Raw genomic sequence first — 57,671 nt, forward strand, 5'->3', positions numbered from 1 at the left:
GTTCTGTTATCTTTAATCATAAAAAAAGCGGTAACACAATTACCGGGTGCAATTTATAAGGTAATTTAATATAGAAGTAACTGTGGTAAGCATAGACTTCCTGGTGCAGCCGGGTCCTAGGACTGGTTCAGGAGGTGATCTGCTTACGAACTTTTGGGAGGAAAACCTATGGCAGATGCGTTGGTTATTGTAGAATCACCATCAAAAGCGAAAACGATTGGTAAATATCTGGGCAGCAAATATATTGTTAAGGCATCAATGGGGCATATCATAGATTTGCCAAAAAGCCAGATCGGTGTGGATGTGGAGAATCAGTTCAATCCCAAATATATAACGATCCGCGGCAAGGGCTCTATCTTGAAGGAACTTAAGGATGCCAGCAAAAAAGTGAAAAAAGTCTATCTCGCAGCTGACCCGGACCGCGAAGGGGAAGCTATTGCCTGGCATTTGGCAAATGCGCTGAATTTGGATAACACACAGGAATGCCGCGTGGTCTTCAATGAAATTACCAAGCAGGCGGTAAAGGATGCCTTCAAGACACCGCGCAAAATTAATATGGATCTGGTGAACGCCCAGCAGGCGCGGCGGATTCTGGACCGGCTTGTCGGTTACAAGATTAGCCCACTATTATGGAAGAAAGTCAAAAAAGGCCTCTCCGCCGGACGGGTACAATCGGTAGCGGTCAAGATTGTTATGGACCGGGAGAATGAAATTTCTGAATTCATTCCTACAGAATACTGGAGCATTACTGCCCGGCTAGCGATTCGGGATTCTGAATTCGAAGCCAAGTTCCACCGGCTGAACGGCGAGAAGAAGGAATTGGGTCAAGAGAGTGATGTGCAGGAAGTGCTGGAAGCGATTAAGAACGCGGCCTTCCAGGTCAAAGAAGTGAAAGAGAAGGAGAGACAGCGGCATCCATCCGCTCCGTTCACGACAAGCTCCCTGCAGCAGGAGGCTGCCCGTAAGCTGGGCTTCCGCGCCTCCAAGACGATGTCTGTTGCACAGCAGCTCTATGAGGGAGTGGAGCTGGGCAAGGAAGGCACTGTCGGGTTAATCACTTATATGCGTACAGATTCCACGCGTATCTCCACTACGGCCCAGGATGAAGCCAAGGAGCTGATCCAGGCCAAATACGGCGAGAAGTTCATTCCCGAGACGCCGCGCCAATATTCCAAGAAGGCTGCGGGCGCCCAGGATGCGCATGAAGCGATCCGTCCGACCTCTGCGCTGCGTGAGCCGGATATGGTCAAGGAATTCATGAGCCGTGATCAATTCCGGCTGTATAAGCTCGTATGGGAGCGTTTTGTGTCCAGTCAGATGTCTTCCGCGCTGCTGGATACGTTGTCGGTAGATATTACAGCCGGTACAGCGATATTCAGAGCGGTAGGGTCCAAGGTCTCGTTCCCGGGCTTCATGAAGGTGTATGTGGAAGGCAATGATGACGGCACAACAGACGAAGAGAAGTTCCTGCCGCCGCTTAAGGCAGGCGATGAGCTGGTGAAGCGAGAGATTGAGCCGAAGCAGCATTTCACCCAGCCGCCGCCAAGATATACAGAAGCCCGTCTCGTCAAGACGCTTGAGGAACTGGGTATAGGTCGTCCAAGTACGTATGCGCCGACCTTAGAGACGATCCAGAAGCGCGGGTATGTGGCGATTGAAGAGAAGAAGTTCATGCCGACAGAGCTTGGAGAGCTAATCATAGAGCAAATGGAAGAGTTCTTCCCGGAAATTCTCAATGTGGAATTCACCGCCCATATGGAAGGGGACCTTGACCATGTGGAGGAAGGCGCGGAGGATTGGGTGAAGGTACTGGCCGAGTTCTATGAATCCTTTGAGAAAAGACTCCTATATGCGGAAGAAGAAATGAAGGAAATCGAGATTGAAGATGAGGTCTCCGATGAGCTGTGTGAGAAATGCGGCAAGCCGATGGTCTATAAGCTGGGCCGGTTCGGCAAATTCCTGGCCTGCTCCGGATTTCCGGAATGCCGCAACACCAAGCCGATCATTAAGGATATCGGTGTAAGCTGTCCGAAATGCCATGAAGGCAAGGTAGTGGAGCGGCGCAGCAAGAAGGGGCGTGTCTTCTACGGCTGCGACCAATATCCGGGCTGTGACTTTGTCTCCTGGGATAAGCCGTCAGTGAAGCCGTGTCCGGCTTGCGGCTCATGGATGATCGAGAAGCGCAACAAGCAGGGAACCAAGCTGCAGTGCACCTCATGCGATCATACAGAGGCTGTAATCGAGAGCGATGAGTTAGCAGAATAATAGGGTCACAGGAGGAACGGAAATTGACAGAAAAAGCACAAGTAACCGTTATCGGAGCAGGTCTGGCCGGAAGTGAAGCCGCCTGGCAGATCGCTTCGCGCGGAGTTCCGGTCAGATTGTATGAGATGCGTCCGGTCGTAAAGACACCGGCGCATCATACAGATCAGTTCGCCGAACTGGTCTGCAGCAACTCACTGCGGGCGAATGGCCTCGGAAATGCAGTGGGTGTACTTAAGGAAGAAATGCGGCGTCTGGGTTCTCTGGTACTGGGTGCAGCCGACAGGCATGCCGTTCCGGCGGGAGGCGCTCTTGCTGTGGACCGGGACGGATTCTCCGGTGAAATCACCTCCATGCTGCATAACCACCCTCTGGTGGAAGTCATAAACGAAGAACTTACGCATATACCGGAGGAAGGGATTGTTGTTATTGCCACCGGGCCGCTGACTTCACCCTCCCTGTCCTCGGAGATCAAGGGACTGCTTGGCGAAGAGTATTTTTATTTCTATGATGCAGCGGCTCCGATTGTAGAGAAAGACAGCATCGATATGAGCAAGGTCTATCTGGCCTCCCGCTATGATAAAGGCGAAGCCGCCTATCTGAACTGTCCGATGACGGAAGAGGAATTCGATATTTTTTATGATGCGCTGATCTCGGCTGAGACGGCTGCACTCAAAGATTTTGAGAAAGAGATTTACTTTGAAGGCTGTATGCCGATTGAAATTATGATGAGACGCGGCAAGCAGACGGCATTGTTCGGCCCTATGAAGCCTGTAGGACTGCTCAATCCTCACACGGGCAAGCTCCCTTACGCGGTTGTGCAACTGCGCCAGGACAATGCTGCCGGTACGCTGTATAATCTGGTCGGCTTCCAGACCCATCTGAAGTGGGGCGAGCAAAAACGGGTATTCTCACTCATTCCTGGCCTGGAGCAGGCAGAATATGTGCGTTATGGGGTCATGCATCGCAATACCTTTATTAATTCCCCTAAGCTGCTGCAGCCCACTTACCAGATGAAGGGCCGGGAGAGACTGTATTTTGCCGGCCAGATGACCGGGGTGGAAGGGTATGTAGAATCTGCGGCTTCCGGTATGATCGCCGGTATGAATGCAGCGAGAGCAGCGCTTGGCGAAGAGAGCCTGATCTTCCCCGAGGACACGGTGCTGGGCAGCATGCCCGCCTATATTACTTCGGCAGATCCTGAACACTTCCAGCCGATGAATGCCAACTTTGGCCTGCTGCCGAAGCTTGAGACACGGTTCCGCAGCAAAAAAGAAAAGAACGAACGTCTGGCTTACCGGGCGCTTGACAGCCTTGCTGCTTATGCTGCAGCCCATGAATTGAAGTATGCTGAGCCGGAGCCGGTGGATGCTGATCCGGCAGAAGCGGATAGTCCTGCACAACCGGCACAATAGGTTCAGACCTGTATTACCTAATCTGAGGAGGGTGCCCATCATGTTACCCAGCTTTCATGCAACTACGATTTGTGCGGTAAGACATAACGGCCATGCGGCGATTGCCGGTGACGGCCAGGTTACATTCGGAGAGAGTGTCATTATGAAGACGACAGCCAAGAAGGTCCGCCGCCTGTACAGAGGTCAGGTCATTGCCGGGTTCGCAGGCTCCGTTGCTGATGCGATTACACTGTTTGAGAAGTTCGAGGGGAAGCTTGAGGAGCATCACGGCAATCTGCAGCGGGCAGCGGTGGAGCTGGCCAAGGATTGGCGCCAGGACCGCATTCTGCGCAAGCTGGAAGCGCTCATGATCGTAATGGATAAGGAAGGCATGCTGCTGATCTCCGGCAATGGTGAAATTATCGAGCCGGATGATGATGTACTGGCGATCGGCTCCGGCGGTAACTTTGCGCTGGCTTCCGGGCGGGCGCTCAAGCGTCATGCCTCCCATCTGGGTGCCGGTGACATTGCCAGAGAAGCGCTGCAAATTGCCTCCGAGATCTGTGTATATACCAATTCCAATATTATTGTCGAAGAGTTATAGGCAAGGTGCCATATATAAAGGGAGGAAGTCACAATGGTGAATCAATCGCTTACGCCACGCCAGATCGTAACAGAGCTTGACAAATATATCGTAGGTCAAAAGCAGGCCAAGAAATCAGTGGCCGTTGCCCTCCGCAACCGGTATCGGCGCAGTCTGTTGTCCGAGGAGCTGCGGGATGAGGTTGTGCCGAAGAATATCCTGATGATCGGCCCTACCGGTGTAGGTAAAACAGAGATCGCCCGGCGTCTGGCTAAGCTTGTTAACGCCCCGTTTATCAAAGTCGAAGCGACCAAATTTACGGAAGTCGGGTACGTGGGGCGTGATGTGGAGTCGATGGTCCGGGATCTGGTAGAGACCTCTATCCGTATGGTGAAGCTGGAGCGCACCGAAAAGGTGAAGGACCGCGCAGAAGAGCTGGCAAATGACCGGATTGTGGCAATTCTGGTCCCTTCCTCCTCGAAGGGGAAATCGCAGCGCAATCCGTTTGAGATGATTTTTGGCGGAAACACCGGCGGGGCGGAGGAATCCAAGGAAGAGCCGGAGGACGGAAGCCTGAGCGAACGCCGCAGAGGGATCAAGTTCAAGCTGCTTGCCGGCCAGTTAGAGGATGACGTCATTGAGATTGATGTCGAGGACACGACGCCTTCGATGATGGATATGTTCGCTGGGCAGGGCAATGACCAGATGGGCATGAACATGCAGGAGATGTTCGGGAACCTGCTGCCGAAGCGTACGAAGAAGCGCAAGCTGCCGATCCGTGAAGCCCGCAAGGTGCTGATTCAGGATGAAGCGGCCAAGCTGATTGACACAGACGACATGATTCAGGAGTCGGTAGCCCGCGCAGAGCAATCCGGGATTATTTTCATCGATGAGATCGACAAAGTGGCCAGCCAGGGCAAGGGCTCCGGTCCCGATGTATCCCGCGAAGGCGTGCAGCGTGATATTCTGCCTATCGTCGAGGGATCGACAGTCATGACCAAATACGGGCCTGTGAAGACAGACTACGTGCTGTTCATCGCCGCAGGCGCTTTTCATATTGCCAAGCCTTCAGATCTGATCCCTGAGCTTCAGGGGCGCTTCCCGATCCGTGTAGAGCTGAGCAGTCTAACACTTGAGGACTTTGTATCTATTCTTACGGAGCCTGAGAACGCACTTACGAAACAATATGTGCATTTGCTGCAGACGGAGAACATTGAAATCCAGTTCCAGAAGGAAGCTATTCAGGAAATTGCCAAGATCGCGGCCTCCGTGAATCAGAATATGGAGAACATCGGGGCACGGCGTCTTCATACGATCCTGGAAAAGCTGCTGGAGGATCTATCGTTCGAGGCACCTGAGTTGACGCTCGACAGGGTGGTCATCACTCCGGAGTATGTTCGCGAAAAACTGGCAGGAATCGCGCAGGACCGCGACTTAAGCCAATATATTCTGTGAGAAGGCAGAGCTATAAAATCATCAATATAGGTAATTCGAATTATGGTTATACAAATTTGATTCTAAATTCATGCATAAAAAGTTAAAAAATTCTATAATAAAACATAAAATGTAATATAAAAGGAAAATAATTGTAAAAACATGCTTTAAGCCCTCTCTTTTCTGAAAAGATAGGGCTTATTTCTTATTGTAATAATATACAAATTCTAAGAGAATCAATGTATGTGAGATTGACATAAGAATCATTCATCGACATGGTTCGACTTTAAGACGAATATGTTGTGAAAAAAATGACTTTATTTGTCGAAAATAAGCAGGGATTTGAACAAAGTTGTGGAATTCTTTTCATTATGATAGGTTTGGAAGGGGGATTACTATGGGTTTGCTGAACAGTGTCAGTTTTCAAAGATTACAAGGAGGCCTAGATGCCGCCACCAAACGACAAAGTGTTCTGGCTAATAATGTAGCAAATAATGATACACCAAATTTTAAACGTTCAGATGTTAGCTTTGAGAGCTTCCTTAGAGATCAGGAGAGCGGACTTAAAGCCACACTGGGTGCGAAAGTATCAGACTCCCGTCATTTTCGCTTCGGGACAGTGACCGGCATGCCGGCCGCTGTGGTCAGTACCGATGAGACTACATCTATGAATAACAACGGCAATAATGTGGATATGGATCGTGAACAGGCGCTGAGCGCCGAGAACCAGCTGAGATACAACTCTTATGTTGAACAGCTGAACAGTCAGATCACAATGATGCGTACAGTTGTACAGGGAGGGTAATCAATAATGAACTTTGGCAGCAGCTTTGGTATTAGCGCCTCAGCTTTAACCGCCCAGCGTCTGCGGATGGATGTGATCTCCTCCAATATCGCCAACGCCGAGACCACAAGAGCCTCCGTGGTGGACGGCAAAGCCGTACCTTACCGCCGTAAGCTCACAGTTCTGGAAACTACCCAGGCTGACAGCTTCGCAAATATACTAGGCTCCAAAATGAGCGGCGGCAATGATGGCGTCAAGGTGAAATCGATTATCGAGGATTCTTCTCCGCTCAAGCCGGTGTATAATCCGAGCCATCCTGATGCGGACGCTGACGGTTATGTATATATGCCGAATGTGGATGTGACCAAGGAAATGGTGGACATGCTGTCTGCCTCGCGTTCTTACGAAGCGAATGTAACGATGCTGAACGCATCCAAATCCATGGTGACCAAGGCGCTTGAAATCGGCCGGTAGAATGAATTGACTGTCTAGGAGGAGAAGAATTGATACAGAATTTATTGATCGGGAACCAGGCGGTTCAGCCGCTGGCTATGAAGTCCGTAGCTTCAGAATCCTCAGCCGTGCAAGAGCCGGGACAGAGCTTCGGTTCATACCTGGAGAATGCGCTTAACCAGGTAGCAGATCAGGAACAGCAGGCGAAGGACATGAGTAACAAATTTGTACTGGGAGAGGTCAACATTGATGAGGCTATGATTTCGTCCCAACAGGCATTGCTGAGTTTGCAGCTGACTACACAAGTCCGGAACAAAGTGATTGAAGCCTATCAGGAAATTATGAGAACTCAAATCTAAATAATCCTAGCTACGTTTCGGATGGGGTGACACTGTGAATGAAAGATTGGCCCAGTACCGGGAGAAGATAACCCAGTATTGGAACAGATTCAGCGGTAAACAGAAGATAATGTTTTTCTCCACTCTGTTTATTATCATTATAATAATCGTAGTTACGACCATGCAGTTATCGAAGGTGGAATACGAGGTTGCTTTTCAGGACCTGGACAGTACCGATTCAGCGGGAGTTATGAGTTATTTGGATACATCAGGGGTGTCTTACCGTTTAAGCCCGGATGGTAAAAGTATCTCCGTTCCCAGTACGGACGCTGCACGTATCAAGATAGCTGTTGGTTCTCAGGGAATCGTTCAGCAAGGCTCGATCGGGTACAAGGTATTCAATGAATCCTCGTCCATGATCGGTACTACAGACAGTGAATTCAATGTTAAATACAACAATGCGCTTAATGGTGAAGTTGAACAGCTGATGAGAAGGATGCAGGGGATTAAAGACGCCAAGGTTCTCATTACCCTGCCGAAGGAGACGGTATTCGCCTCACAGGAGGATCAGGAGAAAGCGCAGGCTTCCGTGGTGATGAGCTTCAATCCGGGATTCAGACCTTCCCAGGAGAATATTGACGGCTACTTCAATCTCGTGAAGACCGCTGTCCCGAATCTTCCCATTGATAACATTACAATCACCAACAACGAGGTGGAGCTGAAACCGACGGCCAAGGGCGGCCAGGCGGGAATCTCCAGCCAGGTTGAAGAGAACTTCGCACTCAAGAAGAAATTCGAAGACGATGTCAAGAAAGATGTCAAGCAATTCCTGAGTACTCTCACAGGTCCCGATAAGGTTGATGTCCTGGTGTTCTCCAAGCTTAATTTCGATAAGGAGAACAGAAAGGAAGATGTTGTAGTACCGGTGGATGCTGAGAATATGAAGGGGATTGAGATCAGCTCGCAGATTATCAGCAAAACATTCTCGGGCCAAGGGAACACTTCCGGAGGAGTCGCAGGTACAGGATCTGAAGATGTTGCAGGTTATCCTGCGGGGGCTGACACAGGTGCTTCTTCTTCTGAGGAATCATCGGAGACAAGGAACTATGAAGTTACTAGAATCACTAAAGATATCATCGCAAGTCCATATACTGTAAAAGATTTAACCATAAATGTCGCGGTTGAACCACCTGCAGGACAAACAACTTTGGACGAGGCTACTTCAGGAGCGATACAGAACATTCTGGTCAACATTGTCCGTGCGTCCCTGGCAGATTCAGGTATCACTTATACAGACGCAGACCTGACCAAAAAAGTTTCGGTATTCTCGCAACAATTTGGAGGTGCTACTGCCGAGAACGCATCCGGCGGACTGGCAACCTGGATGATCTGGGCCATCGGTGCGGCTGCTCTGCTGGTCGGTGCAGGCGGAGGTTATCTGATCTACCGCAGCCGCAAGAACAAGCAGGAGGAAGAGGTCGAAGAAGATATTCCGCTGCAGGTTCCCACCGAGTTCCCTTCAATTAATATGGATAGCGTGACGAATGAAAGTCAGGTCCGTAAGCAGCTGGAAAGTCTGGCGAAGAAGAAGCCGGATGAATTCGTAAATCTGCTCCGCACCTGGCTTGCTGAAGAACAGAGGTGAAGAGATGGCAAAAGCTAGCCAGCAGGGACTCAGCGGCCGTCAAAAGGCGGCGATCCTGCTTATCACACTAGGGCCTGAAGTATCGGCACAAATATTTAAGCATCTGCGGGATGAGGAAATCGAACAGCTGACGCTGGAAATTGCGAATGTACGCAAAGTGGACAGTGGGGAAAAAGAGTCGATCATGTCCGAATTCCATCAGATCTGTCTCGCACAGGAATATATCTCGCAGGGCGGTATCAATTACGCCAAGGAGATTCTTGAGAAAGCTCTCGGCTCGGCCAAGGCGCTCGAAGTCATCAACCGCCTGACTGCAACGCTGCAGGTAAGACCTTTCGATTTTGCCCGCAAGGCAGATCCGAACCAGATTCTCAACTTCATCCAGAACGAGAATGTACAGACTATTGCACTTGTACTCTCTTATCTGCAATTTGAACAGGCGGCCTCCATTCTGTCTTCCCTGCCTCAGGAGAAGCAGGCGGAGGTAGCCAGAAGAATAGCGATTATGGACAGCACCTCTCCAGAGGTGGTCACCCAAATCGAACGTGTCCTGGAACAGAAGCTGTCTGCTACAGTCACCCAGGATTATACGAATGCAGGCGGTATCGAATCGATTGTACAGATTCTGAACGGTGTGGACCGCGGTACAGAGCGGACCATTCTGGATTCCCTGGAAATTCAGGACCCGGAGTTGGCCGAAGAAATCAAGAAGCGGATGTTCGTCTTCGAGGATATCGTCAATGTCGACAACCGCTCGATTCAGCGGATTATCAAGGATATCGACAACGCGGACTTGCAGCTTGCGCTCAAGGTGGCCAGCGAGGAAGTGCGGGATGTGATCTTCCGCAATATGTCCAAGCGTATGGCCGAGACCTTCCGCGAGGAAATGGAGTACATGGGACCTGTGCGGCTGCGTGATGTGGAAGAAGCACAGACCCGCATCGTAGGCACGATCCGCAGACTCGAAGAGTCTGGTGAAATTATCATCGCCCGTGGCGGAGGAGATGACATTATTGTCTAAGCTGATCAAGCATTCTCAATATATTCCGGTAGATGTGCTGAAGCGTCTTGAACAGGCCAGACATCATGCAGGCCTGACTGAAGAGCCGGCTCCAGAAGAGCCTCCGGGTGAAGTCCACTACCAGGACCCCGCCAGGGAGGCAGCGGAGCAGTCCCGCAAGCAAATGCTGAAGGATGCTCAGGAGTTCGCGGAGAGTCAGGTCCGCAGCGCCTCCGAGGAAGCGGAGAATATTGTGGAATCAGCACGGACTGAAGCTGAAGAATGGTGGCGCGAGCGCAGGGAACAGGATGAGCTGTTGATCGAAGCCGTCAAATCCGAGGGCTATCAGCAGGGGTATCAGGAAGGTCTGGCTCAAGCAGAGCAGGAGATGTCCCTGCGTCTTGCCGAGATGATGGAAGAAGCGCGGACCGTGCTTCAGGAAGCATACCGGGCAAGAGATGTAATTATACAGGAGGCGGAACCGTTTCTTGTAGAGCTAAGCTGCGATATTGCTGAGAAAATCGTGGACAAGCAGCTGACCGTTGAACCGAAGTTTGCGATGGATCTGATCCGTAAAAACCTGGCCCGAAAACGCGAGCAGGGGCTGATCTCACTCTGTGTGTCTCCTGCACAGTTTGCTTTTGTGAATGCGGCCCGGGAAGAGCTCTCGCTTGCTGTGGACTCACAGGCTGAGCTGCAGATTCTGCCGGATTCAACGGTCAGAGATCTGGGGTGTGTGATCCGGTCTTCCTTCGGCAGCATCGATGCCCGTGTCGATACCCAGCTTGCCGAAATTAAAAAAGAACTGCTAAGAATCGCTCTGGACTCGGATGAACACAGAAATGGGGACGACGATGCTTGACAGCAGAAGATACAAAGATCAGCTGCGTAACTTCGATCCGGTAAGGATTAATGGCAAGGTTACGCAGGTTATCGGGCTGATGGTGGAGTCGGAAGGGCCTGACGCCAGCATCGGTGATGTGTGCTATATCTATCCTGCCAAAGGAAGTAAGCCGCTTCAGGCAGAGGTTGTCGGGTTTCGTGATAACAAGGTGCTGTTAATGCCGCTTGGCGAACTGCAGGCCATCGGGCCTGGCTGTGATGTGGTGGGCACCGGCAAGCCGCTGAGCGTTCAAGTCGGCTCGGAGCTGCTCGGGAAGGTTCTCGACGGTCTGGGACAGCCGCTGGATGGTTCACTGATACCGGCCAGAATGCCGCATAGCTCTACCTTCAACATTCCGTCCAATCCGCTTAACCGCCCGCGGGTCGCCGAGCCGATCAGCATTGGAGTCCGGGCTATCGATGGACTTTTGACGATCGGCAAGGGGCAGCGCGTAGGGATTTTTGCCGGCTCGGGTGTGGGGAAGAGTACCCTGATGGGGATGATTGCCCGCAACACCTCGGCAGATGTCAATGTTATTGCGCTGATCGGTGAACGGGGCAGAGAGGTGCTTGATTTCATTGAGCGCGATCTGGGACCGGAAGGCCTTCAGCGTTCGGTAGTCATTGTGGCCACTTCCGATCAGCCTGCGCTGATCCGGATTAAGGGGGCACTGATCGCTACTACGATTGCCGAGTACTTCCGCGACCGTGGTCTGAATGTCATGCTGATGATGGACTCGGTAACACGTTATGCGATGGCGCAGCGTGAGGTAGGGCTGGCAGTCGGTGAGCCTCCGGCGATGAGAGGGTATACACCTTCTGTATTCGCCAGTCTGCCTAAGCTGCTGGAACGGGCCGGAACGGGTCCTACAGGCTCAATCACCGCGTTCTACACGGTGCTGGTTGACGGTGACGATATGAACGAGCCGATAGCAGACGCTGTACGCGGTATTTTGGACGGGCATATTGTTCTGAACCGGAATATAGCCAACAAAGGACATTTTCCGGCGATCGATGTTCTCGCAAGCATCAGCCGGGTGATGAAGGATATCGCCCCGGAGGAGCAGATTGCAGCAGCCGAGAATGTGAAGCGCCTGATGGCGGTGTATAAGGATTCCGAGGATCTGATTAACATCGGAGCCTACCAGAGGGGCTCTAACGCGCAAATCGATGAGTCGATGCATTACATCGACAGCATCTGGGATTTCACCAAGCAAAAAGTGAACGAGAAGGTAACCCTTAGCGAAGTGCAGCAGACTTTAATTTCACAGTTCTCGAGGAGTTGATTGATCATGAGATTCCATTATACTTTTCAAAAAGTGGTGGACTTGAAGGGTAACGAAAAAACACAGGCAGAGTGGATGCTCTCAAGCGCGCTCGGAGAACTGCAGGCACAGGAAAAAAGCCTTGATGAATTAATCGGCCAGCGCAGCGCGCTGATGTTGTCCCTGCAAAGTGCAGCACAGCAGAAGACACCGATGGCTAAGCTTCGCGAAATGCAGGATTACGTAGATTATCTCGACAAATGTATTGCCCGCAAGCATTCCGATATCAGCCTTGCACATGTTGAGGTTCAGAATAAGCAGGATCACCTGAGTACTAAGGTTCTGGATGAGAAGGTATGGCTTAAGGCCAAAGACAAAGCACAAACCGCATTTCTGCAGAATATGAGTTTACGGGAACAAAACGAACTGGATGAGATGGCTACCGTCCGCTTCGCGATGAAATCCCTCTAACCCGGGAGGTTTCCGCTAGTGGCAAATAATCAGATGGAACTTGAAGATGAAGGGTCGGCAGGCAAATTAGAGCGTTTTTTGTTCTTGATGATTCCAATCATTTTCACGCTTGTATTGCTTGGGGTACTGCTCACCCTATTTAATATGGATATCCGTAACAACGTGCTGGCGATTGCCAACAAAATTCCTATTATAGAGAAATGGGTGCCTGATCCGCCGCCGGACCCGGCAGCGCCAGGTGAAGCCGCAGAGAATCCGCCGGCTGAGAGCAAGGAGCAAGCCGCCAGCTCCGCGAGCACGATCAAAGAACTCAAAGCACAGCTTACCGCCCAGGAGGAGAAGCTGAAGAAGGCTGAGGAAGACAAGGCGGCGGAGACCACCAAGGCCGAAGCGCTTCAAAAGCAGGTTGAAGAGTTAAAGACTGCCGCTGAAACGGCCGCAGCCACCGAGGAAGAGGAGGATCCTTATCTGAAGAAAGTGACGGATCTGGCCAAACTCTACGCCGGGATGAAGGCCTCCAAAGCGGCACCGATTATGGAGAATTTGACTACCGATGAGATGGTTCAAATCTTCAGTGTGATGAGCAATGCGGCAAAATCGGCCATCCTGGAAAAAATGGATGCCAAAAAAGCGGCAGATGTCTCCATAAAGCTAAAAGAAACCACAAATTCAACCGATATGGCTATTGCAGCCCTGCAATCCCGGCTGAAGCAGGAGGCGGGTACCACTACTCCCAAGCCTTCCGCTAATCTGGATCAGGAGAAACTAGGCCAGACTTTCACCAGCATGCCCGCTGCGGATGCGGCAGTGCTGCTTGGCTCCATGTACAGCCTTAGTCCGGATAAGGTCATTACGGTGCTGAATACGGTCAGTGACTCGGTCCGCTCCTCGATTCTGGGGGAGATGACCAAGAAAGACAGCAAACAGACAGCCAAAATTGTCAACCGTCTGATGGGCGGGAAATAACTTTTGAAGGGAGGTGAAAAAGATGAGTATTATTCTACAAACCTTAACCGCAGGCAATCTGGCTGCTTCCGGCGGAACAACGCAGGGAACAACCGGAACGGTTAATCCGGCGACGCCATTTGCCCAGACGCTTGTGCAGAGCATGGTGGGAGTTACCGCTGTCAAAGGCACTGAGACTCCTGCAGCCGGTAATTTGGCTTCATTATTGCAGGGACTCCTGAGTGCTGTTCAGGCTAAAGGAGAAGAGGCAGGCAGCGCAGATGTCAAGCAAACGAATCTGCTGGAAGGTCTTGTGCAGGATATAGAGAAGCTGGACACCAGCCTTGCGGCTGATCCGGCGCTGATTGCAGCGCTTCAAGGCTGGCTGCTTCAAGTATCTGCTCTTGTGTCCGGCAATCCCTCTACAGGTTCACAGGATGCCTCGGCTACTGCTGCTGATACATCCATCAGCTTGTCGCCGCTTGCCAAGAACCCTGAAACCCTGCGCTTTGCCGTTCAAGATGAACTGAACAGCCTGCTTCAACAGGTTCAGACGGCAGCTGTAAGCGGGGATCAGGAGACTGCTGCCAAAGGAGCGGCGCTTCTGAATCAATTCTCGGCTATTATGGCGGAGAGTGCGCCTGTTAATCACAAGTCCATGGCTAACAAGGCTCCAGCAGTTGTGGATGCTCCAGCGGTGTCGCTTAAGCAGGCAACGGAAAGCGAGCCCAAGGTGGAAATGTATAGCAAAGCAGATTTGGCAACGGATGTCCGTAGGTTATTGGGGGCTTCAGCTAGCACTCGTTCCATGTTGGATGCAGCAGCAGCCGGTACCGCCGAAGCTGTAATTGCAGATGAGGGCTCCACTCCTGTTCTTGCAGGAATGGCAGCTTCGATGAAGAAGACCGTATCAGCCGAGGAGGCTTTGCCCGCTGGCGAAGCAGCGACCGCGGAGCCGGAGGTTGTAACGGCCGGCCAATTATCCCTGCGGCACGGAATTACTGCACCTCTCAAGGCGGAAGCCGCGCCAGTGCCGGTTCAGCAATTCGCCCAGGAGATGAACACCTTCATCAGCGGCAAGCTTGAGATTGTCAAGAAGGGTGGAGTGGCTGAAGCTACGATTACCTTATTCCCGGAGAATCTGGGACAAGTGGATGTGAAGATTTCCATGCAAAACGGTAATCTGGTGGCACAGTTCATGACCCAGCATGCCGGAACCAAGGATATGCTTGAGCAGCAGATGAGTCAGCTTCGATTGGCCTTGCAGTCCCAGGGACTTCAAGTAGAGCGCCTCGAAGTGACGCAGAACAACAGCTCCCCTCAGTCACAGTGGACCGGAGGTCAGGGTCAGCAGACAGGCGCGGGCGGACAGCAGCAAGGCAGACGTTCACGGGAACGCCAGGAAGAATCGGCAGATGCCGTGCTTGCCGCAGAGCTTAATGGAGAATGGAAGGACTGGGTGTCAGCAGCTCAGCAGGACAGTAACCAGAGCGGCGGATTCTCAACCAAGATATGATCGACAGGATAAGCGAGGTGAAATGATATGGCAACGAATCCCGTGTCTAACAGTAACGAGTGGAATTATGTAGCGAATGATAAGACACCCAAGACCACAGGCAACTCTACACTGGGCAAGGATCAGTTCTTGAAAATACTGATTACCCAGCTGCAGAACCAGGACCCGATGCAGCCGATGGAGGATAAGGAATTCATCGCACAAATGGCTCAGTTCTCATCTGTAGAGCAGCTTATGAACATATCCACCCAGCTTACAGCACTGAATCAGTCCCTTGGCTCTGTGTCAGGATTGATCGGGAAGGATATCACCTGGACGGATGCCGAGACGAAATTGCCGAAATCAGGCAATGTCGAATCGATTGTTGTCAGCAGCGGTGTGCAATATGCAGTGGTAGGCAAGGAGCGGATTGCTCTGACGGATATTACGCAAATTCAGAATGCCGGCACTACACCTGCAGCGGGCAGCGAGACACCAGCGGGTAGCGAGACACCAGCGGCCAGTGAGACTCCGGCAGCCAGCGAGACTGAAACAAGCGGCGGGGAGAGCGGGGAGACATCATGAGTGACAGAATAACTATCGGACAATTATATCCGGCAGCTGTACATCCTTCCGCCTTGCAGCGTAAGCATTCTGTTAAGGACTCATCAAGTCCTGAAGCATCGTTCGAGAGTGTGCTGCAGAAGAATATGCTGAAGTTCAGCAATCATGCAGCGAAGCGTCTGGAGCAGCGGGGAATCGAGCTTGGCAGCCGCCAGCTGGATCAGATCTCCTCTGCGGTAGACAAAGCAGCCGCTAAGGGCAGCAAAGAATCTCTGATTCTTATGAAGGATATGGCACTGATTGTAAGTGTAAAGAACCGGACAGTGGTTACAGCGATGGACGGCAATTCAATGAAAGACAATGTATTTACGCAGATTGACAGTGCGGTAATTATATCTTGACTTCGGCTGGTCCTTACTGGAGAGCCGATCGTGGCTGCCGACCGACTGACGCGGCCACCGCTCCAGCTTCATCTTTCAATTCTTAAGAGTCAGAAGACTCTATAACCGGGAGGACGATTAATAATGTTAAGATCTATGTACTCAGGGGTTTCAGGTATGCGCGGATTCCAGACTAAGCTCGATGTCATTGGTAACAATATTGCGAATGTCAATACCATCGGCTTCAAGTCAGGACGCGTGATGTTCAAGGATATTATGAGCCAGACTGTCTCTGGGGTTACAGCACCCGGAGAAGAGGGACAAGGCGGTGTCAATGCCAAGCAAATCGGTCTTGGGGTATCCATTGGTTCCGTTGACACTTTGCACACAGCTGGTAGTGCGATGACAACGAATAACCCTACAGATCTGCGAATCGATGGAGACGGATTCTTTCTGGTGAAGCTTTCGGGTGATCAGGAGGTTCCATTCCTGACCCGTGCCGGAGATTTTCATGTGGATGCGGGCCGCAATCTGATTACATCGGATGGTCTGCATGTCGTTGACTCCGGAGGCGCACCCATTCAGATCGCTGACGATGTTACGGCATTCTCCATCTCCAGTGACGGAACGATTGTGCAGACGATGGCGGACGGCACTACTGAATCCGGTGTTCAGATTGGCATGGGTAAAGTCAGCAATCCGCAGGGGCTTGAGAAAATCGGCGGCAACCTGTACCGGATGTCCTTAAATGCAAATGCTGAAGGAGCACTGGAACCGACAACTGCCAATGATCCAGAAGTGGGAACAGGTACTATTGTTACCGGCCAGCTGGAAATGTCCAATGTGGATCTGACCGGTGAGTTCACAGAAATGATTGTTACCCAGCGTGGATTCCAGGCGAATTCGCGGATTATCACCACTTCCGATGAAGTATTGCAGGAAGTAGTTAATCTGAAGCGTTAAGCCTGAACCGTAAGATGTAACTTGCTGAATAATAACGTTTTGCCTGCAGCGGAAATGTTATTGCAGTCGTGGGGGAGGAGCTCCTCCCCCTATTTAGGTTAGGAGGCCTGTCATGATTTCGGTAACAAGATTGAACGGGGCGGGGATGTGGCTGAATGCCCTGCTGGTTGAAATGGTTGAAGAATCACCGGACACGTATATTACGCTGGTAACCGGCAAAAGGCTGATCGTGCTTGAGAAGGCCGATGAAGTCATTAGCAAGATCAAGGAATATAACAGGGACATAGGCACACACGCTGCCACCATTAAAGTCCAGTCAATGGAGGAGCTTTCATGAAAAAGATGCTGCCATGGCTCATCACGATATTGCTGGCCGTTACACTTATCGTAGTCGCTGCATTCTTGCTGATGGACAGATTTTTCCCGGGTGACGGGAATGAAGTGAACAAGGCTGTCCAGAACGTGGAGACGAAGAAGATGACTGCTGATGAAATTGTTAAGATGACGGCCGAAATCCAGGATATCAAAACTAATCTCGCCGATCCCGATTACATCCTTTCAGTTGACATCGCGCTTCAATTAGATTCAGCGGCGTCCAAGGAAGAATTCGAAAAGATAAAATCGATTAAAATAACACCGCTGATTATCAAAGCGATTGCCGATGCCAAACCCGAGGAGCTGAATGGGGCCAGCGGCAAAGATCAGTTCAGCAGCAAACTGGTGAACATCATCAACAAAAACCTGACAGAAGGTTCGATTACCCAGATTGAATTCACCAAATTCATAATGGCACCAATGTAGCTGCAGGCGGGTCAATTCTTTGATGGGGGGGTGATTGAATTGGTTGATGTACTATCACAAAACGAAATTGATGCTCTGCTTGCTGCACTTTCATCCGGTGAAATGGATGCCGACGAACTTAAAAAAGAGGAAACTACTAAAAAGATCCGCTCTTATGATTTCAAACGGGCCGTACGCTTCTCCAAAGATCATATCCGCAGCTTAACCCGGATTCATGATAACTTTGCCCGCTACCTTACAACGTACTTTTCGGCCCAATTGCGCACCTTCGTGCAGATCAATGTCGTTCAAGTAGAGCAACTCCCTTATGACGAGTTTATCCGCTCCATTCCCAAAATGACGATATTGAATATTTTTGAGGCCGAGCCGCTGGAGGGCCGGATGGTGATGGAGGTGCATCCGAATATTGCTTTTGCCATGCTGGACCGTCTGCTTGGCGGCTTCGGAACGGCACCCTCCAAAATCAATGCGTTGACTGAAATCGAAACGACCATTATGGAGAGGATTTTCAGCAGATGCTTTGAAAGTCTGCAGGAAGCCTGGAAGACGGTGCTTGATATCCATCCCCGGATGGAGGCGCTGGAAACGAATCCGCAGTTTATGCAAATTGTATCGCCTAATGAAACGATTGCCCTGATCTCCCTCAGTACCAAAATAGGAGACACAACGGGGATGATCAATCTCTGTATCCCGCACGTTGTGCTGGAGCCGATTATGTCAAGACTCTCGGTGCACCAGTGGTTTGTCTCTGAGAAAAAGGTGCGGGATGAGGTAGAGCTCGAAGCCATCCGGGCAAGAGTGCACCGGGCGCAGCTTCCCATCGTGGCTGAGCTGGGCGAATCGAATTTATCCATTGCTGAATTTCTCGGGCTCAGCATCGGCGACGTGATTTCTCTTAACAAGACGGTGGATTCCGGTCTGTCGATTAAGGTGGGGGACAAGCTGAAATTCATTGGAAGTCCGGGGATGATCAAAGAACGTGTGGCTGTGCAAATAGACGAGATTGTCAGCGAAGGGGTTGAAGAGTTTGACGAGTAAAGATTATTTGTCCCAGGAAGAGATAGATGCTCTTCTTAGACAGTCTGCGGAAGGCAATTTGGCTCCTTCACCGAAGACCGTGGATGATTACTTAACACCTTTTGAACAGGATGCATTGGGAGAGATCGGCAATATCACCTTCGGAAGTGCGGCAACTGCACTCTCCACCTTGCTGGGTAAAAAGGTAGACATTACTACCCCTAAGGTATCCATTATTACACGCGGAGAGTTCGAGGAAGCCTTTCCCAAACCTCATGTAGCTGTTCACGTACAGTATGTCGACGGTTTCCAGGGAATCAATTCTCTGGTGATCAAGATCAGGGATGCACAGGTCATTGCCGACTTGATGCTCGGCGGGGAAGGAGATCCCAAAGACGAGGAACTGAACGAGATTCATATCAGTGCCGTGCAGGAAGCGATGAACCAGATGATGGGCTCGTCCGCTACCTCAATGTCAACGATCTTCAACAGATTCGTCAACATTTCTCCGCCTGGCATTGATATTCTTAACATGTCCAGCGGAGAAGGTGTAGGCAGCCTGCCGGATGATGAGACTCTGATCCAGATTTCCTTCCGCCTCAAGATCGGTGATCTGATTGATTCCACGATCATGCAACTGCTGCCTGTACAATTCGCCAAGGATATGGTGACCATGCTGCTAGGCGATGTCAGCCAGGCTGACCAGGAAGCGGCAGTCTCCTCTGCGGAAGCTACACCGCCTCCGGCTGCGGCAGCCGCACCAGCGCCTGCACCAGAACCAGCGCAGGCGCCGCCTACAGCTCAGCAGCAGATGCCTGCGCCGGAGGCGGGAGGGTACCCGCCGCAATATCCGCCGCAGGGTCAGGGCATGCCGCCTTATCCGGGAATGCCGGAAGGCGGATATTATTATCCTCCGGCAGGGATGCCGGCGTATGGAATGCAGGGCATGCCGCCTTACGGAATGCCGCCGCAAGGCACGCCCTATCCGCAGGCTCAGCCGCAGAATCCGGTACAGGGCCGTAATGTAAATGTGCAGCCTGTGCAATTTGCGAATCTAAGTGCAGGGGCTTTTGGCAATATTGACGAAAATAATTTAAATTTATTAATGGACATACCACTGAAGGTAACCGTAGAATTAGGAAGGACCCAGAAGCAGATCAAAGATATTCTGGAAATGTCGCAAGGTTCAATTATTGAACTGGACAAGCTGGCAGGTGAGCCTGTTGACATTCTGGTTAACAACAAGCTCATTGCCAAGGGGGAAGTCGTAGTTATCGACGAGAACTTCGGTGTCCGCGTTACGGATATCGTCAGCCAGTGGGACCGTATACAAAAATTACAATAAGCATACTTAGGGAGGATTTTGTAAAAATGGCTAACCGAATTCTAATCGTGGACGATGCAGCATTTATGAGAATGATGATCCGGGACATTTTGTCGAAGAACGGATTTGAGGTAGTGGGTGAAGCCCAGGACGGTTCACAGGCTATAGAGAAATTTAAGGAACTGCGCCCGGATCTGATCACGATGGATATCACCATGCCTGAAATGGACGGGATCGCCGCCCTTAAGGAGATCAAAAAAGTAGATGCCAATGCCAAAGTCATTATGTGTTCAGCCATGGGTCAGCAGGCTATGGTTATTGATGCAATCCAGGCCGGTGCCAAGGACTTTATTGTGAAGCCGTTCCAGGCAGACCGTGTCATTGAAGCCATCAATAAAACGCTGGGTATATAGGAACGAGGTATGTTATTTGCTTCCGGAACGCTCGGAGACAGTAGTAATGCCCTGCTGAATTTATTGAAGGTTGTTTTTTTTCTGGCAGTCATTGTTATTCTTATCGTGCTGCTGATCCGTTTTCTGGGACGCCGCAATCAGACTCTGATGAGCGGCCGTTCCATCCGTACGCTGGGTGCGCTGGGGCTGGGTCCGAATAAGTCGATTCAGGTCATTGAGCTGGGCGGCAGCCTCTATCTGATCGGAGTGGGCGAGGACATCACTATGATGGATAAGATCACCGATCCGGCAGAGGTGGCGCTGATTATATCCGCTTTTGAAGACCAGGCCCCAGGAACGGACAACTTCATTGCACCGCTTATCGCCAAAATCAAGTCCAAGCTGCGCGGTGAAGTGCCGTCCCAGGAAATTGAGATTCATGAGACTTCGTCTTTCTATGAGACGCTGCAATCCAAGCTTGCCCTGGCGCCAGAGCGCAAAGAGAAGCTGGAGGAACTGCGCCGGGATGAGGATCTCAGGAAAGAGTCGGAGGATTTATGAAAAAAAAGCTGATTCTTTCTTTTATGCTGCTTGGTATTTTCAGTGTGCTGCTCCTGCATCCGGTTCATGCTGACCCGATTCCTAATATCAATATCTCGGTGGGGGACAACGATGCCTCAAGCGGAGGGACAAGCTCCATTTCCATCCTGCTGCTGGTAACGGTGCTTAGCATTGCTCCTTCATTCCTGGTGCTGATGACCAGCTTCACGCGGATCGTGATCGTACTTGGGTTCGTAAGAACCTCACTGGGTACACAGCAGATGCCTCCGAATCAGGTGCTTGTAGGACTGGCTCTATTCTTAACCCTGTTCATTATGTCGCCGACGCTGGCAACCGTGAACGAGACGGCCTTACAGCCCTATATGAAGGGGACTCTGACCCAGAGTGAAGCACTGAACAAAGCGCAGGAGCCGATTAAGGAGTTTATGTTCAAGCAGACGAACACGAAGGACCTGCTGCTGTTCATGAACTATACCGGCAATAACGCTACAGTAAAGCCAGCCAGCTATAATGATATTCCTTTAACAGTAATGGTACCTGCTTTTGCAATCGGCGAGATGAAGAAGGCTTTTACCATGGGCTTTATGATTTTTATTCCTTTTCTTATTATTGATATTGTGGTGTCCAGCACCCTGATGGCCATGGGGATGATGATGCTGCCGCCGGTAATGATATCTTTGCCTTTCAAAATTATGCTCTTTGTGCTGGTGGACGGCTGGTACCTAGTAGTCAAATCACTGCTGCTGAGTTTTAACACCTGACTTATAAGAGGAGGCACATGGGATGAATGCGGAGTTTATTATCGGTCTGGCCGGCCAAGCCGTATATTTAGTGCTGGAGACCAGCGCCCCCATGCTGATTCTTGGTCTGGTGGTAGGACTGATCGTCAGTATTTTTCAAGCCACAACCCAGATTCAGGAGCAGACCCTGGCGTTTGTTCCCAAAATCGTTGCCGTACTGCTTGCTTTACTGCTGTTCGGTCCGTGGATTATAACGAAGCTGGTGGATTTCACCAGCCAAATTCTGGGCAGTCTCTATATGTATATCGGTTGAGACTATGAATATAGAAACCCTGCTGCAAAGTTTTCCTGTCTTTCTGTTGATTTTTTGTCGAATTACCGCCTTTTTTGTTGTCGTTCCTGTCTTTTCGTCGCAAAGCGTGCCGACAACATTCAAAATCGGTTTGTCTTTTTTTGTGTCCATGGTCATCTTCAGCTCAGGCAGTATGAATATTACGGTTCCGCAGGATCTGGGGTTTATCCTCCTGATTATCAGGGAGGCATTAATCGGGCTGTTGCTTGGGTTTATCGCCTACCTGATGTTTATGACGATTCAGACTGCGGGCTCTTTTATCGATATTCAGATCGGGTTCGGGATTGCGAACGTCATTGACCCGATGACCGGGGCCTCGGCGCCGATTATCGGCAACTTTAAGTATATGATTGCACTGCTGCTGTTCCTGAGCATGAATGGCCACCACTACCTGCTGGATGCTATCGTATACAGCTATAAATGGGTGCCGATAGATAATGATCTGTTCCTCAAAATGATCGGCGGAAGCTTGTCTGAGTTTCTGATCCGCACCTTTGCACAATCCTTTATGCTGGCCTTCCAAATGTCGGCTCCGCTGGTCGCTGCACTGTTCCTGACGGATGTAGGCCTGGCCTTCCTGGCGAGAACGGCTCCGCAATATAATGTGTTTGTCATCGGTGTTCCGCTCAAAATCATTATCGGTCTGGCGCTGCTTCTTATACTGATGCCGGGGCTGGCTGCGCTGTTCCAGAATCTCTTCGAGATTATGTTCGAGTCCATGCACAATCTGCTTGGCCTCATTGGGAAGAGTCCTTAGGCTACGGTAAGGAGAGATTGTCTTGGCAAAACAGGCAAGATACAAACTGAACCTTCAGCTGTTCGGGGGAGATAAGACAGAGAAGGCCACTCCGAAGAAACGGCAGGATGCCCGCAAGAAGGGGCAGGTTGCCAAAAGTGCTGAAATGTCAGGTGCAGTGGTCCTCTTCTCGGCGCTGCTGTCACTGAGCGTCTTCGGCGGCTTCATGAAAGAACGGTTTATCAAGCTGTATACAGATGTGTTCCAGAACCGGATGATGCTTGAGGTAACACCAGAGAATATCTCGGCGCTGTTCAACCAGTACGGGCTGCAGATCCTCATTCTGCTCGCTCCGCTGCTGGGCATCACCTTCCTGCTGGCGCTTGTGGCCAACTTCGCACAGGTAGGCTTTATGGCTTCAGGCGAAGGAATTACGCCTAAGTTCAGCAAGATCAACCCCATCAAAGGCTTCAAAAATATTTTTTCCATGCGTTCCGTAGTAGAGTTTCTCAAATCTGTCTTCAAGCTCATCCTGATTGCCTATCTGGTCTACAGTACGCTTTGGGGACAGAAGGAGAGCTTTGCACGCCTCTCGCATGTCGATGCGGAAGGGACATACAGCTTCGTTGCGAAGCTGACCATGAGCCTGGGCATCAAGATTGCAGCGGCTCTTTTTATAATGGCTGTACTGGACTATATCTATCAGAAATACGAGCATGAGAAGAGTCTCAAGATGTCCAAGCAGGACATCAAGGATGAGTACAAAAAGATGGAGGGCGACCCCATCATCAAAGGCAAGATCAGGGAACGTCAGCGCAGAATGGCGATGCAGCGGATGATGCAGGAGGTCCCCAAGGCCGATGTTATCATCACGAACCCGACCCACTTTGCAGTCGCCCTGAAGTATGACGGTTCCACAATGGAGGCTCCTCAGATTATAGCCAAGGGTCAGGATTATGTGGCACTCCGCATCAGGGAACTGGCCAAGGAGCATGGTGTTGTAACGATGGAGAATAAGCCGCTGGCACGGGCATTGTTCCAGAGAGCGGAGATCGGTGATGTAGTGCCGGCCGATCTGTTCCAGGCAGTTGCCGAAGTGCTGGCCTATGTATACAAGCTTAAAGGCAAGAGGAGATAAGCCGGGGGAGGTTAAGGACATTGAAAGCTAAAGATCTAACAGTTCTACTGGGCATTATCGGTATCGTGCTGATGATGATTCTGCCCATCCCTGTCTGGCTTTTGGATGTACTGTTAATTGTCAATATCTCGATAGCCCTGACCATTATATTAGTCGCTATGAATACCAGAGATCCGCTGCAGTTCTCAATATTTCCTTCACTGCTCCTGATCACAACGCTGTTCCGCTTAGCGCTGAACCTGTCAACAACCAAGCTGATTCTGGCTGATGGCCATGCCGGGGAGGTCGTAGCGACCTTCGGAAGCTGGATTGCCAGGGGACAGATCGCGATCGGGTTCATTGTCTTCCTGATCCTGGTTGTGGTTCAGTTCATTGTTATCACCAAGGGTTCTGAGCGCGTGGCCGAGGTAGGCGCCCGCTTCACACTGGATGCGATGCCCGGTAAGCAGATGAGTATTGATGCGGATCTGAATGCGGGGATGATCAATGAGCAGCAGGCACGGGAACGCCGCCGTAATGTCGAACGCGAGGCGGATTTCTTCGGAGCCATGGATGGTGCGAGTAAGTTCGTCAAAGGTGACGCCATTGCCAGTATCATCATCCTCATTATCAACCTGATCGGCGGCTTCATTATCGGTATGACCGTTCACGGTATGTCGTTCCAGACAGCACTCTCAACTTACTCTGTACTGACCATCGGTGACGGTCTGGTCAGCCAGATTCCGGCCCTGCTGATCTCCACGGCTTCCGGTCTGATCGTTACCCGGGCGGCTTCGGAAGGCAATCTGGCCGAGGATCTGACCGGACAATTGCTGTCTTATCCGAAGCTTCTATACATAGTGGCTGCGACAATTGCGTTTCTGGGTTTCTTTACCCCGATTACGATTATGTCCACGCTTCCTTTGGCAGGGCTGATGGCTTACGCGGCTTACAGTATGGGGCAGAAGGCCAGCAGGCAGCAGATTGCCGATGAACAACTGGTCGAGGAGAAGCAGATCGAAGAGGTGCGAAGTCCCGAAAGTGTCATCAATCTGCTTACGGTGGACCCGATCGAATTCGAATTTGGTTATGGTCTGATTCCTTTGGCGGATACGGGGCAGGGCGGCGATCTGCTTGACCGCATCATCATGATTCGACGGCAATGTGCGCTGGAGATGGGTCTTGTCGTGCCGGTTATTCGCATACGCGACAATATTCAACTAAAACCGAATGAATATGTCATCAAAATTAAAGGAAATAACGTTGGCGGCGGTGAATTATTACTTAATCACTATCTCGCCATGAGCCCCGGTTATGATGATGAGTCGATTAGCGGGATTGAGACTATTGAACCATCCTTTGGGCTGCCTGCCCTATGGATTGATGAGTCGGTGAAGGAGCGGGCTGAATTATCCGGTTATACCGTGGTTGACCCGCCTTCCGTTGTAGCGACACATCTGACCGAGCTGATCAAACGGTATGGACACGAATTGCTGGGCCGCCAGGAGACGAAGCAACTGGTCGACAACCTCAGGGAGAATTACCCTGTGCTGGTGGACGAGCTGATCCCTTCCATTCTTGCTGTCGGGGATATTCAGAAGGTGCTGGGCAAGCTGCTGCGGGAGAAAATATCCATCCGCGATCTGGTCACCATCTTCGAGACGCTTGCCGATTACGGCACGTATACCAAGGACCCTGACATTCTGACTGAATATGTGCGGCAATCCCTCTCCAGACAGATTACCCAGCAGTTCTCTCAGACGGGGGAGACCCTGCGTGTCATTACTGTAGGCCCCGGACTTGAGAAGAAAATTTCCGAGAGCGTGCAGCAGACGGAGCAGGGCAGCTACTTGGCGCTTGATCCGGTATCTACCCAAACCGTCTATCAGCGGCTTACGGAGCAGATCAACCGTCTCCTGCAATCCGGCCAGCAGCCGATTGTACTAACCTCTCCAACGATTCGCATGTATCTGCGCCAGGTGATTGAGCGAACCATGCAGGATATCCCGGTGCTCTCCTACAGCGAGCTGGAGCCAAACATTGAAATTCAAAGCGTCGGGGTGGTGAACTTATGAGAGTGAAGCGTTATGTGGTCGATACGATGCCTGACGCCATGCATTCGATCCGCAGCGAGCTTGGAAGCGATGCCGTTATTTTAAGCACCAAAGAAATAAAGGTTGGCGGATTCATGGGCATGTTCACAAAAAAGAAGATTGAGGTTGTGGCTGCTGTGGAGAACGGTGCAAAGGCGGCCGCGCAGGAGAAGATTCCTGCACCGCCAATGAATGTACCGCGAAATGCAGTGCCAGAGGCCTATCAGAAGGCTGCCTCAGCCGCTGCTCCTCCGCTCCCGCCGCCTGTGACGGTAAGAGATGCGGCAGCAGCCAAGTCGTTTGCCGAGATTGCCGCAGCGCTGGCTGATCCGCTGGAGCAGGGCGGAGGCGTCGCTGTGATGCCGCCTTTAGCCAAGACGGAGCCGCCGGATATCCGCACTGAGGATATTGCAGCAGGCCAGTCGTCTGTACCGCAGCCGGAGGAGAACCGGAAGAAGCTTGCAGCGATCTATGAATCGCTTGCAACAGAGCAGTCTGAACCTGAGCATACTGCTCCCACTGAAAGCGATGTTCTGCGGGAGATCCGGGATATGAAGCAGTGGATGGAACGTATCGCACGTTATTCCTCAGGGGCAGCCGAGCTGCCTGATGCGCTGGAATCCTTACGCAGCCGCCTGATTGACCAGGAGACTGACGCTGTTCTCGTAGAGGAATGGATCGGACATGTTCTGGAGCGTTACCGTGAGGAAGGAAGCAGCTGGGGGCCGGAGCAATTCGAGGCTGTGCTCAGAGAGCAGATTGATGAATTTCTGTCAGGACGCATTGCCGGCGGTATTGCCCCGGATACCCGGATTGTATATATTGCCGGGCCTACTGGGGTCGGCAAGACGACAACGATTGCCAAGCTGGCAGCGGAGCAGCTGTTCAAGCAGGGCCGCAAGGTTGGGCTGATTACCTCGGATACTTACCGGATATCGGCGGTTGAACAGCTTAGAACCTACGCTTCCATTCTCAACATGCCGCTGGAGGTTGTCCAGTCGCCGGGAGATCTGCAGCGGGCGATGTTCCGGCTGGAGAGCTGTGATCTGGTGTTAATGGACACCGCCGGACGGAATTACCGCAATGAAATGCTGGTGGCTGAACTGCAGAGCCTGCTGGCCAAGGAGCTTAAGAGCGAGACCCTGCTGGTGCTGAGCCTGACCTCGAAGAGCCGCGATATGAAAAAGATCGCGGAGCACTTCGGCAGATACCAGCTGGATAAGGTTGTATTCACGAAGCTGGATGAAACGGGGAGCTACGGCCCGCTGTTCAATGTCCTGAATGATTATCCGCTGAAGCTCTCTTATATTACCAACGGACAGAATGTTCCTGATGATCTTCTTATGGCCACAGGGGAGCAGATTGGCGGCATGCTGCTGGGAACAGGGGGCGGGTGATGGACCAGGCGCAGGCATTAAGACGGCTGGTCTCCAGCCAGGATACAAGGCAGGCTCCCGGAAGCGGTGCCTCCGCCCGGATCATCACGGTATGCAGCGGGAAGGGGGGAGTCGGAAAGTCGAATTTTACCCTTAACTTCGCGCTTGCACTGAAGGCCATGGGACGGAGAGTGCTTCTGTTCGATGCCGATATCGGCATGGCCAATATTGATGTCCTTATGGGTGTCTCCTCCAGATACAATCTGTACCACCTGCTCAAGCGGGAAGCGGATATCGGACAGATCATTCAGCTCGGACCGCAGGCGTTGCCCTTCATTGCAGGGGGCTCCGGGATGGACGAGCTGTTCACACTCTCGGAGGCGGATCTGAATTACTTTACCACACAGATTGCAAGCATTGCCGATACCATGGATTTCATCCTGTTCGACACAGGGGCGGGGCTGTCCAAGGAAACGATGAAATTCATCACTTCTGCCGATGACTGCCTGGTGGTGACCACGCCTGAGCCTACCGCAATTACAGATGCATATGCGCTGATGAAGGTTGTTCATCATTCACATCCTGAGGTTTCGTTCAGGCTGATTGTCAATCAGGCAGGGGATGAACGGGAGGCACGGGCCACCAGTGACAAAATCCGGATGGCGGCCAGCCGGTTCCTGCAGCTTGAGCTTCCCTTTCTCGGTTACATCAGCAGTGATCCGCATGTAGTACAGGCCGTTAAGAAACAAATTCCATTCTCAGTGGCTTTTCCGAACAGTATTGCAGCCAGGGATGTGCAGAGGCTTGCGCAGAGCTATCTGGCTGTGGATTCAGTAGAAACCGCTAAAGTTCAAGGCATCAAGGGATTCATCAGCAAGTGGTTGAAACGAAACAGATAATTGTTCTGAATTTGAGGGACAGAGGTGGAAAAGCTATGAGGCCATATAAAGTTCTGGTTGTTGATGATTCTGCCTTCATGCGCAAGATCATTTCCGATTTAATAGAGAATGATGCCGACTTTCAAGTCACAGCGACAGCTGCCAACGGACGCGAGGCGATTGAGAAGGTTAACGAGCTTCGTCCGGATCTCGTAACCATGGATGTGGAGATGCCTGAGATGAATGGCCTGGAGGCGCTCAAAAGTATCATGGCCCAGCGTCCGCTCCCGGTGATTATGCTGTCCGGCATCAATGAAGAGGGGATGAAGGAGACGATTCTGGCCTTGGAGTGGGGGGCTTTCGATTTCATCCGAAAGCCGTCCATTTCAAACTCCCAGGATATCATCGCTGTTGGAGAGTCCCTCCGGGAGCAGATGAAGGAAGCGATGCTGGCGCGCGAGCGGCGTGAAGCCCGCGCTTCCGCCGTCAAATCGCCTGAGCCTCCTCCTCCCGCTGCTGAACCGCCTGCTCCGCGGGCTGTTGTGGAACCGGTAAGAAGGAAGCTGGAGCCGTCCAAGAAAGAAGCGGATAAAGCGCCGCTTCAGGGCACGGAGAAGCCAAGGGTCAGGGCGCCGCTTGAACCGCCCGCTGACAAACGGAAGCCGGAGACCGGCACTGAGCCGGCGGCTGCGAAGCGGGTAGCCAAGCCTGCGCCGGCAGTGCCTACACCGGCTCCCGACAGGTTGAAAGGGCGTTCCCAGGAGGCGCAGGGCGCCGGAAGGGCTGTACAACGGGCGGCTTCTGAAATTGCTGCAGGCTCGTTCGCGGAACCTCCTGCAGCAACAGGAGGCCAGGCAAGCGGAAGCCGGAGCGTGCGCAAGCTGGTTGCTGTAGGCTGCTCAACCGGAGGTCCGAGAGCGCTGAAGGCATTCCTGGAGAACATCCCCGGTGACTTCCCGGCACCGATTGTCATTGTCCAGCATATGCCGCCTAACTTCACCAAATCGCTGGCCCAGCGTCTGAATACCTTCAGCGCGCTGGAGGTCGCGGAAGCGGAGCACGGTATGATTCTCCGGCAGGGTGCGGCGTATATTGCCCCCGGGGGTTATCACCTGACAGTGGTTCCTGTGCCTGGCGGCCAATACATGATAGAGCTTACTAAGGAAGAGGTCCGTAATGGACATCGTCCTTCTGTAGATACACTGTTTGAATCGGTATTGCAGCTTACCTCGCTGGAACGTCATGCCGTCATTATGACGGGAATGGGCAGCGACGGGGCCCGTATGATGAAAGCACTCTATGATTCGGGGGTGACATCAACCTTTGCAGAGAGTGAAGAAACCTGTGTGGTATACGGAATGCCGAGGTCTGCAGTAGAGTTGAAGTGTGTAAGACACATCCTGCCTTTGCAAGAAATTGCTCCAAGGCTGGTACAAGCCGTTAAATAATGGAATAGCGAACTCGAAGGGGAGGTACCCGCTCATGGACATGAACCAATACTTATCCATGTTTATTGATGAGTCAAATGATCATCTGCAGTCTTTGAACGAGAGCATGATGGGGCTGGAAGCGAATCCGGAGGATCTGAGTATTGTTCAGGTGATTTTCCGCTCCGCCCATACCTTGAAAGGTATGGCGGCTACAATGGGGTTTGAAGATTTGGCTTCGCTTACGCACCAAATGGAGAATGTGCTCGATCTGGTGCGCAATAACAAACTGCGGATGCAGGACTTCATTTTTGATACCCTGTTCAAAAGTATTGACGCTCTGGAATCCATGGTGGAGGATATCACCGGCGGGGGAGCGGGCAAGGCCGATGTAACAGAGATTGTCTCTTCCCTGCAGGCCATCGTACGCGGAGAGGTTCCTTCTGCCGGCAATGCTTCTGCTGAAGTCACTGCTGCTGCGTCCGGCAATGCCAGCGCGGCCCAGGTGTTCCTGGATGAGTTCCAGTACTCCGTACTGGAGCAATCCCTTCAGGAAGGCCATCAGGTGCTGTATGTGGATGTGGCGATCCGCAAGGACTGTCAGCTCAAGGCTGTGCGTGCCTACATGGTCTTCGACCTTCTGGAGCGTTCAGGAGAAGTCGTGAAATCCTTCCCTTCGGTTCAGGACATAGAGCAGGAGAAATTCGATTACGGATTCTCCCTCTACTACATAACCCAAAAGGATGCAAGCGAGATTCAGAAGATGATTCTGAATCTGTCAGAGATCGAAGCGGTTACCGCTGTGGCGCTTGATCAGGAGTCACTTCGCCAAATGGGACAAGACACTGCGGCAGCTACAGCCGAAGCGCCCGCTCCGGCTCCGGTGCAGGAAGCTGCTCCCGTTGCTGCCGGTAATGCTTCCCCTGCGGCTTCTCTGCATCCCAAGGAAGAGAACGGCAAAGCAGCCCCGGCCCGGGCAGGAGGGTCGCCGTCGCCTTCCCGGACCATCCGTGTGGATATTGAGCGGCTGGATGTGCTGATGAATCTGTTCAGCGAGCTGCTTATTGACCGTGTCCGGCTGGAGCAGCTGGCCTCCGAGGTCCAGAACGGGGATCTTACCGAAACGGTCGAGCATATGGGCCGGGTGAGCGGAGATTTGCAAAATATCGTAATGAAGCTCCGCATGGTTCCGGTAGACACCGTATTTAACCGGTTCCCGCGGATGATCCGCGATCTGGCGAAATCGCTGGACAAGAAGGTGGATTTAATCATCACTGGAGCAGATACAGAGCTTGACCGTACCGTGATTGATGAGATTGGCGATCCGCTGGTCCATCTGCTGCGCAATGCGGTTGACCACGGGATTGAATCTATTGCAGACCGGATTGCGGCTGGGAAGCCGGAGACCGGAACCGTCCAGCTCCGGGCCTTCCATAGCGGCAATCATGTGTTCATCGAGATTGAAGAGGATGGCAAGGGCATCTATCCGAAGAATGTCTTAGCCTCTGCTGTCAAAAAGGGTGTGATTACCCAAGAGCAGGCGGGCACGATGACAGATGACGAAGCGTACCAACTGCTCTTCGCGCCTGGATTCAGTACAGCTGAGGTCATCTCTGACGTATCGGGCCGGGGCGTGGGTCTCGATGTGGTCAAATCCAAAATCTCTTCCCTGGGCGGTAACGTCACCATCTATTCTACACCAGGCAAGGGCACGAATTTCTCCGTTCAGCTTCCGCTGACCCTGTCGATCATTGCAGCGATGCTGGTTCGGCTTGGCTCAGAGAAATATGCCATTCCGCTCTCTTCCATCGTGGAGACTGGAATTGTGAAGCAATCCCAGATCCGCACCATTCACGGCAACCGGATGCTGGAGTTCCGGGGCAGCCATATTCCGCTGGTCTCCCTGAGCAAGATCTTCTCCATTCCGGACTATGATGAAAGCACGGAAGAGGAGACGGAGATCGTGGTTGTCCGCAAGGGAGAACGGCTGGTTGCCTTGGCCGTGCAGGACTTCATTGGCCAGAACGAAATTGTAATCAAGAACCTCGGCAAGTATCTCCCAGAGGTGCAGGGAATTTCCGGAGCCACGATTCTTGGAGACGGACAGGTAGCGCTTATTATCGATCCGAATGCTTTTATCAAATAATCAGGTTAGAACAGGGAGGGTCATTCCATGGCTGAAGATATCAAAGTAATTGTATTCAAGCTTGGCACTGAAGAATACGGCATTGAAGTAGAGAAGGTCCAGACGATTGAACGTATGATGCCGATTACCCGCGTACCGAAGACCTATTCCTTTATCAAAGGTGTGATCAATCTGCGCGGTGTCGTGATTCCGGTTATCGATCTGCGCGGACGGTTCGGCATCGAGGAAGCGGAGCACACCGACCAGACCCGGATCATCATCGTCAATGTGAATGAGATGGAAGTGGGCTTCATTGTTGATTCAGCCAACGATGTCATTGATCTGAACCGTGACATTATTGATGTACCGCCGGATGTCGTGGGCGGAATCAAGGCGAAGTATCTGGACGGGGTAGCCAAAATTGGTGATGACCGCCTGCTGATTATGCTTAACCTGTCTGAAGTGCTGAACAAGAGTGAAATCGTGCAGCTGGAAAGCCTGGAGGGCTAGCCTATGGAGCTATTCAAGAACTTCAAAGACTTCAAAATGGATGTGCTTAAGGAAGTCGGAAATATCGGGGCCGGCAATGCTGCCACCGCCTTATCTCAACTGCTTAATAAGCCGATTGATATGGCGGTTCCGAAGGTACAGCTGCTCAGCTTCGAGGAGATCACCGATAAGGTGGGCGGAGCGGAGGAACTGGTATATGCGGTATTCCTGCGTGTGGAAGGTGAAGCCCCGGGCAACCTGTTCTTCATTCTTACCCCGGAGGCGGCAAGCAACCTGCTCAGCCGGATTGCCGGCATTGAAGTCTCCGGCGGCGATGAGCTGAGTGAGATGGAGTTATCCGCACTAAGCGAGATCGGCAATATTCTGGCCGGCTCTTATCTCTCTTCCCTGGCGGACTTCACCTCCCTGACCATGTATCCGACAGTGCCGGCGCTTGCAATGGATATGGCCGGAGCCATTCTTGGCTACGGGCTGCTGCAGTTCGGTCAGATGGGCGATGATGCGCTGCTGATCGATACGACTTTTTTAGAAGGCCAAAATGAAATTGAAGGACAATTCTTCCTTATTCCCGATCCGGAATCGTTCCCCAAAATATTCAAGGCTTTAGGAGTACCGTTCGACAATGATTGAAGAGCAGAGCATCATTAAAGTAGGTATGGCGGATCTGAACGTAGGCAGCCAGGACAGCCTTATTCGTACGACCGGTCTTGGCTCCTGTGTAGGTCTGACTCTGTTTGATCCCGGTAAAAAGCTGGCGGGGATGGCTCATGTCATGCTGCCCTCTTCAGAGATTGCCAGGGAGGGACAGCTGAATATCGCCAAGTTCGCAGATACTGCTGTGCCTGAGCTATTGGCCCGCCTGCTGGGGCTGGGGGCGGTTAGAAGCCGGATTGTGGCCAAGATGGCCGGAGGCTCGCAGATGTTTGCTTTTGCCGGAGGGAGTGACACCATGAGGATCGGGCCTCGGAATGTGGAATCCTGCAAGCTTGCTCTTGAGAGCCTTCATATTCCGCTTATCGCGGAGGACACGGGCGGCAATTATGGGCGCACGATAGAAATCTCCTGCAATACCGGAGTGATTTTTATCCGCAGCGTTCAAAAAGGCCCGAAGGAAATTTAGCCATGAGCAGGAAACTATTGCTGAATATTGTGGCCGGACTGATCGGATTTGTACTAACCTTCCTTGCGAACAACGGACAGAACCTGCTGGGTACCAGCCTGATCCGGGGCATGTACGGATTTATTATCTGGTTTGTGCTTGCTTTCTTCCTGAGATGGGTATTGGGTTTTATTATCGGAAAAGAAGCCTCAGACCCGGAAGCCGGTTTGTTCGATAACGGAGAGTCTCTTGGCGGGAAGCTTGATATTAGTACACCTGAAGAGGATCAGGAGCTCAAAGACCTGTTAACCCCAAAACGGGAGGCGGTCAGTGAAGAGACCGGGGGGTTCACGCCTTTGCAGCCTCCGAAGCTAGTCTCTATGAAAGATCCTGAAGAATTGGCCAAGGCCGTTCGTCACCTGAAAGAAGAATAAGCGAGTACTGCGGCGAAAGTCCGTCATCTTGCGCCGCATGTTTGCCCGCTGACTAAACTTTGGGAAGGGTGAAAGCCGTTGAACGAGCGTAAAGCAGCTCAGTCGGAAACAGACCTGCTTTGGGAGCAGTGGAAAGAGCACGGCGATCCTGAAGCTAAAAAAAAGCTGATTGAGAGTTATCTCCATATTGTTGATTACGTGTCCAGCCGTCTGGCAGTAGGGCTGCCCAAAAACGTCTCCAAGGACGATTTGGCCAGCAACGGTGTCATGGGACTCATTGATGCGATCGAAAAATTCGACTACAAGCGGGGGCTTCAATTCCAGACCTATGCTTCGTGGCGGGTTCGGGGAGCAATCCTTGATTCTCTGCGGCAAAGTGACTGGGTTCCCAGATCCGTACGCGAAAAAGCGAAAAAAATCGAGGATGCCTACCAGCAGCTGGAGCAGAAGTATTTGAGATCGGTAAGTGACGATGAAATGAGCAAGTATCTGAATATTTCGGAAACGGAGTTTCAGACGATGCTGCAGGATGTCGCAGTAATGTCGCTCTGTTCATTGGAAGATCCTATACGTGAAGAAGAATCAGAGACACGAATGTCCATATTGGTAGATGACAAGGCCAAGAATCCGGACCGTAAAGTGAATGAGTTCTACCTGCGGGATACGCTAACCAAAGGCATCGAGAAACTAACAGTGAAAGAACGGACCGTCGTGTCCCTTTTATATTATGAGGATTTATCTTTAAGCGAGATTGCGGAAGTGATGTCACTGTCTCCTTCGCGAATCTCCCAGCTTCATTCCAAAGCTATTTTGCGGCTAAGAGGAACACTTGAGAAGAACCGGGACCTTCTGATGCAAAATGATTAACCGGGTGACGGTGACAAGGGGGAGCAGAAATTGATCGGTCAATATGTATTGAGCCAATACCTGAGCATTACTTTTTCGGAGGATAAGGGGATTGCTTACCTTCAGTTCACCAAGAAGGATGAGAATTTCACTTGTTCGGTCGAGGACCTTGAGAGCTTCCTGTCCAGTCACAATATTCGTTTCGGTATCCAGCATGATATTGTGCAGCGGATTAGCAGCAACCCGGAAGAATACTTCTGGAACCGGGTGCCGATCGCGATTGGACAGCCTGCTGTCAACGGTAAGGATGGCCGCATTGTGCTGACCGTTGATATGGAGGAGGACCGCAAGCCTCTAGAGAAAGAGGATGGCAAGGTGGATTACAAAGAGCTGGTCCGGCTGCATAACGTAAGGAAGGGCCAGCTTATTGCCAAGGTTATTCCGGCAGAGAACGGTGTGAGCGGCAAAACGGTAACCGGGGAGGAGCTTCCGTTCCGGGCAGGGAAGGAGGCTCATTTCAAGGTAGGCAAGAATGTGGTGGTGGATCAGGAAGAGACCTCCATGTATTCGGCGATTGACGGATTGGTCACGCTGACAGACAAGGGCAAGATCAATGTATTTCCGGTGTATGAAATCAATGGGGATGTGGATTACAGCACGGGCAATATTGATTTCGTGGGCACGGTGGTCATCCGCGGCAATGTGCTTACCGGCTTCACCGTCAAATCCGCAGGAGATATCCGGGTGGTCGGCGGGGTAGAGGGGGCCGAGCTGATATCGGGCGGGTCCATCGAGATTACGGGCGGCATCATCGGATATAATAAAGGGCTCGTTCATGCCGGTAAAAATGTTAAGGTCTCGTTCATCCAGGATGGCAATGTTGTGGCCGGGGAGGATGTTATAGTCTCACAAAGCATCATGCATTCCAGCATCCGGGCAGGCCGCGATGTGTTGTGCAACGGCGCCAAAGGTTTAATTGTTGGCGGTATTGTGCAGGCGGGTGAACACGTGATTGCCCGCACCGTCGGCAATACCATGTCTACAGCTACAGCGATTGAAGTGGGCGTTGTTCCCGAGCTGAGAAATGAGATCAACGAACTGCGCCAGGAGCTCCGTCAGCTTCTTGAGAATGAGGACAAGACCAATAAGGCGCTGTATCTGCTTAATCAGCTGGCGAACAATGGCCAGCTATCGCCCGATAAGGTGGCGCTTCGCGTCAAGCTTAATGCCACCAAGCAATCCCATATGCGTGATGAAAAGAGAATTAAAGAGCGTGTGCTGGAGATCGAGCGCATGCTGGAGGACACCGGCAGAGCTAAGGTTGATGTCGTCAAGACGATCTATGGAGGCTCTAAGATCGTAATCGGCAGATATACCAGGTTCGTCAAGGACCCGACGGAGCGGGTATCCTTCATTTACAGTGAAGGGGATATATCCATAATACCGTATGTATAATCAGGCAGGCAGCCGAGGCGGCCTGCTATTCCTTGATTCTGTAACCAATGAGTGGAGAAGAGGGATCTTATGAGTCTGAAACCGGTGGAACTGCAAATTGCTTTGCCCCGTACCCATGATGCGGGCAAAGTTCAGAACAACCTTCAGCAGCGTCCTGCACTCGACCAGCAGCAATTGGCAGGCCAGAATGTCAAGCAGACCCAGGAGATTGCGCAGCGCAGCAGCGAGGTGGACGAGTCCGCAGAATCCGCGCTGCGGGACGGCGGAAAGGGGAACGGCTCCGGGAGTCAGCCTCACACACGTAAGCAGGGCAATCAGGAGAACACCCATGATGCCGAACATCCCTATAAGGGGCACCGTATAGATTTCAGTCTCTGATTTCGACCAGAATAACCGCAAATGCAGTTAAGGCATCCTATGAATTAAACGCAGAAGGAGATTACACACTTGGAACCATGGGTATACATCGTGCTGGTAGGCGCAGTTGCTATTGTTTATGCCCTGCGGCTGCCGGCCAGAACGGGGAAGGAAGACTCGGAGAAGAAGAGCCTGAAGGAGACGGAGGCGGCTCTGGAGCTCTACATGGCCGATATCGAGCATGAGAACTCCGAGTTGCTGAAGCTGGTGGGCAGTATTAAGACACAGTCACAGAGCAATAAGGCGGCCCTGCAGGAAGAGATCGGTGGACTGCGGGAGCAGGTGGGCGAGCTGCAGAAGAGCCTGCTGCTGATGGATGCGCGGCTGACCGCAGAAGAGAAGGGACTGCTTCAGCTGGCAGCCACCTTCTCGCGGGAAGCTTCGTCCGACCACGCGGAGAAGCCCCAGGGCAGGGAGCAGGCTGCCGAGGCAGTACCTCCTGTTAAGCCAAGACCCGTCAGCTCCATTAAGCTGCGGTATCCCCGGCTGTTCGAGCTGCATGAGCAAGGGAAATCAATCGATTCTATCGCCAAGACCGCCGGTCTGCAGCGGGGTGAGGTGCAGCTGATCCTGCAGCTTGCCCAGCAGGAGGAATCCGTATGATGAAGAACCGGTTCTTTATGCTGGGACTAGGGGTCGGGCTGATAGCCGGCGCGCTGCTCTTGCAGCTGATGATAGCCGGACGGACGGCGCCTCTGACCAAAGAAGAGCTGATCCGGCAAGCGGCTAGCCTGAACCTGACTGTTGTAGATCCGGCAGAAGCTGCTGCAACAGCAACGCCGTCCCCGGAGGAAGCGGCCAAGGGCCAGGCTTCCGGGGCGCCAGCAGCAACACCGGCATCTACGCCTGCTGTCCCGCCCAAGCCGGCTGCAGTGCCAAGCGCCGCAACGACTCCGGGCAAGCCTTCAGCTCCTGCACAGCCGCAGAGCACCGCAGCACCTGTTACCAAGGCTCCTGCTACGCCTGAAGCGCCTGTGGCTGCGGTTGACGGGGTAATCTCTCTTAAGATTCCCACTGGAATTACTCTCGCCCAGACGGCAGATTTACTTGCGGAAGCCGGGGTTATTGAGGATAAGAATAAGTTCCTCCAGACGGCAAACAGCCGTAAGGTGAATACTATCATTCAATACGGCAGCTACAGCTTCACCAAGGGAGAGAGCATCAACTCCATTATTGACAAGCTGATTACCGTAAAAAAGTAATCGTTGCATAGGCTGTTTTATTATGATATATTAATTGACGGTGTTAAAACACACGCCGGTTGATTTCGACAAGGGGTGCTTTCTTCTGAAGAAAGTCTTGCTGAAAGATGACGCGCGGCGGAGGAGACACACAATAAACCAAACTTAGGAGGTGTGTGAAGATGGCAGTAATCTCCATGAAGCAGCTTCTCGAAGCTGGGGTACACTTCGGTCACCAGACTCGTCGTTGGAACCCAAAGATGGATCGTTATATCTTCACTGAAAGAAACGGAATTTACATTATTGACTTGCAAAAGACAGTCAAAAAGGTAGAGGAAGCTTACAACTTTGTAAAGAGCGTCGCTGGCGACAACGGCACAATCCTATTCGTAGGAACAAAGAAGCAGGCACAGGATTCCGTAAAAGAAGAAGCTGAGCGTTCGGGTATGTTCTTCATTAACCAGCGTTGGCTCGGTGGTACCCTGACTAACTTCCAGACTATTCAGAAGCGTATTGACCGCCTGAAGAAATTGGAAGCTTGGGAAGAAGACGGTACCTTTGCAGTATTGCCTAAGAAAGAAGTTATCCTTCTCCGCAAAGAGAAAGATCGTCTTGAGAAATTCCTGGGCGGTATCAAGAACATGAAAGGTCTTCCAAGCGCGCTGTTCATCATTGACCCGCGTAAAGAGCGCATTGCAGTAGCAGAAGCTCGCAAATTGGGTATTCCTATCGTAGCTATCGTTGATACTAACTGCGATCCGGATGAAATTGACTACGTAATCCCAGGCAATGACGACGCAATCCGCGCCGTGAAGCTCTTGACTGGTAAGATGGCTGATGCTGTTGTTGAAGCTCATCAGGGCGAAGACACAACTACAGCTTAAGTAGTAACCGGAACATAAAACATAAACTTAAATGAAAAGGGTGGTTGGCAGGTGGATAACCTCTCACTGCCCTTTTTTTAAAATGCAAGCAAGTATCGCTTTATGCCCGCGTATGACAACGACTATGACCCTGGAGGGAATAACAATGGCAGTAGATGCAAAAGCAGTGAAGGAACTTCGTGAAAGAACAGGGGCAGGAATGCTCGATTGTAAGAAAGCGCTGGAAGAAGCAAACAACGACATCACCAAAGCAGCAGAATTGCTTCGTGAAAAAGGTCTGTCCGCAGCAGCGAACAAGGCCGGACGTATTGCTACTGAAGGTACTGTAGAATCCTATATCCACGCTGGCGGCCGTATTGGCGTTCTGGTAGAAATTAACTGCGAAACTGACTTTGTAGGCAAAACCGATTCCTTCAGAGAATTCGCACGTGACATCGCTATGCAAATCGCAGCAGCGAACCCGCTGTATGTCCGCCGTGAAGAAGTACCTTCTGAAGACGTAGAGAAGGAAAAAGAAATTCTTAAGGCACAAGCGCTGAACGAAGGCAAGCCTGAGAAGATCGTTGAAAAAATGGTGGAAGGCCGCATCAGCAAGTTCTATGAAGAATACTGCCTGATGGAGCAATCCTTCGTTAAAGACCCGGACAAGACAATCTCCCAGCTGCTGAATGAAAAAATCAGCACGATTGGCGAGAACATCACCATCCGCCGCTTTGTTCGTTTCGAACTGGGTGAAGGTCTTGAGAAGAAAGTCGACAACTTCGTAGAAGAAGTTATGGCACAAGTAAAACAATAATAACTGCATGACATTGAATAAGAACTGAATACAGGCAAGCATCAAAAGAGCGGAACACATACAAGTAGTGTTCCGTCTTTTGTAGAAAGTGAGGGTATATAATTGGAACAACCGGTATTTAAGAGAGTAGTCCTTAAGGTAAGCGGTGAATCGCTCGCCGGACAGAATGGCTATGGCATCGATGCCGATACGATCATCTCTATTGCAGAGCAGGTCAAGGAAGTCGTGGAGCTTGGAGTTCAGGTTGCGATTGTATGCGGCGGTGGCAACATCTGGCGCGGAATCGCCGGAAGTGCAAGCGGTATTGACCGGGCAACAGCCGATTATATGGGAATGCTGGCAACAGTGATGAACTCGCTGGCATTGCAGGACGCTCTGGAGCAGATCGATGTCCCTACCCGGGTTCAGACCTCTATCGCCATGCAGCAGATTGCTGAGCCTTATATCCGCCGCCGGGCGATCCGGCATCTGGAGAAGGGCCGCGTAGTTATTTTTGCCGCAGGGACAGGGAATCCGTTCTTCTCGACAGATACTACGGCAGCACTTAGAGCAGCCGAGATTGAAGCCGAGGTTATCCTCATGGCCAAGAATAAGGTAGACGGCGTCTACTCAGCAGATCCGTTCAAGGACAGCACTGCCGTTAAGTTCGAGCAGCTTACTTACATGGATATTCTGAACAAAAACCTGGGGGTTATGGATTCTACCGCTTCCTCACTCTGCATGGATAATAATATACCGCTCATTGTGTTTGCTATTACAGAGCAAGGCAATATTAAACGCGTCGTTCTCGGCGAAAAGATCGGGACGATCGTTAAAGGGAGTGTAAATTAAATGCCACAATCGGTTAAGAAGAATGCCGAAGAGCGTATGGAAAAAGCGATTCTCTCGCTGAAACGCGACTTGGCAACACTGCGGGCAGGACGCGCTTCGACGTCACTGCTGGATCGCATCCAGGTTGAATATTACGGTGCTCCAACTCCTATTAATCAGCTGGCCAACATCAGCACACCGGATTCCCGGACCCTGCTGATCCAGCCGTGGGACAAATCTTCGATGTCAGACATCGAAAAGGCGATTATGAAATCCGACATTGGGATTACTCCAGCCAATGACGGTACGATTATCCGCCTGTCGATTCCTCCGCTTACCGAAGAACGCCGTACTGAGCTGGTGAAATTCACCAAGAAGTTCGGTGAAGAAGCTAAGGTAGCGATCCGCAACATCCGCCGCGATGCCAACGATGACATCAAGAAGATGGAGAAGAACGGCATTTCAGAAGATGAATCACATGGACATCAGGAAGATATCCAGAAATCAACGGATAAGTTCATAGCTGAAGTCGACAAAGTGCTCTTGTCCAAAGAAAAAGAGATTATGGAAGTATAACGAAATTCATGAGACTTCAGGCCCCTCCGTTAATGGTGGGGTTTGTCTCTTTCTGATAAGAGCTTGGAGGAAACGGAAATGATCAAACGGATTCAAGAATGGCTGAGCCGTAAAGACAGGCAGGAGCCAGTCGAGATTTCACCGGATAATATTCCCCGGCACGTAGCGATAATTATGGATGGCAACGGGCGCTGGGCGAAACGGCGCGGTATGCCCCGGGTTGTGGGCCATCAGAACGGGATGAAGGCAGTCAAACGTGCTACCATTGCAGCGAATGACCTCGGAGTAGAATTTTTGACTCTGTACGCTTTCTCTACGGAGAACTGGACCCGGCCGAAGGATGAAGTGGATTTCCTGATGCGCCTCCCCGTAGAATTCCTGGCTATTGAACTGGATGAACTCATTGAGAAGAATGTACAGGTGCGCGTAATGGGCAACACGGAGGCTTTGCCTTCCCATACCCGCAAGGCGATGGAAGAAGCGGTCGCCCGCACACTAAGCAATACCGGACTTATACTTAATTTTGCTCTGAACTACGGCGGGCGTAAGGAAATTGAGGACTGTATGCGCGCTCTGGGCAAGGATATCCAGGCAGGAACTCTGTCACCTGAAGAGATCACTTCAGAGCTGATTGACAACAGACTGTCATCCAGCGGACTACCCGATCCTGACCTGCTCATCCGTACGAGCGGGGAGATGCGGCTCAGTAACTTTATGCTGTGGCAAATCGCCTATAGTGAATTTTGGTTTACGGATGCGTACTGGCCGGAGTTCGACAAGACGCATCTGATGCAGGCTGTGGCTGAATATCAGCGCCGCACACGCCGTTATGGTGGATTGAAGTAGCCTGATGGGAGAGGGATTCTTTGAAGCAGCGATTGATTACCGGAATTGTTGCCGGGGCCTTGTTTTTAGGGTTATGCTATTGGGGTGGCTGGCCGTATCAGCTGATGCTGACTGCGATGGCCCTCATCGGCTATTATGAATTTGTGAAAATGACAAGTACAGCCACCTTCGGGCTGACTGCTGTATTTGGTTATGCCTCTGTAGTAGGCTTTATGATTCCTTGGGATCTCCTGGGAACGAATAAGCTATTCTCCTGGGAACAGGGGATTTGGCTGGTATTGCTGCTGTTCCTGCTGGTCACTGTCTTCAGTAAGAATAAGCTTGATATCAAAATCACCGCGATGATGTTCACTGGCATTGTTTACATAGGAATGGGGTTCTCGTATATGGGAATCGCCCGCGGTGCGGGAGATGGCCATGGCCTCTTCTGGACGATCCTGCTGCTGTGCTGTATATGGGGCAGTGATGCCGGAGCCTATTTTGTCGGCAGAAGCTTCGGGAAGAACAAGCTGTGGCCTGCGATCAGTCCTAACAAGACTATAGAGGGCGCGCTTGGCGGAGTATTGATTTCTGCTGTCATATCGATTGTGTTTGCTATACTGGTTCCTGATCTGCTGACTATCGGACGCGCGCTGCTGATTGGAATTGCCTGCGCTGTGCTGGGTCAGCTTGGAGATCTTGTACAATCTGCCTATAAACGGGTGTACGGTATTAAGGATTCAGGCTCACTCTTGCCGGGTCACGGTGGCATCCTGGACCGCTGCGACAGCTGGATCATCGTATTTCCTTTCGTACATATCGTAATGCTGATGCCTTACTATTAACGACAGGAAGAAGGAAAGCAACTGTGAAAAGAATTAGTATTCTCGGCTCCACGGGCTCCATCGGTACCCAGACGCTGGATGTGGTAGCTATGCATCCGGAAGCTTTTGAAGTCGATGGACTGGCGGCGGGAAGTAATACTTCACTGCTGCTGGAACAGGTCCGCCGTTTCAAGCCTCGCCGTGTATCGGTATCCACGAAGGAGCTTGCAGAGGAGATCAGATCCAGTCTGCCTGCCGGTGTAGAGCTGTACAGCGGAAGTGAAGGTCTGGTGGAGATTGCTGCCGGAGGCGATGCACAGACAGTCGTAACTGCGCTTGTAGGCAGTGTAGGACTTCAGTCTACGCTGGCGGCGATTGAAGCCGGCAGACATATTGGACTGGCTAATAAGGAGACACTGGTGACCGCCGGACATCTGGTTACAGAGCTGGCTGGACGCAAAGGCGTGAAGCTGCTGCCAGTGGACAGTGAGCATTCGGCGATTTTCCAATGCTTAAACGGGGAGAACCGTGAAGATGTGGCTTCAATTACCATTACTGCCTCGGGCGGTTCATTCCGTGATTATAAGCGTGAACAGCTTACGAATGTTACCGTAGCGGACGCACTGCGTCACCCCAATTGGAGCATGGGGGCCAAGATTACTATTGACTCGGCAACCATGGTTAACAAAGGCCTGGAGGTTATTGAAGCCCACCATTTGTTCGCCCTTCCGTATGAGCAGATTGATGTGGTGCTGCATCCGGAGAGTATCATTCACTCCTATGTGGAGTTCTGCGACAGCAGCATTATTGCTCAGCTTGGGACTCCTGATATGCGGGTTCCAATTCAATATGCGCTCACCTATCCCGACCGCTGGCCGTCTCCTGCGAAGCGTTTGTCTCTGGCTCAGGTAGCCAGCCTGACCTTCCGGGAGATGGATTATGAGCGCTATCCGGCGCTGAAGATGGCTATTGACTGCGGCATAGCGGGCGGCACATTCACAACAGCCTTCAATGCAGCCAATGAGGTCGCCGTGGCCCGCTTCCTGCGCGGTGAGATTCCCTTCCTGCGGATTGATGAGATTATTGATGAAGTGCTTCAGCGTCATCAGGGTGAAGCGAACCCCGGTCTGGAACAGATTCACAGTAGCGATATAGCTTCCCGGGAGCTTGCGGCTGTCCTGTAAAGGGATAAGAGGCCTTTGGAAACGGTGAATATGGCTGTACCCTGAAAAATAGGTGTGGACTGTTGATTCTCTTGTGCCCTGCCTTGGAATAATGATAAATTAAGAGGACATACTTCGGTCTTACACCTTAAGGGGGAATGTTGCGCTATGGAGATGGTAAGAGTTGTTTTTTTAACGGTGTTTATGTTCTTTGTTCTGGTGACTGTCCATGAATGGGGACATTATTATTTTGCCAAACGCGCCGGAATTCTTGTACGGGAATTTGCGATCGGTTTCGGTCCGAAACTGTTCTCTTATAAACGCGGTGAAACCCAGTTCACGCTCCGCCTGCTGCCCTTCGGGGGATACGCCCGTATGGCCGGCGAAGACCCGGAGATGGTTGAGATCGGCCCCGGGCAGACCATTGCTGTCCGGCTGGGCCAGGATAACAAGGTAAAGAATATCTACCTCGATTCCCTGGATACGCGCAGAAATGTTATCCGCGGCGAAGCGCAGTTCACGGATCTGGAGAATGAACTGAAGATCCGCCTTGATGTAGATGGTGAAGTGACCACCTATGATGTGAATCCGCAGGCGATGATGATCAAAGGCACCCAGCAGACGCAAATTGCGCCTAAGGACCGCCAGTTCGGCAGCAAAACCGTCGGCCAGCGCGCGATAGCGATCCTGGCCGGACCGGTGATGAACTTCATTCTGGCGTTTGTGCTATTTGCACTTCATCTGCAGATGGCCGGAATCCCGGTGGAGAATCCGACCTATGTGAAGATCGGTGACGTCAGCGTAGGAATGCCTGCACAGGAAGCAGGTCTTCAGAAGGGCGACATCGTCGTCACTGTGGACGGGCAGGCCATCGGCGGAGATTACCAGAAGATGATCAAGCTGACTTCAGCCTCCAAAGGCAAAGAAATGAACTGGACGCTGAAGCGCGGCGAAGAGACCTTGAATGTGACCATGATTCCCCGTGGAATGGAAGGGGAGCAAGGCGGCAAGGTTGGAATTACGCCAGAGCTTCCTACCCGCAAGGCCGGAGTGGGGGAGACAATTACCAAGTCCGGTACAGCGATGGTCGACACCACCAAGCTGATTTTTATCGGCTTCAAGCAGCTGATCAACAAATTTAATATGGATGATATCTCCGGGCCGGTAGGCACGTTCCAATTGACCGGGCAGATTGCCCAGCAGGGGATTCAGTATTTGACCTATTGGGCGGCTATTCTCAGCCTGTATCTGGGGATCTTCAATCTTCTGCCGATTCCTGCACTGGATGGCAGCCGGCTTGTATTCCTGGGTGTTGAGGCTCTGCGCGGCAAGCCGGTGGACCCGAGCAGGGAAGGCATGGTCCACTTTGTAGGCTTTGCCCTGCTGTTCCTGGTGATGATCGCTGTTACGTATAATGATATTTTACGCCTCATAAGCGGCTGACGGATGTCATATCTTTTTTATCCCGTGATGCATTTGATTGGGCTTCATAGCTAATGTGCAATCTGAGGGGCGAATAATAGGAGGATTTCTTCACATGGCCAAAGACAAGCAGTTCGTTACAGAGATCACGCCGCAGGGCGAGGATTTCTCACGCTGGTATATCGATGTTATCAAAAAAGCGGACCTGATGGATTATTCGCCGGTCCGCGGCTGTATCGTGTTCAAACCGGACGGCTATGAAATCTGGGAGCATATCCAGGAGGAAATGAACCGCCGCCTGAAGGCGACCGGTCACCGGAACGCCTACTTCCCGCTGTTCATTCCCGAGAGCTTTTTCCAGAAGGAGAAGGAGCATGTGGAGGGCTTCAACCCGGAGCTGCCTTGGGTCACTGAGGCCGGAGGCGATGTGCTGGAGGAACGTCTGGCGATCCGCCCTACGTCCGAGACGATGTTCGGCCATATGTATTCCAAGTGGATTCAGTCTTACCGCGACCTTCCGGTGCTGATCAACCAATGGGCCAACGTGGTCCGCTGGGAGAAACGTACCCTGCCGTTCATCCGTACGACAGAATTCCTCTGGCAGGAAGGCCATACCGCGCATGAGAATGAGACGGAAGCACGCGAAGAAACGATGAAGATGCTTGATAACTACCGCGACTTCGTGGAGACCTTTCTGGCTATTCCGGTAGTGACCGGACAGAAGACGCCATCCGAGCGGTTCGCCGGTGCTGTGGATACGTATTCCATTGAAGCGATGATGAAGGATGGACGGGCTGTACAGGCCGCTACCTCCCATTATCTGGGCACCAAGTTCGCGGTTGCTTTTGATATCCAATATCTGAACCGGGAGAATGTACTGGAACATGCACACACCACCTCGTGGGGCTCTACCACGCGTCTGATTGGTTCGCTCATCATGGTGCATGGTGACGACCGCGGACTGGCTCTGCCGCCGAAGGTAGCACCTACGCAAGTCATTATGATTCCAATCGGACCGCCTAAGACCCGCGAAGCAGTCATCGGACGTACCGACGAACTGTTTGGTGAGCTTAAGAGCGCCGGAATCCGCGTGCGTGTGGATGACCGTGCGGATGTAACCCCGGGCTGGAAGTTCAATGAATATGAAATGCGCGGCGTGCCTGTCCGTCTGGAGCTTGGACCGCGTGATATGGAGAATGGCGTCTGCGTGCTCGTATCCCGGATCAGCGGCGAGAAGAAGGTCATTCAGCAGGAGAACCTGGTTGAAGAAGTGAATGCGATGCTTGCGCAGGTCCACCAGGAAATGTACGAGCGGGCACTGAAATTCCGTGAGGATCATTTCTATTCCGTAGACACTCTTGAGCAGATGAAGGATTCTATGGAAGAGAAACGCGGCTTTGCGCTTGCAGGCTGGTGCGGCTCTGAGGAATGTGAAGATAAGGTCAAGGAAGAGACCGGCGCAGGCAGCCGTAATATTCCGTTCCACCCGTCAGAAACGAAAGAGACCTGTATTTGCTGCGGCAAGCCTGCTCAGCATACGGTTGTATTTGCCAAAGCATATTAATCGGCAACCTTATATTTGTTATTTTTTATATCAGCTTCTGGCGAGAGGAGTCGGCGGGCCGCAAGTACCCAATGCTTTTTAAGCCGGAGGCTTTTTCTTACAATTATTGCCGAGTTAGGTGGGGAATGCATGGAGCAGAACGTGGAGAGAAGAAAGAGATTTGAGCTGTTGATGAAGCAGGGGGAGATTCCGCCTGCCATGATTGATCCTTATTTTGTAGACGGACAGATTGAACGGGTGGAGATTAGCCGCGGCAACCATGACTGGCATATCGTGATTGCGAAGACAACCCTGATTCCCGCCCAGACCTACCGGGCATTTATTCTTAGAATGCGTGAGAAGCTGCAGCATATTGCCAAGGTCAGCTTCTTGTTCCTATATGATGATACTGTAAGCAGAGCCGATATTGTACAGGAGTACTGGGGCATGTTCCTGGAGTGGGTCCAGCGTGAGATTCCGTCCGTCAACGGTTGGCTGACGCGCTCCAGCCAGGAGCTGCAGGACGGCACGCTCATCCTAAGCCTGAACGATTCCATGTCGCTCGAACTGGCCCGCAAAAAGGGTATCGAAGCCGCCATTATTAAATATTATGATAAATACTTCGCGCTCCCTCTCAAGGTCAAGCTGCAGATGTCCGAGGATGAGACCAAGAACAAAGCGGATGCCTATGAGGAATTCCAGCAGAAGCTCCAGCAGGAGCAGCGTGAGCTGGTAGAGCTGATGATGATGAACAGTGAGCCGGACGAGCCTGAAGAAGCGGGGGACCCGGGCGAGGTCATTAAGCTTCAGATCGGGAATGACATTAAGGAGCAGGCCGTCTCCATTCTGGAGATTCAGGATGAAGAGAAGAAGATTACAATCCAGGGGACGATCTTCGGGCTGGACAGCAAGGAGCTGCGTAACGGGAATACGCTGTTCACCTTCTGCATCACAGACTTTACGGATTCCCTGCAGATGAAGATGTTCGCCAAAACAAAGGAAGAGCTGAAGATCATGGGCCAGCTGGCTAACGGCAAATGGGTCCGGGCGCGCGGCAAAGTGGAGTATGACCGGTTCATGCAGATTCCCGAGCTGGTGATGATTCCTTCGGATCTGACCGAGGTGTCGGCGCCGCCTGCCCGTAAGGACAATGCCAAGGAGAAGCGCGTGGAGTTCCACCTGCATACGACTATGAGCACGATGGATGCGGTAGCACCGATTGATGCCTATGTCAAAACAGCTGCGAAATGGGGCCACCCGGCACTTGCAGTTACCGACCACGGCAATGTTCAGAGCTTCCCGGATGCGAATCATGCCGCCCATAAGCATAAGCTCAAGATGCTCTACGGTGTCGAGGCCAATGTCGTCAATGACGCGGTCAATATCGTGGAGAATGCGCAGCCGCTGGAGCTTAAGACGGCAACCTATGTCGTTTTTGACATCGAGACCACGGGGCTGTCCATCACACGCAATAACATCACGGAGCTTGCGGCGATCAAGATGTGCGAAGGCAAGGAGCTGGACCGCTACACCACCTTTGTCAATCCGCATGAGAAAATTCCCTACCACATCCAGCAGCTGACGAACATTACGGATGAAATGGTCAAGGATGCCCCGGATCTGGAACCGGTACTTAAGGAATTCGTGGAGTTTGTAGGAGACAGCATTCTCGTTGCGCACAATGCGCGGTTCGATATGGGCTTCATTCAAGCTTCTCTGAAGAAGCTGGGGCAGCCGGAGCTGCCGAATCCTTCACTGGATACGCTGGAGCTGGCGCGTCTGCTCTTCCCCAAAATGAAGAACCACCGGCTCAATACGCTTGCTGACAAGTACAAGGTACTGCTGGAGAGCCATCACCGTGCGGTGGATGATACGATAGCACTGGGCGGGATTCTGAACGGTCTCTTGGCCGATGCGGAGAAGATGAAGGGGATGACCCGGCTGGACCGGCTGAATGATTATGTAGGCAATGACCTGTCGAATGTGCGGCCGTTTCACTGCGGCATCTATGCACTGAATCCCATCGGCAAAAAGAACCTCTACAAGCTGATCTCCATGTCGCATACCGAGTACTACAAGCGGGTACCCTGCATTCCCAAATCGAAGCTTGAAGAGCATCGTGACGGACTGCTTGTCATATCCGGCTGTGAGCGGGGCGAGTTCTTCGAGGCTGTGCTGAACAAGACCGTAGAAGAGGCGATTGAGGTTGCCCAGTTCTATGATGTGCTGGAAATTCAGCCGCTGACCATGTACATGCATCTGGTGGATAAAGGGTTCGTAGCGAGTCCAGAGGACCTGCGGGGAGTTGTACGCAAAATCTGTGAGATTGGTGAGCAGATAAACAAGCCGGTGATAGCCACTGGGAATGTGCACTATCTGGAGCCGCGCGACAAGCTGTTCCGCGATATTACGATCCACGGGATTACCGGATTCAGTCCGCTGAAGGACCAGAACAAGCCGGATGCCCACTTCCGTACAACCGATGAGATGCTTGCCGAGTTCGAATACCTGGGTGCAGCCAAAGCGAAGGAAGTCGTGGTAACGAATACTGTTGAGCTGGCTGAGCGGTTCGAGGAATACGATCTGTTTCCAAGCGATCTCTTCACACCTATTATTGAAGGTGCGGATGATGAGATCCGCAATACCTGCTATGACACTGCCAAATCGATCTACGGCGAGGAGCTGCCTGAAGTGGTGGTTGCCCGTCTGGAGAAGGAGCTGGCCCCGATTATTAAATACGGGTTCTCCGCCAACTATCTGATCTCGGAACGGCTGGTCAAAAAGTCGAACCAGGACGGTTATCTCGTCGGTTCCCGTGGCTCGGTTGGCTCGTCGGTAGTGGCAACATTCCTTGGAATATCGGAGGTTAATCCGCTTCCGGCCCACTATATCTGCACCAATTCTGAATGCCGGCACAGCGAATGGTTCCTGGACGGAAGTGTGCCGAGCGGCTTTGACTTGCCGGATAAGGACTGTCCGGATTGCGGCGGCAAGCTTAAGGGAGAAGGGCAGGATATTCCGTTTGAGACCTTCCTGGGCTTCAAAGGGGACAAGGTTCCCGATATCGACCTTAACTTCTCCGGGGAGTATCAGCCGAACGCCCATAATTTTACCAAAACAATGTTCGGTCCGGACAATGTGTTCCGCGCGGGAACCATCGGTACGGTGGCGGAGAAGACCGCCTTCGGCTTCACTAAGAAATATGAGGAGCATCACCAGAAGCGCTGGCGCGGCGCGGAGGTCGGACGGCTTGCCGCCGGCTGTACCGGTGTGAAGCGCAGTACAGGGCAGCATCCCGGCGGTATCGTTGTTTTGCCGGACTACATGGAGATCGAAGATATCACTCCGGTGCAGTTCCCGGCGGATGATGTTACAGCCGAGTGGAAGACCACCCATTTCGACTATCACGCCTTCGATGCCAACCTGCTCAAGCTCGATATTCTCGGCCACGATGATCCGACGATGATGCGGATGCTGCAGGATCTGACTGGCGTCGACCCGACGACCATTCCAATGAATGATCCGAAGGTGATGAGTATGTTTAACTCTACGGATGCGCTCGGGGTAAGGCCGGATCAGATCCGCACCCCGGTAGCCACTTATGGAGTGCCGGAGATGGGGACGAAGTTCGTCCGCCAGATGCTTGTCGAAGCGAAGCCGTCCAGCTTTGCCGATCTGCTGCAGATTTCGGGGCTGTCCCATGGAACCGGCGTGTGGCTGGGAAATGCCCAGGAGCTGATCAAGAACAACACCTGCAACATTAAGACGGTAATCGGCTGCCGTGATGATATTATGCTCTATCTGATCTATAAGGCGGGCATGGATGCCAGTCTGGCCTTCAAAATTACGGAGAGCGTGCGTAAAGGGAAGGGCTTGCCGCCGGAGTGGATTGAGGAGATGAAGAATTGCAAGGTGCCGCAGTGGTACATTGATTCCTGTCTCAAAATCCAGTACATGTTCCCGAAGGCCCATGCCGCGGCTTATGTTATTTCAGCGGTGCGGACAGCCTTCTTCAAGCTGTATCATCCGATAGAATACTATGCGACTTACTTCTCGGTCCGTGCTGCGGATTTCGATATCGAGCTGTGCTGCAAGGGCTATGAAGCCATTGCGCGCCAGCTGGTAGAGATCGAAGCCAAGGGCTTCCAGGCGCTGCCTAAGGAAAAAGCCATGCTTCCGGTCCTGGAGATGGCCCTGGAGATGACCGCACGCGGCTTCACCTTCAAGAACATTGATCTGTACCGCTCGGACGCTACCAAATTTACGGTAGACGGTACGAGCCTGATTCCTCCATTCTCCTCGCTTGCGGGAATCGGGGATAATGCTGCGATTAATATCGCCGCTGCCAAGGACGCAGGAGAATTCCTCTCCATTGAGGATTTCCAGCAGAAATCCAAGGCCAGTAAAACGGTGATTGAGCTGCTCACGGGAATGGGCTGCTTCCGGGGATTGCCGGAGAGCAACCAGCTTTCACTGTTCTAACAACCGGCTTAAGTGATAGCATATAGAGTCCTTTAAAAAGGGGAGTCAAGGGCTGGTACTTGTCAGTGCTGCCTCACTATGGTATAATTTTTTTGGTAATAATGAGATAAGTCCGTTGTGTAAAGAGTGGGGAAACCCACTCTTTATCTTTGGTATATAGCAAAAGACAAGTTCGTGGAGGTAATCTTCTTTTGAGCACACCCAAATCCAAAATTAAACAAACGGTAGAGCAGCTGCTCGGGTCCTATCTCGAGGACAATGGTTTCGAACTGGTGGACGTTGAATACGTGAAGGAAGGCTCCAACTGGTTTCTGCGCGTATTCGTAGACAAAGAGGGCGGCATCGATATCGATGACTGCGGTACCATCAGCGAATATATCAGCCAGAAGCTGGATGAGAATGATCCCTTCTCCGAAGCGTATTTCCTTGAAGTCTCCTCGCCGGGAGCTGAGCGTCCGCTCAAGAAAGCTGCGGATGTCGCCAAGGCAGTAGGCAAGGACGTATATGTAACGGTCTATGAGCCGATTCAAGGACTCAAAGAATTCGAAGGCCGGTTGCTCTCGTTCGAGAACGAGGAACTGCTCATCTCCGCGGGCAAAAAAGAACATGTGGTACCTTACGCCAAGGTCGCCAGTGCGAGATTGGCCATTATTTTTTAACGTCTTGAAAGGGGGACCGGAATTTCATGAGTATGGAGTTTATTGAAGCTATGAATGAACTGGAAAGGGAGAAAGGCATCAGCAAGGATGTGCTGTTCGAAGCCATCGAAGCGGCGCTGATCTCCAGCTATAAACGCAATTTCAATGCGGCGCAGAATGTGCGTGTGGATATGAACCGCAACACAGGCGTAATCAAGGTGTTTGCCCGCAAGCTTATTGTGGAGGAGGTTCTCGATGCACGGACCGAGATCTCACTCCTGGCTGCCCGGGAGATCAACCCGCATTTCCAGCTGGAGGACATCGCCGAGCAGGAAGTCACGCCGCGTGATTTCGGCCGCATTGCCGCCCAGACTGCGAAGCAGGTGGTTACCCAGCGTATCCGTGAAGCGGAACGCGGCCTGATCTATAACGCTTTTATCGACAAGGAAGATGATATTGTTACCGGCCTTGTACAGCGTCAGGATATGCGCAATATCTATGTGGATCTTGGCAAAATCGAGGCGGTTCTTCCGCTGAGCGAGCTGATGCCTGGAGAGAAGTTCAAGCAGAGCGAGCGTATCAAGGCTTATATCACCAAGGTGGAGAACACGACCAAAGGACCGCAGATCATGCTGTCCCGCAGTCATCCGGGTCTCCTGAAGCGTCTGTTCGAGCTGGAGGTGCCGGAGATTTTTGACGGGGTGGTGGAGATTCGTTCCGTTGCCCGCGAAGCCGGCTTCCGCTCCAAGATCGCCGTGTTCTCACGCAATCCTGAAGTGGACCCGGTGGGCTCCTGCGTAGGGCCGAGAGGCACGCGTGTACAGACCATCGTGACTGAGCTTCGCGGTGAGAAGATTGATATCGTCAGATATTCCGAGCTGGTGCAGGAGTACGTAGCCAATGCGCTTAGCCCGTCCAAGGTGCTTGAGGTTCAAGTCTTTGAAGCTGAGAAAATGGCCCGCGTCATTGTTCCTGACTATCAGCTGTCGCTGGCTATCGGCATCAAGGGGCAGAATGCCCGTCTTGCCGCCAAGCTGACCGGCTGGAAGATCGATATCAAGAGCGAGACACAGGCGGAGCAGGAATACGGCAGACCCAGATCGTCCAATGATGAAATGCATCAGGATTCCGTCTCCATCGATTAATGAATGCTGACTGACGGGAGGTGCTTTGTTATGAAGCAAAGAAAGGTGCCGCTGCGTAAATGCGTTGCCAGCCAGGAGATGATGCCCAAGAAAGAGCTGATTCGCGTGGTGAGAACGCCTGAAGGCGAGGTGCTGATCGACCTGACAGGCAAGAAGTCGGGCCGTGGCGCTTATATCTGCGGTAAACTGGAATACTTTAAGCTAGCACAGAAGACCAAAGCACTTGACCGGGCATTGAAATGTCAGGTCAGTCCTGAAATCTATGCCCAGCTTGCCCGGGATTTTGCATCCGTGGAGGAGCAGTTTTTGGCAGCGAAGGATAGTGAGGACAATGAGTAAGACACTTTCTTATTTAGGGCTTGCGATGAGAGCAGGCAAGATTGTCACCGGCGATGAGGCTGTGCTTAAGGCAGTGCGGTCTTCAGAGGCGAAGCTGGTCGTCCTGGCAGGTGACGCTTCAGATAATACCCAGAAGAAGTTCCGCGATAAATGCGGAACCTACGATATTCCACTAGTAATCGCATTTCACCGGGATGAACTCGGTGCAAGTATTGGTAAGGACCAGCGCGTGGTGCTGGCCGTTACGGATAAAGGATTCGCGGAAATGATCTCCAGAACGCTTGGAGATACTGTCGGAGGTGGAGTTATTGACTAAAGAAGATAATAAGGATAAGCTGCGCGTATACGAATATGCCAAGTCTTTGAACATGAGCAGTAAAGAAATTATTACCATTCTGAAGCGTTTGGATGTCCCGGTGAATAATCATATGAGTGTCATGGAGAATGGCTCCGTGAACAAAGTTGAACAATTCTTCAAGGACATCAAGTCAAACGCTGCAGCCAAGCGGGACAACGGCACCAGCAGCCGTCCGGTAGTGACTACCGGTGCGGTAACCGCCGAAGTACGCAGTGCTCAGAATACCAACAAAATTCATTCGGAAAAGCAGGTAGGTATGAACAGTAACCAAAACAACAACCAATCGACGACGTCCCCAAGGCCCCAAAGCGGACAAGATTCCCGCAGAACACAAACATCAGGCTCCGCTCAGAATTCCCGCCCGCAGGGCAGTTCAAGCAGCAGCCGTCCGCAAAGCAGTTCGACTGGCAGCCGCCCGCAAGGCAGCTCCACCGGCAGCCGCCCACAGGGCAGCTCCACTGGCGGAAGCCGTCCACAAGGCAGCTCTACTGGCGGAAGCCGTCCACAGGGCAGCTCCACTGGCAGCAGCCGTCCGCAAGGCAGCTCTACTGGCGGAAGCCGTCCACAAGGCAGCTCAACTAGCGGAAGCCGCCCACAGAGCAGCTCTACTGGCAGCCGTCCGCAAGGACAAGGCGGCGCACCACGTACAGGTGACCGTCCGCAAGGTCAAGGCAATGCAGGTGGAGGTTTCTCACGGAGCGACGGCCCTAAGAAGAATACCACTGGCGGCAGACCTGGCGGCAATAACAGCGGCCAGAAACGTTACGACGACAACAAGGGCGGCAACTATCGCGGCCGTGGCGGCAAGAACAACCGCGGCAGAAACCAGCCGACCGTATATCGTGAGAAGATTGACAACACACCTAAGAAGATCATTGTCCGTGGCAGCATGACCGTGGGTGAAACCGCGAAGCTGCTTCACAAGGATGCTTCGGAAGTGATTAAGAAGCTGATCTCGATGGGGGTTATGGCTACCATCAACCAGGAGCTTGATATCGATACGATTCTGCTGCTGGCCGGCGAATTCGGCGTAGAAGTAGAAGTGAAGATTCCGGTTGACGAAGACAGCTTCGAGACCGTGGAAGAGAACGATTCCGAAGACGATCTGATGACACGGCCGCCGGTTGTAACGATCATGGGTCACGTTGACCATGGTAAAACAACCTTGCTCGATGCCATCCGTTCCACGAATGTCTCAAGCGGTGAAGCAGGCGGGATTACGCAGCATATCGGTGCCTACCAGGCTGAGATTAATCATAAGAAAATCACATTCCTCGATACTCCGGGCCATGAAGCGTTCACCGCCATGCGTGCCCGTGGTGCCCAGGTCACAGATATGACGATTATCGTCGTAGCGGCAGATGACGGCGTAATGCCTCAGACCGTAGAAGCGATTAACCACGCCAAGGCAGCCGGACTTCCGATCATTGTTGCAGTTAACAAGATTGATAAGCCGGGCGCAGACCCTGACCGGGTGAAGCAGGAGCTTACCAACTATGAGCTGGTGCCGGAAGAGTGGGGCGGCGATACAATCTTCGTCAACCTGTCCGCTAAGCAGCGCATTAACCTGGAAGAGCTGCTGGAAATGATTCTGCTCGTTGCCGAAGTGAATGAGTACAAGGCGAACCCGGACAAACGGGCACGCGGTACTGTTATAGAAGCTGAGCTTGACAAGAACCGTGGACCGGTTGCCCGTATTCTCGTGCAGAACGGTACACTGAAGGTCGGAGACGCATTCGTAGCAGGTAACTGCTTCGGCCGCGTACGCGCCATGGTGAATGACAAGGGACGCAAAATCAAGGAAGCGGGACCTTCCACTCCAGTGGAAATTACCGGTCTGACCGAAGTGCCGCAGGCGGGCGATCCGTTCATGGCCTTCGAAGATGAGCGCAAAGCACGGGCGATCGCTGACAGACGTTCTACTACGCAGCGCCAGTCCGAGCTGAACACGAACACCCGCGTTACGCTGGATGATCTGTTCAAGCACATCAAGGACGGCGAGATCAAGGATCTCAACGTAATCATCAAGGGTGACGTACAGGGTTCGGTAGAGGCGCTGAAGGGCTCCTTGGCCAAGATCGAAGTGGAAGGCGTACGCGTGAAGATTCTTCACAGCGGTGCCGGTGCGATCACGGAATCCGATATTACCCTGGCAGCAGCCTCCAATGCTATCGTGATCGGCTTCAACGTTCGTCCGGATGCCCAGACGAAAGCTGCGGCTGAGCAGGAGAAGGTGGATGTGCGTCTGCATAACATCATCTACAACGTCATTGAAGAGATTGAAAGTGCCATGAAGGGCATGCTTGATCCTATCTTTAAAGAGAACGTTATCGGTCATGCCGAAGTGCGCAATGTATTCAAAATCAGCAAAGTGGGCAGTGTCGCAGGTTGTATGGTTACCGACGGCAAAATTACCCGCAATGCTGAAATGCGCCTGATCCGCAGCGGTATCGTTGTCTTCACAGGCAAAATCGACACCTTGAAGCGTTTCAAAGATGATGCAAAAGAAGTGGCACAGGGTTATGAATGTGGCATAACTTTGGAACGCTATAATGATCTCGCCGAAGGCGACATCATCGAAGCATTCATCATGGAAACGGTAGAGCGCTAAGCGAAGAGGTGAAATAAGATGTCTAAAATCAGAGCGGGACGGGTTGGCGAGCAGATTAAGAAAGAGCTGAGCCAGCTCATCCAGAGCGGACTGAAGGACCCGCGTGTCGGGTTCGTAACCGTAACTGGCGTAGATGTGACGAACGATCTGTCACAGGCCAAGGTATACCTGAGCGTATTCGGGGACGAGGAGCAGAAGTCAGACTCGCTTAGAGCGATTGAGAAAGCTAATGGCTTTCTCCGCTCGGAGCTTGGCAAAGCGATCCGCCTGCGCCATACGCCTGAGCTGATCTTCAAGATTGACGAATCCGTTGCTTACGGAAGTCATATTGAGAAGCTGCTCGGCGAAATCGGCAAAAACGAATAGGCTACGGAACATAAAGGAGACGGCGAATGCAGAGCTATGAACAAAGTCTCCAGCAGACGCGTAAGTTTCTGCTGGAACACGACGATTATCTTGTAGTGTCGCATGTTCAGCCGGACGGAGATGCAGTCAGCTCCACCCTCGCGGTGGGCTGGCTTCTCTCATGTCTGGGCAAAAAATATCTGATGCTGAATGAAGGCCAGATTCCGCAGCGGATGGAATACTTATGGCATGCCGATCAGATTGTCAATCTGTCTGAAGGTTCTTTGCCCCGCCAGTACGGCCATGTGATATGTGTTGACTGTGCGGATTTCCAGCGTGTAGGACTGACCCAGCAGCATTTCACCAGTAATGCCCTGATCTTGAATATAGACCATCATCCAACGAACAACGGCTACGGCGCGGTGAATCTCATCAAGCCGGATGCGGCAGCGACAGCAGAGATTCTGTTCGATCTGCTGAAGACCTTTGAACTGGAATGGGATATTGATATTGCCACAGCCATTTATACCGGGCTGTTAACGGATACCGGCGGTTTCCGTTACAGCAATACTTCTCCTAAAGTGATGGCGGCGGTATCCGAGCTGCTGGCACTGGGCGTGAATGGACCGGACCTGGCAGAGACCCTGCTGGAAGAGATGACGCTTCCCCAGGTTAAGGTGCTCAACCGCGCACTTAGCACCTTACAGCTTAGTCCTGAAGGAGATATAGCCTGGGTGTATGTTACACCTCAGGATATGCTGGACTCCGGAGCGGCCAATGAGGATCTTGAAGGGATTGTCAACTATCCCCGTAATATCCGCGGGGTAGAGGTAGGCATTCTGTTCAAGGTCATTGATGACCATGCGGTGAAGGCCAGCCTGCGTTCAGCAGGTAAGGTGGATGTGGCTGCACTCGCGCAAGCCTTCGGCGGCGGCGGACACACCCGGGCAGCGGGCGCGCGTATTAATGGAAGTCTGGAAGAAGCTGTGGCACAGGTGCTTGAGGAGGTCAAACGTCATTTATGAGTGAGCTTACAGGAGTTCTGGCTGTATATAAGCCGGCAGGGTTCACTTCACATGATGTTGTGGCCAAGGCGCGGCGCATTCTGGGCATGAAGCGGATTGGACATACCGGGACACTTGATCCTCAGGTAACTGGTGTATTGCCGCTC

60 protein-coding genes (2 of these 60 only partly in view) are annotated in these 57,671 nt (G+C 52.0%); all 60 read left to right on the forward strand.

All coding sequences use genetic code 11. The features are described from left to right. On the forward strand, window positions 1-69 hold the final stretch of the coding sequence (locus tag MHH78_RS33945; protein ID WP_445668048.1) for a DNA-processing protein DprA. 390 nt of this gene lie to the left of the window's left edge; the window shows 69 of its 459 coding nt (coding positions 391-459); the start codon falls outside the window, past its left edge; the stop codon is at window positions 67-69. A gap of 99 nt (window positions 70-168) precedes the next feature. Further along, window positions 169-2,265 carry a type I DNA topoisomerase gene (gene topA / locus MHH78_RS15970; RefSeq protein WP_341167986.1) on the forward strand — a complete coding sequence of 699 codons (2,097 nt, stop codon included), beginning with the start codon at window positions 169-171 and terminating at the stop codon, window positions 2,263-2,265. Window positions 2,266-2,288: 23 nt separating this feature from the next. Further along, entirely contained in the window at window positions 2,289-3,677 is a 1,389-nt protein-coding gene (gene trmFO, locus MHH78_RS15975; RefSeq protein WP_036724649.1) for an FADH(2)-oxidizing methylenetetrahydrofolate--tRNA-(uracil(54)-C(5))-methyltransferase TrmFO, read from the forward strand. A 40-nt stretch (window positions 3,678-3,717) separates the two neighbouring features. Beyond that, window positions 3,718-4,260 (forward strand): ATP-dependent protease subunit HslV, encoded by a 543-nt coding sequence (gene hslV / locus MHH78_RS15980; RefSeq protein ID WP_036724650.1) that lies wholly within the window; start codon window positions 3,718-3,720, stop codon window positions 4,258-4,260. A gap of 33 nt (window positions 4,261-4,293) precedes the next feature. Then, complete coding sequence (hslU, locus tag MHH78_RS15985) at window positions 4,294-5,694, forward strand: ATP-dependent protease ATPase subunit HslU (RefSeq protein WP_341167987.1); 1,401 nt, start codon at window positions 4,294-4,296, stop codon at window positions 5,692-5,694. Between the two features lie 376 nt (window positions 5,695-6,070). Beyond that, entirely contained in the window at window positions 6,071-6,478 is a 408-nt protein-coding gene (gene flgB, locus MHH78_RS15990; protein ID WP_036724652.1) for a flagellar basal body rod protein FlgB, read from the forward strand. Window positions 6,479-6,484: 6 nt separating this feature from the next. After that, the gene (flgC, locus tag MHH78_RS15995) at window positions 6,485-6,931 is read left to right on the forward strand and encodes a flagellar basal body rod protein FlgC (protein WP_036692480.1); all 447 of its coding nucleotides are present in this window, start codon (window positions 6,485-6,487) and stop codon (window positions 6,929-6,931) included. Window positions 6,932-6,960: 29 nt separating this feature from the next. After that, window positions 6,961-7,269 carry a flagellar hook-basal body complex protein FliE gene (fliE, locus tag MHH78_RS16000; RefSeq protein WP_341167988.1) on the forward strand — a complete coding sequence of 103 codons (309 nt, stop codon included), beginning with the start codon at window positions 6,961-6,963 and terminating at the stop codon, window positions 7,267-7,269. Window positions 7,270-7,303: 34 nt separating this feature from the next. Beyond that, entirely contained in the window at window positions 7,304-8,893 is a 1,590-nt protein-coding gene (gene fliF, locus MHH78_RS16005) for a flagellar basal-body MS-ring/collar protein FliF (RefSeq protein ID WP_036724657.1), read from the forward strand. A gap of 4 nt (window positions 8,894-8,897) precedes the next feature. Continuing rightward, window positions 8,898-9,914, forward strand: a complete 1,017-nt coding sequence (fliG, locus tag MHH78_RS16010; protein ID WP_036692485.1) for a flagellar motor switch protein FliG — start codon at window positions 8,898-8,900, stop codon at window positions 9,912-9,914. Then, window positions 9,907-10,755 (forward strand): FliH/SctL family protein, encoded by an 849-nt coding sequence (locus MHH78_RS16015; protein WP_076078608.1) that lies wholly within the window; start codon window positions 9,907-9,909, stop codon window positions 10,753-10,755. The genes fliG and MHH78_RS16015 overlap by 8 nt, the downstream gene beginning before the upstream one ends. Beyond that, on the forward strand, window positions 10,748-12,061 hold the full coding sequence (gene fliI, locus MHH78_RS16020; protein ID WP_036692488.1) for a flagellar protein export ATPase FliI: 1,314 nt from the start codon (window positions 10,748-10,750) through the stop codon (window positions 12,059-12,061). Before MHH78_RS16015 ends, fliI begins: the two co-directional genes overlap by 8 nt. A gap of 6 nt (window positions 12,062-12,067) precedes the next feature. Further along, complete coding sequence (gene fliJ, locus MHH78_RS16025; protein WP_076078609.1) at window positions 12,068-12,511, forward strand: flagellar export protein FliJ; 444 nt, start codon at window positions 12,068-12,070, stop codon at window positions 12,509-12,511. 18 nt (window positions 12,512-12,529) lie between these two features. Continuing rightward, the gene (locus MHH78_RS16030) at window positions 12,530-13,477 is read left to right on the forward strand and encodes a MotE family protein (RefSeq protein ID WP_340827273.1); all 948 of its coding nucleotides are present in this window, start codon (window positions 12,530-12,532) and stop codon (window positions 13,475-13,477) included. Window positions 13,478-13,499: 22 nt separating this feature from the next. Beyond that, window positions 13,500-14,972 (forward strand): flagellar hook-length control protein FliK, encoded by a 1,473-nt coding sequence (locus tag MHH78_RS16035; RefSeq protein ID WP_341167989.1) that lies wholly within the window; start codon window positions 13,500-13,502, stop codon window positions 14,970-14,972. Between the two features lie 27 nt (window positions 14,973-14,999). Beyond that, window positions 15,000-15,536 (forward strand): flagellar hook assembly protein FlgD, encoded by a 537-nt coding sequence (flgD, locus tag MHH78_RS16040; RefSeq protein ID WP_340979560.1) that lies wholly within the window; start codon window positions 15,000-15,002, stop codon window positions 15,534-15,536. After that, a complete protein-coding gene (locus tag MHH78_RS16045) occupies window positions 15,533-15,916 on the forward strand; it encodes a TIGR02530 family flagellar biosynthesis protein (protein WP_341167990.1) in 384 nt (127 codons plus the stop codon). Before flgD ends, MHH78_RS16045 begins: the two co-directional genes overlap by 4 nt. A 123-nt stretch (window positions 15,917-16,039) precedes the next feature. After that, window positions 16,040-16,858 (forward strand): flagellar basal body rod protein FlgG, encoded by an 819-nt coding sequence (gene flgG / locus MHH78_RS16050; RefSeq protein ID WP_341167991.1) that lies wholly within the window; start codon window positions 16,040-16,042, stop codon window positions 16,856-16,858. Between the two features lie 112 nt (window positions 16,859-16,970). Further along, window positions 16,971-17,195 carry a flagellar FlbD family protein gene (locus tag MHH78_RS16055; protein WP_036724671.1) on the forward strand — a complete coding sequence of 75 codons (225 nt, stop codon included), beginning with the start codon at window positions 16,971-16,973 and terminating at the stop codon, window positions 17,193-17,195. Further along, window positions 17,192-17,659 carry a flagellar basal body-associated FliL family protein gene (locus tag MHH78_RS16060; RefSeq protein ID WP_076078616.1) on the forward strand — a complete coding sequence of 156 codons (468 nt, stop codon included), beginning with the start codon at window positions 17,192-17,194 and terminating at the stop codon, window positions 17,657-17,659. Before MHH78_RS16055 ends, MHH78_RS16060 begins: the two co-directional genes overlap by 4 nt. 39 nt (window positions 17,660-17,698) lie before the next feature. After that, a complete protein-coding gene (gene fliM, locus MHH78_RS16065; protein ID WP_036692509.1) occupies window positions 17,699-18,697 on the forward strand; it encodes a flagellar motor switch protein FliM in 999 nt (332 codons plus the stop codon). Then, entirely contained in the window at window positions 18,687-20,021 is a 1,335-nt protein-coding gene (fliY, locus tag MHH78_RS16070; protein ID WP_076078618.1) for a flagellar motor switch phosphatase FliY, read from the forward strand. Before fliM ends, fliY begins: the two co-directional genes overlap by 11 nt. A 26-nt stretch (window positions 20,022-20,047) precedes the next feature. Continuing rightward, the gene (locus MHH78_RS16075) at window positions 20,048-20,413 is read left to right on the forward strand and encodes a response regulator (protein ID WP_036692515.1); all 366 of its coding nucleotides are present in this window, start codon (window positions 20,048-20,050) and stop codon (window positions 20,411-20,413) included. 9 nt (window positions 20,414-20,422) lie between these two features. Next, window positions 20,423-20,953 carry a flagellar biosynthetic protein FliO gene (locus MHH78_RS16080; RefSeq protein ID WP_036724678.1) on the forward strand — a complete coding sequence of 177 codons (531 nt, stop codon included), beginning with the start codon at window positions 20,423-20,425 and terminating at the stop codon, window positions 20,951-20,953. After that, entirely contained in the window at window positions 20,950-21,714 is a 765-nt protein-coding gene (gene fliP, locus MHH78_RS16085; protein WP_076078620.1) for a flagellar type III secretion system pore protein FliP, read from the forward strand. The genes MHH78_RS16080 and fliP overlap by 4 nt, the downstream gene beginning before the upstream one ends. Before the next feature lie 22 nt (window positions 21,715-21,736). After that, entirely contained in the window at window positions 21,737-22,006 is a 270-nt protein-coding gene (gene fliQ, locus MHH78_RS16090; protein WP_036692523.1) for a flagellar biosynthesis protein FliQ, read from the forward strand. A 4-nt stretch (window positions 22,007-22,010) separates the two neighbouring features. Then, window positions 22,011-22,802: a flagellar biosynthetic protein FliR gene (gene fliR / locus MHH78_RS16095; RefSeq protein ID WP_036724682.1), complete on the forward strand. Its 792-nt coding sequence runs from the start codon at window positions 22,011-22,013 to the stop codon at window positions 22,800-22,802. 22 nt (window positions 22,803-22,824) lie between these two features. Continuing rightward, window positions 22,825-23,919: a flagellar biosynthesis protein FlhB gene (flhB, locus tag MHH78_RS16100; protein WP_083684915.1), complete on the forward strand. Its 1,095-nt coding sequence runs from the start codon at window positions 22,825-22,827 to the stop codon at window positions 23,917-23,919. A 20-nt stretch (window positions 23,920-23,939) separates the two neighbouring features. Further along, window positions 23,940-25,973, forward strand: coding sequence for a flagellar biosynthesis protein FlhA (gene flhA / locus MHH78_RS16105; RefSeq protein WP_036724686.1), 2,034 nt, complete (start codon window positions 23,940-23,942; stop codon window positions 25,971-25,973). Next, complete coding sequence (flhF, locus tag MHH78_RS16110) at window positions 25,970-27,388, forward strand: flagellar biosynthesis protein FlhF (protein WP_341167992.1); 1,419 nt, start codon at window positions 25,970-25,972, stop codon at window positions 27,386-27,388. Before flhA ends, flhF begins: the two co-directional genes overlap by 4 nt. After that, window positions 27,385-28,266 carry a MinD/ParA family protein gene (locus MHH78_RS16115; protein WP_341167993.1) on the forward strand — a complete coding sequence of 294 codons (882 nt, stop codon included), beginning with the start codon at window positions 27,385-27,387 and terminating at the stop codon, window positions 28,264-28,266. Before flhF ends, MHH78_RS16115 begins: the two co-directional genes overlap by 4 nt. A gap of 35 nt (window positions 28,267-28,301) precedes the next feature. Further along, window positions 28,302-29,693 carry a protein-glutamate methylesterase/protein-glutamine glutaminase gene (locus tag MHH78_RS16120; protein ID WP_341167994.1) on the forward strand — a complete coding sequence of 464 codons (1,392 nt, stop codon included), beginning with the start codon at window positions 28,302-28,304 and terminating at the stop codon, window positions 29,691-29,693. A gap of 34 nt (window positions 29,694-29,727) precedes the next feature. Then, a complete protein-coding gene (locus MHH78_RS16125) occupies window positions 29,728-31,818 on the forward strand; it encodes a chemotaxis protein CheA (RefSeq protein ID WP_076078627.1) in 2,091 nt (696 codons plus the stop codon). Between the two features lie 27 nt (window positions 31,819-31,845). Beyond that, window positions 31,846-32,307, forward strand: a complete 462-nt coding sequence (locus tag MHH78_RS16130; RefSeq protein ID WP_036692546.1) for a chemotaxis protein CheW — start codon at window positions 31,846-31,848, stop codon at window positions 32,305-32,307. A gap of 3 nt (window positions 32,308-32,310) precedes the next feature. Further along, on the forward strand, window positions 32,311-32,937 hold the full coding sequence (locus MHH78_RS16135; RefSeq protein WP_036724698.1) for a chemotaxis protein CheC: 627 nt from the start codon (window positions 32,311-32,313) through the stop codon (window positions 32,935-32,937). Beyond that, window positions 32,930-33,427 (forward strand): chemotaxis protein CheD, encoded by a 498-nt coding sequence (locus tag MHH78_RS16140; RefSeq protein WP_036724701.1) that lies wholly within the window; start codon window positions 32,930-32,932, stop codon window positions 33,425-33,427. Before MHH78_RS16135 ends, MHH78_RS16140 begins: the two co-directional genes overlap by 8 nt. A gap of 2 nt (window positions 33,428-33,429) precedes the next feature. Beyond that, window positions 33,430-33,840 (forward strand): hypothetical protein, encoded by a 411-nt coding sequence (locus tag MHH78_RS16145; RefSeq protein ID WP_341167995.1) that lies wholly within the window; start codon window positions 33,430-33,432, stop codon window positions 33,838-33,840. 78 nt (window positions 33,841-33,918) lie between these two features. Next, the gene (locus MHH78_RS16150; protein ID WP_036724703.1) at window positions 33,919-34,707 is read left to right on the forward strand and encodes a FliA/WhiG family RNA polymerase sigma factor; all 789 of its coding nucleotides are present in this window, start codon (window positions 33,919-33,921) and stop codon (window positions 34,705-34,707) included. A 30-nt stretch (window positions 34,708-34,737) separates the two neighbouring features. Continuing rightward, entirely contained in the window at window positions 34,738-36,141 is a 1,404-nt protein-coding gene (locus tag MHH78_RS16155; protein WP_341167996.1) for a DUF342 domain-containing protein, read from the forward strand. Window positions 36,142-36,210: 69 nt separating this feature from the next. Next, on the forward strand, window positions 36,211-36,519 hold the full coding sequence (locus tag MHH78_RS16160) for a hypothetical protein (RefSeq protein ID WP_076078632.1): 309 nt from the start codon (window positions 36,211-36,213) through the stop codon (window positions 36,517-36,519). 69 nt (window positions 36,520-36,588) lie between these two features. Beyond that, window positions 36,589-37,161 carry a hypothetical protein gene (locus MHH78_RS16165; protein WP_341167997.1) on the forward strand — a complete coding sequence of 191 codons (573 nt, stop codon included), beginning with the start codon at window positions 36,589-36,591 and terminating at the stop codon, window positions 37,159-37,161. Next, entirely contained in the window at window positions 37,158-37,760 is a 603-nt protein-coding gene (locus MHH78_RS16170; RefSeq protein ID WP_341167998.1) for a hypothetical protein, read from the forward strand. Before MHH78_RS16165 ends, MHH78_RS16170 begins: the two co-directional genes overlap by 4 nt. Before the next feature lie 161 nt (window positions 37,761-37,921). Further along, entirely contained in the window at window positions 37,922-38,623 is a 702-nt protein-coding gene (gene rpsB, locus MHH78_RS16175) for a 30S ribosomal protein S2 (RefSeq protein ID WP_036692565.1), read from the forward strand. Window positions 38,624-38,768: 145 nt separating this feature from the next. Beyond that, window positions 38,769-39,419: a translation elongation factor Ts gene (tsf, locus tag MHH78_RS16180; RefSeq protein ID WP_076078637.1), complete on the forward strand. Its 651-nt coding sequence runs from the start codon at window positions 38,769-38,771 to the stop codon at window positions 39,417-39,419. A gap of 102 nt (window positions 39,420-39,521) precedes the next feature. Further along, window positions 39,522-40,250, forward strand: a complete 729-nt coding sequence (gene pyrH, locus MHH78_RS16185; RefSeq protein WP_076078638.1) for a UMP kinase — start codon at window positions 39,522-39,524, stop codon at window positions 40,248-40,250. After that, the gene (gene frr, locus MHH78_RS16190; protein ID WP_341167999.1) at window positions 40,251-40,805 is read left to right on the forward strand and encodes a ribosome recycling factor; all 555 of its coding nucleotides are present in this window, start codon (window positions 40,251-40,253) and stop codon (window positions 40,803-40,805) included. Between the two features lie 78 nt (window positions 40,806-40,883). Then, window positions 40,884-41,651, forward strand: coding sequence for an isoprenyl transferase (locus tag MHH78_RS16195; RefSeq protein ID WP_341168000.1), 768 nt, complete (start codon window positions 40,884-40,886; stop codon window positions 41,649-41,651). A 20-nt stretch (window positions 41,652-41,671) separates the two neighbouring features. Beyond that, window positions 41,672-42,475 carry a phosphatidate cytidylyltransferase gene (locus tag MHH78_RS16200; protein WP_341168001.1) on the forward strand — a complete coding sequence of 268 codons (804 nt, stop codon included), beginning with the start codon at window positions 41,672-41,674 and terminating at the stop codon, window positions 42,473-42,475. Between the two features lie 23 nt (window positions 42,476-42,498). Continuing rightward, a complete protein-coding gene (locus MHH78_RS16205) occupies window positions 42,499-43,638 on the forward strand; it encodes a 1-deoxy-D-xylulose-5-phosphate reductoisomerase (protein ID WP_036724716.1) in 1,140 nt (379 codons plus the stop codon). Between the two features lie 147 nt (window positions 43,639-43,785). Further along, a complete protein-coding gene (gene rseP / locus MHH78_RS16210) occupies window positions 43,786-45,060 on the forward strand; it encodes an RIP metalloprotease RseP (RefSeq protein WP_076078643.1) in 1,275 nt (424 codons plus the stop codon). A gap of 94 nt (window positions 45,061-45,154) precedes the next feature. Beyond that, complete coding sequence (gene proS, locus MHH78_RS16215; RefSeq protein WP_036724718.1) at window positions 45,155-46,603, forward strand: proline--tRNA ligase; 1,449 nt, start codon at window positions 45,155-45,157, stop codon at window positions 46,601-46,603. A gap of 129 nt (window positions 46,604-46,732) precedes the next feature. Next, complete coding sequence (locus tag MHH78_RS16220) at window positions 46,733-51,064, forward strand: PolC-type DNA polymerase III (protein WP_036724720.1); 4,332 nt, start codon at window positions 46,733-46,735, stop codon at window positions 51,062-51,064. A 191-nt stretch (window positions 51,065-51,255) separates the two neighbouring features. Beyond that, window positions 51,256-51,723 (forward strand): ribosome maturation factor RimP, encoded by a 468-nt coding sequence (gene rimP, locus MHH78_RS16225; RefSeq protein WP_036724721.1) that lies wholly within the window; start codon window positions 51,256-51,258, stop codon window positions 51,721-51,723. A gap of 26 nt (window positions 51,724-51,749) precedes the next feature. After that, entirely contained in the window at window positions 51,750-52,847 is a 1,098-nt protein-coding gene (gene nusA / locus MHH78_RS16230; protein ID WP_036724723.1) for a transcription termination factor NusA, read from the forward strand. A 30-nt stretch (window positions 52,848-52,877) separates the two neighbouring features. Then, window positions 52,878-53,186: an RNase P modulator RnpM gene (gene rnpM, locus MHH78_RS16235; protein ID WP_036692616.1), complete on the forward strand. Its 309-nt coding sequence runs from the start codon at window positions 52,878-52,880 to the stop codon at window positions 53,184-53,186. After that, window positions 53,179-53,502, forward strand: a complete 324-nt coding sequence (locus MHH78_RS16240) for a YlxQ family RNA-binding protein (RefSeq protein WP_036724725.1) — start codon at window positions 53,179-53,181, stop codon at window positions 53,500-53,502. The genes rnpM and MHH78_RS16240 overlap by 8 nt, the downstream gene beginning before the upstream one ends. Beyond that, on the forward strand, window positions 53,495-56,155 hold the full coding sequence (gene infB / locus MHH78_RS16245) for a translation initiation factor IF-2 (RefSeq protein ID WP_341170334.1): 2,661 nt from the start codon (window positions 53,495-53,497) through the stop codon (window positions 56,153-56,155). The genes MHH78_RS16240 and infB overlap by 8 nt, the downstream gene beginning before the upstream one ends. Before the next feature lie 18 nt (window positions 56,156-56,173). Beyond that, window positions 56,174-56,521 (forward strand): 30S ribosome-binding factor RbfA, encoded by a 348-nt coding sequence (gene rbfA, locus MHH78_RS16250; protein WP_036692621.1) that lies wholly within the window; start codon window positions 56,174-56,176, stop codon window positions 56,519-56,521. A gap of 26 nt (window positions 56,522-56,547) precedes the next feature. Beyond that, window positions 56,548-57,525: a DHH family phosphoesterase gene (locus MHH78_RS16255; RefSeq protein WP_341168002.1), complete on the forward strand. Its 978-nt coding sequence runs from the start codon at window positions 56,548-56,550 to the stop codon at window positions 57,523-57,525. Then, window positions 57,522-57,671: the 5' end (the start) of a tRNA pseudouridine(55) synthase TruB gene (gene truB / locus MHH78_RS16260; protein ID WP_076078650.1), read on the forward strand. The gene runs 765 nt beyond the window's last position; only the first 150 of its 915 coding nucleotides appear in the window; it begins with the start codon at window positions 57,522-57,524; its stop codon lies beyond the right edge, outside the window. The genes MHH78_RS16255 and truB overlap by 4 nt, the downstream gene beginning before the upstream one ends.

It is taken from the genome of Paenibacillus sp. FSL H3-0333, assembly GCF_038002805.1.
Lineage (GTDB): Bacteria > Bacillota > Bacilli > Paenibacillales > Paenibacillaceae > Paenibacillus_AQ > Paenibacillus_AQ silagei.

Bases quoted from the DNA above. Each gene is read 5' to 3' on its own strand.
- flgD (WP_340979560.1), top strand. From the start codon at position 15,000: ATGGCAACGAATCCCGTGTCTAACAGTAACGAGTGGAATTATGTAGCG.
- hslU (WP_341167987.1), top strand. From the start codon at position 4,294: ATGGTGAATCAATCGCTTACGCCACGCCAGATCGTAACAGAGCTTGAC.
- topA (WP_341167986.1), top strand. From the start codon at position 169: ATGGCAGATGCGTTGGTTATTGTAGAATCACCATCAAAAGCGAAAACG.
- rpsB (WP_036692565.1), top strand. From the start codon at position 37,922: ATGGCAGTAATCTCCATGAAGCAGCTTCTCGAAGCTGGGGTACACTTC.
- MHH78_RS16060 (WP_076078616.1), top strand. From the start codon at position 17,192: ATGAAAAAGATGCTGCCATGGCTCATCACGATATTGCTGGCCGTTACA.
- hslV (WP_036724650.1), top strand. From the start codon at position 3,718: ATGTTACCCAGCTTTCATGCAACTACGATTTGTGCGGTAAGACATAAC.
- MHH78_RS16125 (WP_076078627.1), top strand. From the start codon at position 29,728: ATGGACATGAACCAATACTTATCCATGTTTATTGATGAGTCAAATGAT.
- MHH78_RS16130 (WP_036692546.1), top strand. From the start codon at position 31,846: ATGGCTGAAGATATCAAAGTAATTGTATTCAAGCTTGGCACTGAAGAA.
- fliP (WP_076078620.1), top strand. From the start codon at position 20,950: ATGAAAAAAAAGCTGATTCTTTCTTTTATGCTGCTTGGTATTTTCAGT.
- flhF (WP_341167992.1), top strand. From the start codon at position 25,970: ATGAGAGTGAAGCGTTATGTGGTCGATACGATGCCTGACGCCATGCAT.
- tsf (WP_076078637.1), top strand. From the start codon at position 38,769: ATGGCAGTAGATGCAAAAGCAGTGAAGGAACTTCGTGAAAGAACAGGG.
- MHH78_RS16140 (WP_036724701.1), top strand. From the start codon at position 32,930: ATGATTGAAGAGCAGAGCATCATTAAAGTAGGTATGGCGGATCTGAAC.
- fliJ (WP_076078609.1), top strand. From the start codon at position 12,068: ATGAGATTCCATTATACTTTTCAAAAAGTGGTGGACTTGAAGGGTAAC.
- fliQ (WP_036692523.1), top strand. From the start codon at position 21,737: ATGAATGCGGAGTTTATTATCGGTCTGGCCGGCCAAGCCGTATATTTA.
- rseP (WP_076078643.1), top strand. From the start codon at position 43,786: ATGGAGATGGTAAGAGTTGTTTTTTTAACGGTGTTTATGTTCTTTGTT.
- MHH78_RS16075 (WP_036692515.1), top strand. From the start codon at position 20,048: ATGGCTAACCGAATTCTAATCGTGGACGATGCAGCATTTATGAGAATG.
- flgB (WP_036724652.1), top strand. From the start codon at position 6,071: ATGGGTTTGCTGAACAGTGTCAGTTTTCAAAGATTACAAGGAGGCCTA.
- MHH78_RS16035 (WP_341167989.1), top strand. From the start codon at position 13,500: ATGAGTATTATTCTACAAACCTTAACCGCAGGCAATCTGGCTGCTTCC.
- frr (WP_341167999.1), top strand. From the start codon at position 40,251: ATGCCACAATCGGTTAAGAAGAATGCCGAAGAGCGTATGGAAAAAGCG.
- flgG (WP_341167991.1), top strand. From the start codon at position 16,040: ATGTTAAGATCTATGTACTCAGGGGTTTCAGGTATGCGCGGATTCCAG.
- MHH78_RS16220 (WP_036724720.1), top strand. From the start codon at position 46,733: ATGGAGCAGAACGTGGAGAGAAGAAAGAGATTTGAGCTGTTGATGAAG.
- MHH78_RS16170 (WP_341167998.1), top strand. From the start codon at position 37,158: ATGATGAAGAACCGGTTCTTTATGCTGGGACTAGGGGTCGGGCTGATA.
- MHH78_RS16145 (WP_341167995.1), top strand. From the start codon at position 33,430: ATGAGCAGGAAACTATTGCTGAATATTGTGGCCGGACTGATCGGATTT.
- MHH78_RS16135 (WP_036724698.1), top strand. From the start codon at position 32,311: ATGGAGCTATTCAAGAACTTCAAAGACTTCAAAATGGATGTGCTTAAG.
- MHH78_RS16240 (WP_036724725.1), top strand. From the start codon at position 53,179: ATGAGTAAGACACTTTCTTATTTAGGGCTTGCGATGAGAGCAGGCAAG.
- MHH78_RS16195 (WP_341168000.1), top strand. From the start codon at position 40,884: ATGATCAAACGGATTCAAGAATGGCTGAGCCGTAAAGACAGGCAGGAG.
- fliR (WP_036724682.1), top strand. From the start codon at position 22,011: ATGAATATAGAAACCCTGCTGCAAAGTTTTCCTGTCTTTCTGTTGATT.
- nusA (WP_036724723.1), top strand. From the start codon at position 51,750: ATGAGTATGGAGTTTATTGAAGCTATGAATGAACTGGAAAGGGAGAAA.
- fliI (WP_036692488.1), top strand. From the start codon at position 10,748: ATGCTTGACAGCAGAAGATACAAAGATCAGCTGCGTAACTTCGATCCG.
- MHH78_RS16045 (WP_341167990.1), top strand. From the start codon at position 15,533: ATGAGTGACAGAATAACTATCGGACAATTATATCCGGCAGCTGTACAT.
- MHH78_RS16255 (WP_341168002.1), top strand. From the start codon at position 56,548: ATGCAGAGCTATGAACAAAGTCTCCAGCAGACGCGTAAGTTTCTGCTG.
- MHH78_RS16120 (WP_341167994.1), top strand. From the start codon at position 28,302: ATGAGGCCATATAAAGTTCTGGTTGTTGATGATTCTGCCTTCATGCGC.
- proS (WP_036724718.1), top strand. From the start codon at position 45,155: ATGGCCAAAGACAAGCAGTTCGTTACAGAGATCACGCCGCAGGGCGAG.
- MHH78_RS16160 (WP_076078632.1), top strand. From the start codon at position 36,211: ATGAGTCTGAAACCGGTGGAACTGCAAATTGCTTTGCCCCGTACCCAT.
- flgC (WP_036692480.1), top strand. From the start codon at position 6,485: ATGAACTTTGGCAGCAGCTTTGGTATTAGCGCCTCAGCTTTAACCGCC.
- MHH78_RS16080 (WP_036724678.1), top strand. From the start codon at position 20,423: ATGTTATTTGCTTCCGGAACGCTCGGAGACAGTAGTAATGCCCTGCTG.
- rnpM (WP_036692616.1), top strand. From the start codon at position 52,878: ATGAAGCAAAGAAAGGTGCCGCTGCGTAAATGCGTTGCCAGCCAGGAG.
- rbfA (WP_036692621.1), top strand. From the start codon at position 56,174: ATGTCTAAAATCAGAGCGGGACGGGTTGGCGAGCAGATTAAGAAAGAG.
- fliG (WP_036692485.1), top strand. From the start codon at position 8,898: ATGGCAAAAGCTAGCCAGCAGGGACTCAGCGGCCGTCAAAAGGCGGCG.
- MHH78_RS16055 (WP_036724671.1), top strand. From the start codon at position 16,971: ATGATTTCGGTAACAAGATTGAACGGGGCGGGGATGTGGCTGAATGCC.